Source organism: Halobellus clavatus, from assembly GCF_900107195.1.
GTDB classification, from domain to species: Archaea; Halobacteriota; Halobacteria; order Halobacteriales; family Haloferacaceae; genus Haloquadratum; species Haloquadratum clavatum.
This window is the reverse complement of record NZ_FNPB01000003.1, coordinates 54260-110238: the sequence shown is the minus strand read 5'-3', so window position 1 is coordinate 110238 and position 55979 is coordinate 54260. Positions and strand designations below refer to the sequence as shown.

The 55979-nt window shown below is 66.3% G+C and carries 53 protein-coding genes, 1 tRNA gene and 1 pseudogene (1 of these 55 cut by a window edge); 26 read left to right on the top strand and 29 right to left on the bottom strand.

Features of this window, described 5'->3' with window-relative positions; all coding sequences use genetic code 11:
- The 9 genes from ptsP to BLU74_RS06050 form a co-directional block, all read right to left on the bottom strand.
- A complete protein-coding gene (gene ptsP / locus BLU74_RS06090) occupies positions 1-1701 on the bottom strand; it encodes a phosphoenolpyruvate--protein phosphotransferase (RefSeq protein ID WP_089766387.1) in 1701 nt (566 codons plus the stop codon).
- A gap of 3 nt (positions 1702-1704) precedes the next feature.
- On the bottom strand, positions 1705-1974 hold the full coding sequence (locus tag BLU74_RS06085; RefSeq protein ID WP_089766386.1) for an HPr family phosphocarrier protein: 270 nt from the start codon (positions 1972-1974) through the stop codon (positions 1705-1707).
- Between the two features lie 222 nt (positions 1975-2196).
- The gene (leuB, locus tag BLU74_RS06080; protein ID WP_089766385.1) at positions 2197-3177 is read right to left on the bottom strand and encodes a 3-isopropylmalate dehydrogenase; all 981 of its coding nucleotides are present in this window, start codon (positions 3175-3177) and stop codon (positions 2197-2199) included.
- Entirely contained in the window at positions 3170-3778 is a 609-nt protein-coding gene (leuD, locus tag BLU74_RS06075) for a 3-isopropylmalate dehydratase small subunit (protein ID WP_089766384.1), read from the bottom strand. The genes leuB and leuD overlap by 8 nt, the downstream gene beginning before the upstream one ends.
- Positions 3775-5196 carry a 3-isopropylmalate dehydratase large subunit gene (gene leuC, locus BLU74_RS06070; protein ID WP_089766383.1) on the bottom strand — a complete coding sequence of 474 codons (1422 nt, stop codon included), beginning with the start codon at positions 5194-5196 and terminating at the stop codon, positions 3775-3777. Before leuC ends, leuD begins: the two co-directional genes overlap by 4 nt.
- A 49-nt stretch (positions 5197-5245) precedes the next feature.
- Positions 5246-6289 carry a ketol-acid reductoisomerase gene (gene ilvC / locus BLU74_RS06065; protein WP_089766382.1) on the bottom strand — a complete coding sequence of 348 codons (1044 nt, stop codon included), beginning with the start codon at positions 6287-6289 and terminating at the stop codon, positions 5246-5248.
- Between the two features lie 3 nt (positions 6290-6292).
- Entirely contained in the window at positions 6293-6988 is a 696-nt protein-coding gene (gene ilvN, locus BLU74_RS06060; RefSeq protein WP_089766379.1) for an acetolactate synthase small subunit, read from the bottom strand.
- Entirely contained in the window at positions 6985-8742 is a 1758-nt protein-coding gene (gene ilvB / locus BLU74_RS06055; protein ID WP_089766377.1) for a biosynthetic-type acetolactate synthase large subunit, read from the bottom strand. Before ilvB ends, ilvN begins: the two co-directional genes overlap by 4 nt.
- Positions 8743-9142: 400 nt before the next feature.
- On the bottom strand, positions 9143-10396 hold the full coding sequence (locus BLU74_RS06050) for a LeuA family protein (RefSeq protein WP_089766375.1): 1254 nt from the start codon (positions 10394-10396) through the stop codon (positions 9143-9145).
- Between the two features lie 344 nt (positions 10397-10740).
- Between BLU74_RS06050 and BLU74_RS06045 the strand changes: the two genes are divergently transcribed.
- Positions 10741-11025, top strand: coding sequence for a DUF5779 family protein (locus BLU74_RS06045; RefSeq protein WP_089766373.1), 285 nt, complete (start codon positions 10741-10743; stop codon positions 11023-11025).
- A gap of 39 nt (positions 11026-11064) precedes the next feature.
- Here the strand turns inward: BLU74_RS06045 and BLU74_RS06040 are convergent, their stop codons facing one another.
- The gene (locus tag BLU74_RS06040; RefSeq protein ID WP_089766371.1) at positions 11065-11553 is read right to left on the bottom strand and encodes an Lrp/AsnC family transcriptional regulator; all 489 of its coding nucleotides are present in this window, start codon (positions 11551-11553) and stop codon (positions 11065-11067) included.
- Between the two features lie 217 nt (positions 11554-11770).
- Here BLU74_RS06040 and BLU74_RS06035 point away from each other — a divergent pair, with 217 nt between their 5' ends.
- Positions 11771-12193 (top strand): NAD-binding protein, encoded by a 423-nt coding sequence (locus tag BLU74_RS06035; RefSeq protein ID WP_089766369.1) that lies wholly within the window; start codon positions 11771-11773, stop codon positions 12191-12193.
- On the top strand, positions 12190-14367 hold the full coding sequence (locus tag BLU74_RS06030) for an amino acid permease (RefSeq protein ID WP_089766367.1): 2178 nt from the start codon (positions 12190-12192) through the stop codon (positions 14365-14367). The genes BLU74_RS06035 and BLU74_RS06030 overlap by 4 nt, the downstream gene beginning before the upstream one ends.
- A gap of 27 nt (positions 14368-14394) precedes the next feature.
- Here BLU74_RS06030 and BLU74_RS06025 read toward each other — a convergent pair whose 3' ends face one another.
- Complete coding sequence (locus BLU74_RS06025) at positions 14395-15171, bottom strand: VOC family protein (protein WP_089766365.1); 777 nt, start codon at positions 15169-15171, stop codon at positions 14395-14397.
- A gap of 125 nt (positions 15172-15296) precedes the next feature.
- On the opposite strand from BLU74_RS06025, the gene BLU74_RS06020 reads away from it, so the two are divergent.
- Positions 15297-17597, top strand: a complete 2301-nt coding sequence (locus tag BLU74_RS06020; RefSeq protein ID WP_089766362.1) for a hybrid sensor histidine kinase/response regulator — start codon at positions 15297-15299, stop codon at positions 17595-17597.
- 15 nt (positions 17598-17612) lie between these two features.
- On the opposite strand, the gene BLU74_RS06015 is transcribed toward BLU74_RS06020, so the two are convergent.
- The 3 genes from BLU74_RS06015 to BLU74_RS06005 all read right to left on the bottom strand — a co-directional run bounded on the left by BLU74_RS06015 (position 17613) and on the right by BLU74_RS06005 (position 20545).
- Positions 17613-18449 (bottom strand): RAD55 family ATPase, encoded by an 837-nt coding sequence (locus BLU74_RS06015; RefSeq protein ID WP_089766360.1) that lies wholly within the window; start codon positions 18447-18449, stop codon positions 17613-17615.
- A 48-nt stretch (positions 18450-18497) separates the two neighbouring features.
- Positions 18498-18827, bottom strand: coding sequence for a cupin domain-containing protein (locus BLU74_RS06010; RefSeq protein ID WP_089766358.1), 330 nt, complete (start codon positions 18825-18827; stop codon positions 18498-18500).
- An 83-nt stretch (positions 18828-18910) separates the two neighbouring features.
- Complete coding sequence (locus BLU74_RS06005; RefSeq protein ID WP_089766355.1) at positions 18911-20545, bottom strand: ATP-binding protein; 1635 nt, start codon at positions 20543-20545, stop codon at positions 18911-18913.
- A gap of 534 nt (positions 20546-21079) precedes the next feature.
- On the opposite strand from BLU74_RS06005, the gene BLU74_RS06000 reads away from it, so the two are divergent.
- The 7 genes from BLU74_RS06000 to purF all read left to right on the top strand — a co-directional run bounded on the left by BLU74_RS06000 (position 21080) and on the right by purF (position 28768).
- A complete protein-coding gene (locus BLU74_RS06000; RefSeq protein ID WP_089766352.1) occupies positions 21080-21259 on the top strand; it encodes a hypothetical protein in 180 nt (59 codons plus the stop codon).
- A gap of 62 nt (positions 21260-21321) precedes the next feature.
- Positions 21322-22554, top strand: coding sequence for an HD domain-containing protein (locus BLU74_RS05995; RefSeq protein ID WP_089766349.1), 1233 nt, complete (start codon positions 21322-21324; stop codon positions 22552-22554).
- A gap of 68 nt (positions 22555-22622) precedes the next feature.
- Complete coding sequence (locus tag BLU74_RS05990; protein ID WP_089766347.1) at positions 22623-23636, top strand: amidohydrolase family protein; 1014 nt, start codon at positions 22623-22625, stop codon at positions 23634-23636.
- 128 nt (positions 23637-23764) lie between these two features.
- A complete protein-coding gene (locus BLU74_RS05985; RefSeq protein ID WP_089766345.1) occupies positions 23765-24517 on the top strand; it encodes an alpha/beta fold hydrolase domain-containing protein in 753 nt (250 codons plus the stop codon).
- Between the two features lie 201 nt (positions 24518-24718).
- Entirely contained in the window at positions 24719-26626 is a 1908-nt protein-coding gene (gene dnaK / locus BLU74_RS05980) for a molecular chaperone DnaK (protein WP_089766343.1), read from the top strand.
- Between the two features lie 85 nt (positions 26627-26711).
- A complete protein-coding gene (locus BLU74_RS05975; RefSeq protein ID WP_089766341.1) occupies positions 26712-27089 on the top strand; it encodes a hypothetical protein in 378 nt (125 codons plus the stop codon).
- Between the two features lie 89 nt (positions 27090-27178).
- Positions 27179-28768: an amidophosphoribosyltransferase gene (gene purF, locus BLU74_RS05970; protein ID WP_089766339.1), complete on the top strand. Its 1590-nt coding sequence runs from the start codon at positions 27179-27181 to the stop codon at positions 28766-28768.
- A gap of 15 nt (positions 28769-28783) precedes the next feature.
- Here purF and BLU74_RS05965 read toward each other — a convergent pair whose 3' ends face one another.
- Both BLU74_RS05965 and BLU74_RS05960 read right to left on the bottom strand, forming a co-directional pair.
- Positions 28784-29185: a MoaD/ThiS family protein gene (locus tag BLU74_RS05965; RefSeq protein ID WP_089766336.1), complete on the bottom strand. Its 402-nt coding sequence runs from the start codon at positions 29183-29185 to the stop codon at positions 28784-28786.
- Between the two features lie 61 nt (positions 29186-29246).
- Complete coding sequence (locus BLU74_RS05960) at positions 29247-29807, bottom strand: DUF420 domain-containing protein (RefSeq protein WP_089766334.1); 561 nt, start codon at positions 29805-29807, stop codon at positions 29247-29249.
- A 118-nt stretch (positions 29808-29925) separates the two neighbouring features.
- Here BLU74_RS05960 and BLU74_RS05955 point away from each other — a divergent pair.
- The 5 genes from BLU74_RS05955 (at position 29926) to BLU74_RS05935 (ending at position 33266) form a co-directional block, all read left to right on the top strand.
- Positions 29926-30010, top strand: a tRNA-Leu gene (locus BLU74_RS05955).
- 162 nt (positions 30011-30172) lie between these two features.
- Positions 30173-30700 carry a helix-turn-helix domain-containing protein gene (locus BLU74_RS05950; RefSeq protein WP_089766331.1) on the top strand — a complete coding sequence of 176 codons (528 nt, stop codon included), beginning with the start codon at positions 30173-30175 and terminating at the stop codon, positions 30698-30700.
- 68 nt (positions 30701-30768) lie between these two features.
- Entirely contained in the window at positions 30769-31974 is a 1206-nt protein-coding gene (locus tag BLU74_RS05945) for an alanyl-tRNA editing protein (RefSeq protein ID WP_089766329.1), read from the top strand.
- A 95-nt stretch (positions 31975-32069) separates the two neighbouring features.
- The gene (locus BLU74_RS05940) at positions 32070-32660 is read left to right on the top strand and encodes an HAD family hydrolase (RefSeq protein ID WP_089766327.1); all 591 of its coding nucleotides are present in this window, start codon (positions 32070-32072) and stop codon (positions 32658-32660) included.
- Between the two features lie 198 nt (positions 32661-32858).
- The gene (locus BLU74_RS05935) at positions 32859-33266 is read left to right on the top strand and encodes a DUF7969 family protein (protein WP_089766325.1); all 408 of its coding nucleotides are present in this window, start codon (positions 32859-32861) and stop codon (positions 33264-33266) included.
- A 75-nt stretch (positions 33267-33341) separates the two neighbouring features.
- On the opposite strand, the gene BLU74_RS05930 is transcribed toward BLU74_RS05935, so the two are convergent.
- From BLU74_RS05930 to tbsP, 3 genes are all read right to left on the bottom strand, one after another.
- Positions 33342-34229 carry a bifunctional methylenetetrahydrofolate dehydrogenase/methenyltetrahydrofolate cyclohydrolase gene (locus BLU74_RS05930; RefSeq protein ID WP_089766322.1) on the bottom strand — a complete coding sequence of 296 codons (888 nt, stop codon included), beginning with the start codon at positions 34227-34229 and terminating at the stop codon, positions 33342-33344.
- A gap of 105 nt (positions 34230-34334) precedes the next feature.
- The gene (gene glyA, locus BLU74_RS05925) at positions 34335-35582 is read right to left on the bottom strand and encodes a serine hydroxymethyltransferase (protein WP_089766320.1); all 1248 of its coding nucleotides are present in this window, start codon (positions 35580-35582) and stop codon (positions 34335-34337) included.
- An 87-nt stretch (positions 35583-35669) separates the two neighbouring features.
- Positions 35670-36497, bottom strand: a complete 828-nt coding sequence (gene tbsP / locus BLU74_RS05920; protein ID WP_089766317.1) for a transcriptional regulator TbsP — start codon at positions 36495-36497, stop codon at positions 35670-35672.
- Between the two features lie 133 nt (positions 36498-36630).
- Between tbsP and BLU74_RS05915 the strand changes: the two genes are divergently transcribed.
- Complete coding sequence (locus BLU74_RS05915; protein WP_089766315.1) at positions 36631-38325, top strand: YcaO-like family protein; 1695 nt, start codon at positions 36631-36633, stop codon at positions 38323-38325.
- A gap of 295 nt (positions 38326-38620) precedes the next feature.
- Complete coding sequence (locus BLU74_RS05910) at positions 38621-40120, top strand: ATPase domain-containing protein (protein ID WP_089766311.1); 1500 nt, start codon at positions 38621-38623, stop codon at positions 40118-40120.
- A gap of 93 nt (positions 40121-40213) precedes the next feature.
- Here the strand turns inward: BLU74_RS05910 and BLU74_RS05905 are convergent, their stop codons facing one another.
- From BLU74_RS05905 to BLU74_RS05895, 3 genes are all read right to left on the bottom strand, one after another.
- Positions 40214-41353 carry a DUF63 family protein gene (locus BLU74_RS05905; protein ID WP_089766308.1) on the bottom strand — a complete coding sequence of 380 codons (1140 nt, stop codon included), beginning with the start codon at positions 41351-41353 and terminating at the stop codon, positions 40214-40216.
- Between the two features lie 85 nt (positions 41354-41438).
- Entirely contained in the window at positions 41439-41888 is a 450-nt protein-coding gene (locus BLU74_RS05900) for an Lrp/AsnC family transcriptional regulator (RefSeq protein WP_089766306.1), read from the bottom strand.
- Between the two features lie 88 nt (positions 41889-41976).
- Complete coding sequence (locus BLU74_RS05895; RefSeq protein WP_089766302.1) at positions 41977-42774, bottom strand: inositol monophosphatase family protein; 798 nt, start codon at positions 42772-42774, stop codon at positions 41977-41979.
- 152 nt (positions 42775-42926) lie between these two features.
- Here BLU74_RS05895 and BLU74_RS05890 point away from each other — a divergent pair, with 152 nt between their 5' ends.
- Positions 42927-43205 (top strand): hypothetical protein, encoded by a 279-nt coding sequence (locus tag BLU74_RS05890; RefSeq protein WP_089766300.1) that lies wholly within the window; start codon positions 42927-42929, stop codon positions 43203-43205.
- A gap of 36 nt (positions 43206-43241) precedes the next feature.
- Here the strand turns inward: BLU74_RS05890 and BLU74_RS05885 are convergent, their stop codons facing one another.
- Positions 43242-44216, bottom strand: a complete 975-nt coding sequence (locus tag BLU74_RS05885) for a biotin--[acetyl-CoA-carboxylase] ligase (RefSeq protein WP_089766297.1) — start codon at positions 44214-44216, stop codon at positions 43242-43244.
- A gap of 1 nt (position 44217) precedes the next feature.
- Complete coding sequence (locus tag BLU74_RS05880; protein WP_089766293.1) at positions 44218-46038, bottom strand: acetyl-CoA carboxylase biotin carboxylase subunit; 1821 nt, start codon at positions 46036-46038, stop codon at positions 44218-44220.
- A gap of 208 nt (positions 46039-46246) precedes the next feature.
- Here BLU74_RS05880 and asd point away from each other — a divergent pair, with 208 nt between their 5' ends.
- The 4 genes from asd (at position 46247) to BLU74_RS05865 (ending at position 48751) form a co-directional block, all read left to right on the top strand.
- Positions 46247-47281 (top strand): aspartate-semialdehyde dehydrogenase, encoded by a 1035-nt coding sequence (gene asd, locus BLU74_RS05875; RefSeq protein WP_089766290.1) that lies wholly within the window; start codon positions 46247-46249, stop codon positions 47279-47281.
- Positions 47282-47410: 129 nt separating this feature from the next.
- Complete coding sequence (locus tag BLU74_RS05870; RefSeq protein WP_089766287.1) at positions 47411-47893, top strand: redoxin domain-containing protein; 483 nt, start codon at positions 47411-47413, stop codon at positions 47891-47893.
- Positions 47894-47944: 51 nt separating this feature from the next.
- Entirely contained in the window at positions 47945-48136 is a 192-nt protein-coding gene (locus BLU74_RS18405) for a hypothetical protein (RefSeq protein ID WP_139175663.1), read from the top strand.
- A gap of 57 nt (positions 48137-48193) precedes the next feature.
- Positions 48194-48751 (top strand): HD domain-containing protein, encoded by a 558-nt coding sequence (locus tag BLU74_RS05865; RefSeq protein ID WP_089766284.1) that lies wholly within the window; start codon positions 48194-48196, stop codon positions 48749-48751.
- 38 nt (positions 48752-48789) lie between these two features.
- Here BLU74_RS05865 and ilvD read toward each other — a convergent pair whose 3' ends face one another.
- Positions 48790-50547 carry a dihydroxy-acid dehydratase gene (gene ilvD / locus BLU74_RS05860; RefSeq protein ID WP_089766282.1) on the bottom strand — a complete coding sequence of 586 codons (1758 nt, stop codon included), beginning with the start codon at positions 50545-50547 and terminating at the stop codon, positions 48790-48792.
- A 157-nt stretch (positions 50548-50704) separates the two neighbouring features.
- Between ilvD and BLU74_RS05855 the strand changes: the two genes are divergently transcribed.
- Positions 50705-51253: a diadenylate cyclase gene (locus tag BLU74_RS05855; protein WP_089766279.1), complete on the top strand. Its 549-nt coding sequence runs from the start codon at positions 50705-50707 to the stop codon at positions 51251-51253.
- Positions 51254-51369: 116 nt separating this feature from the next.
- Here the strand turns inward: BLU74_RS05855 and BLU74_RS05850 are convergent, their stop codons facing one another.
- From BLU74_RS05850 to BLU74_RS05840, 3 genes are all read right to left on the bottom strand, one after another.
- On the bottom strand, positions 51370-52026 hold the full coding sequence (locus BLU74_RS05850; protein ID WP_089766276.1) for a MogA/MoaB family molybdenum cofactor biosynthesis protein: 657 nt from the start codon (positions 52024-52026) through the stop codon (positions 51370-51372).
- Positions 52027-52170: 144 nt separating this feature from the next.
- Positions 52171-52347 carry a 50S ribosomal protein L37e gene (locus tag BLU74_RS05845; RefSeq protein WP_089766274.1) on the bottom strand — a complete coding sequence of 59 codons (177 nt, stop codon included), beginning with the start codon at positions 52345-52347 and terminating at the stop codon, positions 52171-52173.
- Positions 52344-52577 (bottom strand): LSM domain-containing protein, encoded by a 234-nt coding sequence (locus BLU74_RS05840; protein WP_089766270.1) that lies wholly within the window; start codon positions 52575-52577, stop codon positions 52344-52346. The genes BLU74_RS05845 and BLU74_RS05840 overlap by 4 nt, the downstream gene beginning before the upstream one ends.
- Before the next feature lie 433 nt (positions 52578-53010).
- Between BLU74_RS05840 and BLU74_RS05835 the strand changes: the two genes are divergently transcribed.
- A complete protein-coding gene (locus tag BLU74_RS05835) occupies positions 53011-54369 on the top strand; it encodes a ribonuclease J (protein WP_089766268.1) in 1359 nt (452 codons plus the stop codon).
- A gap of 1 nt (position 54370) precedes the next feature.
- Complete coding sequence (gene idsA3 / locus BLU74_RS05830) at positions 54371-55417, top strand: geranylfarnesyl diphosphate synthase (RefSeq protein WP_089766265.1); 1047 nt, start codon at positions 54371-54373, stop codon at positions 55415-55417.
- A gap of 32 nt (positions 55418-55449) precedes the next feature.
- On the opposite strand, the pseudogene BLU74_RS05825 reads toward idsA3, so the two are convergent.
- Positions 55450-55979, bottom strand: a pseudogene (locus BLU74_RS05825) (haloacid dehalogenase type II) (it continues 151 nt past the right edge of the window).

The window sequence follows — 55979 nt, the reverse complement described above, 5'->3', positions numbered from 1 at the left end:
TTACGATCGGTACGCCTCGATGAGTTGCGCAACCTCGTCGCTGGTGCTCGCGGCGAGCGCGCGCTCGGCGAGGGCCCGCGCGTCGGCGTCACGTACGTCGGTCACGGCCTGTTTCACCCGCGGGACCGCTACCGGACTCATACTCAGTTCGTCGATGCCGAGACCAACGAGCAGGGGAGTCAGGTCGGGGTCACCCGCCATTTCGCCACACATGCCGACCCAGACGTCCTCGCTCTCGGCGGCCTCGACGGTCGCCTGAATCGCTCTGAGGACCGCCGGTTGACGGTCATCGGTGAGGGGTTCGACCCGCCCGTTGCCGCGCTCGGCCGCCATCACGTACTGCGTGAGGTCGTTCGTCCCGATGCTGAAGAACTCGACGTGATCGACGATGGCATCCGCAAGAAGCGCTGCGGCCGGCGTCTCGACCATCACCCCGAACTCCGGCCGGTCGGCGTCGTCGACGTCGAGGGCAGCCGCGACCGACGAGAACGTCTCCCGCGCCGTTCGGACTTCCTCGACGGTCGTGACGAACGGCAGCATCACCGAGAGTCCGCCCTCCCCACGCTCGAAATCCCTTGCGGCGCGGAGCAGCGCGCGGAGTTGCGTCTCGAAGAGGCTGGCGTCGGGGCCGAGTGAGCGGCGGACGCCGCGCTCTCCGAGGAACGGGTTTTCCTCGTCCGGGAGTTCCAGGAAGTCGATGCGCTTGTCGCCGCCGGCGTCGAGCGTCCGAACCACCACGCGGTCGTCCGGGAAGGCCTCCAGCGCCCTGCGGTACGCTCGGTACTGTTCGTCCTCGGTCGGCGGCGTCGAGCGGTCGAGAAAGAGGAATTCGGTCCGAAGCAGCCCGATCCCGTCGGCACCGGACTCGACTGCGGGCTCGAGGTCCGCGACGGTTCCGACGTTCGCCGCCACCTCGATCGAGGTCCCGTCCGTCGTCGTGGCCGGCGCCTCGCGTCTCTCGTGGTCGTCGTCACTCGCGGCCGCGGTCCGGGTCTCTGGGTCCGGGTCGATCACGACAGTGTCCTCGACGCCATCGACGGCGACGCTGGCTCCGCCTTCGACGTCGCGGAGCGGTTCGCCCACCCCGACCACGGCGGGGATCGCGAGTGATCGCGCGAAGATCGCGGCGTGCGACGTCCGGCCGCCGGCGACGGTCGCAAAGCCGGCGACGCGGTTCGGATCGAGTTTCGCGGTGTCGCTCGGGGTCAGCCGCTCGGCCAGGATGACGCTCCCGCCCGGCAGCGCGGCGAGGTCGACCCCGTCCGCTCCTGACAGCGCGCGGACGAGTCGGTCTCGAACGTCCCGCAGATCGTCCGCGCGGTCGCTCATCCGGCCATCTGAGGCCTCGAACTGCTCGATGAATCCGGCGAAGGTTCGCTCGACCGCCTGCTCCGCGGCGGCCCCCGCGTCGATCTCGTCCTCGACACCCGCTGTCACCTGCGGGTCGTCGAGAAACTGGACGTGGGCGTCGAAGACTGCCGCCTCCGCCTCGCCGACCTGCTCGGCGGCCCGCTCGCGGTCGGCCTCGATCGCCGCCCGAGCGTCCGCTCGAGCGCTCTCGAACCGCGCCAGTTCCGCGCTGGGGTCGATCGACCCACCGTCGGGTGGGTCGTCGGTGTCGAGGTCCGGCGCATACCAGACTGCACGACCGACTCCCGAGAGCGGCGTCACGCCGGTCCCAGAGAGCCGTCGTTCGGTCACGCCTCAGAGTTCGTCTTCCGGCGTGCGCAGAATCCGCTCCAGTTGGTCCAGGGCGGTCTCCGCGCCGTCGCCTTCGGCCACCACCTGTACCTCCTCGCCGGGGCCGACGTCGAGTCCGGTGACAGAGAGCATACTCGCCGCGTTCACGAGGTCCTCACCGGGGCGACCGACCCGGATGTCGGCGGCGGCTTCGTTCGCTGCCTCGACGAACTTCGAGGCGGGACGGGCGTGGATTCCGTCCTCTGGAACGACGGTGACGAGTCGTTCCGGCATCAGTTCTCAGCCTCCCGGATCGGGCGCGCGACCGCGGGCGGTTCCGGATCGGCGGCCGCGGAGTGGTCTCCGTACATCGGTGGTCGAGAGAGGTACTCTAGATGTGTAAGTGTTTTTCGCCGACACGGCACTCGAGGAGGGTCGCGGGTAGCGACGACGGTGAGGAACGACCGATGATGCCCGTTTCGGCATCCGACCGAACAAAAGAACCGAACCGATCGCTCAATCGAGTCGGTCGAGGACGGCGGTCGTGACGTCCTCGGTGCCCGCGTTCCCACCAAGATCCGGCGTCCGGGGCCCCGATTCGAGGACGGACTCCACTGCCGTTCGGACGTCCGCCGCTTCGTCGTCGTACCCCAGATGTTCGAGGAGCATCGCCGCCGAGAGGATCGCCGCGGACGGGTTGGCGGCGCCCTCACCGGCGATGTCGGGAGCCGTCCCGTGCACCGGCTCGAAGAGCGCGTTGTCCGGCCCGACGTTCGCGGAGGGAAGCAGTCCCAGTCCGCCGACGAGGCCGGCGGCCAGATCCGAGAGCACGTCACCCGCGAGATTCGGGCAGACCACGACGTCGAACTGCCCGGGGTTCAGACACACGCGCGTCGCGAAGGCGTCCATCAAGACTTCCTCGGCCTCGACGCCTTCGCGTTCCGCGACGTCGACGACTGCGTCGCGGAAGCGTCCGTCGGTTTCGCGCATCACGTTGGCCTTGTGGGCGACGTGGAAGCCCGACTCGCCGCGGTCGGCCACGTACTCACAGGCGAACTCCGCGAGCTGTTCGGACGCGGACGTCGTGACGACGCGCGTCAGCGTCGAGAGGTCCTCGGAGAGCCGGTCCTCGTGGCCCGAGTAGACGCCCTCGGTGTTCTCTCGCAGGAAGACCAGATCCGTCTCCGGCCGGACGGCGTCGACGCCGGGGTACGCCCGCGCCGGGCGAATATTGACGAACGAGCCGACCGCCTCCCGGAGCGGGAGGATGACGTCGGCGGCCGTCTCGCCGGCCGCGCCGAACAGGGTGGCGTCGGCGTCGGCGACGGTGTCGTACGTCGCCTGCGGCAGCGCCTCGCCGGTCTCCGCTTGCACGGCGTCGCCGGCCTCGGCCTCGACGAACTGGAAGTCGGCGACTGCATCCAGGACCGACACGGCCGCGGGAACGACCTCCTGGCCGATCCCGTCGCCCTCGATGACGACGATCTCTTCACTCATCGATATACGGGAGCGCGGCGGCTTTGTCAGCGACTGCGTCGGCGTTGGACTTCATCAGCGCCGTCGTGTCCCAGACACCCTCCTTGAGCGCCCGTCGCTGTGCGTCGTCGATTGTCGCCTCGACGGTCGTGTCCCCGTAGGAGACCGTTTCGCTCTCGATGTCGACGTGAATCTCGCCGTCGGGGTGCTCGTCGATCCACTCCTGGAGGTCGACGATCGCCTCGTGGTCTGCGGTGACTGTCGGAATCCCCAGCGCGAGGCAGTTGCCGGCGAAGATCTCGGCGAACGATTCGCCGATGATCGCGTCGATTCCCCAGCGCATCAGCGCCTGCGGCGCGTGTTCCCGGGAGGACCCGCAACCGAAGTTCGCGTTGACAGCGAGGACGGAGGCGTCCTGGAACTGTTGTTCGTTGAAGGGGTGCTCCTTCTGGTTGTCGTCCTCGTCGAATCGGAGATCGAAGAAAGCGAACTCACCGAGGCCGTCGAAGGTGACGACCTTCATAAAGCGCGCCGGGATGATCTGATCGGTGTCGATGTCGTTCCCGCGGATGGGAACTCCGGTCCCCGTCACCGACTCGATTTCGGGAATCTCGTCGGTCATACCGTGGTCACCTCCTTCAGTTCGCGCACGTCAGTCACTTCGCCTGTGATCGCCGCCGCGGCGACCATCCGGGGGTTCATCAGGACCGTCCGGCCGTCTTTCGAGCCCTGCCGGCCGATGAAGTTCCGGTTCGACGACGACGCACAGGCCTCGTCGCCCTGGAGTTGGTCCTCGTTCATCCCGAGACACATCGAGCAGCCCGCGTTGCGCCACTCGAAGCCGGCCTCCTCGAAGATGGTGTCGAGTCCCTCCGCCTCGGCGGCGGCCTTCACTCGCTGGCTGCCGGGAACGACCATCGCGCGGACGTCCTCGTGGACCTGCTGGCCCTCGACGACTTCTGCCGCTCGTCGGAGATCGGGCAGGCGCGCGTTCGTACACGACCCGAGGAAGGCGACGTCGATCTCGTAGCCGTCCATCGTCTCGCCCGGCGTGACGCGCATGTGTTCCTGGGCGCGCCGCGCGGTGTCTTGCTTGTCCTCGGGGAGCGATTCCGGCTCCGGGATGGGATCGGAGATGCCGATTCCCTGCCCGGGCGTGGTCCCCCAGGTGACGACAGGCTCCAGTTCGGACCCGTCGATCGTGACGACGTCGTCGTACTCCGCGTCGTCGTCCGAGCGGATCGACTCCCAGTAGGGCTTGAGTTCGTCGAACTTCTCGGGGTTCTCCTGGAAGTAGTCGGTCTCTTTCAACCACTCGTAGGTGGTCTCGTCGGGGTTGACGTAGCCGGCACGAGCGCCGCCCTCGATGGACATATTGCAGATGCTCATCCGACCCTCCATATCGAGGTTCTCGATGGCCTCGCCGGCGTATTCGTAGACGTAGCCGACGCCGCCCTCGGTGCCGAGTCGGCGGATCACTTCGAGGATGATGTCTTTCGCCTCGACGGCGGGTCCGAGCTCGCCGGTGACCTCGATCTTTCGGACGTCTTTCTTCTCCATCGCGACGGTCTGTGTCGCCAGGACGTCGCGGATCTGGCTCGTCCCGATCCCGAACGCTAGCGCGCCGAACGCGCCGTGCGTCGAGGTGTGAGAGTCACCACAGACGATCGTCTTGCCGGGCTGGGTGAGCCCCTGCTCGGGCCCGATGACGTGAACGATCCCCTGGTCGCCGGTCGTCGGATCGGAGAACTGGATGCCCGACTCGCGGACGTTCTCTTCGAGTTCCGACATCATCTCCTCGGCGGCGTCGTCGCGGTACGGACGCGACTGGTCGGCCGTCGGGACGATGTGGTCGACGGTGGCGTGCGTCAACTCGGGATATGCGACCGTTAGGCCGCGCTCTTGCAGCATCCCGAACGCCTGTGGGCTCGTCACCTCGTGGATGAGGTGGAGGCCGACGAACAGTTGCGTCTGTCCGGTCGGCAGTTCCGAGACGGTGTGTTCCTCCCAAACCTTGTCGTACAGCGTTCCCTCACTCATTGGCTTCTCCTTGGGGCTCCGTGGATACCCGTGTTACGGTCATTGTTGCTCAGTCGTCCGCGGCCGCCTCTGCAGCCTCTTCTTCGTTCCCGTCGTCCCACGCGAACAGGTCACGGAGCGGTTCGCCGACCTGCTCGATGTGGTGCGTCTCCTCTGCCTCCTTCAGCTGGGTGTAAGAGGGGCGTCCGGCCTGGTTCTCCGCGATCCACTCGCGGGCGAACGTGCCGTCTTGGACCTCCTCGAGGACCTGCTCCATCTTCTCGCGCGCGTGGTCGTCGATGATGTCGTCGCCGCGGGAGAGGCCACCGTATTCGGCGGTGTCGGAGACTGAATCCCACATATTCGAGAGTCCGCCCTCGTACATCAGATCGACGATGAGCTTCATCTCGTTCAGGCACTCGAAGTACGCCATCTCGGGGGAGTAGCCGGCGTCGACGAGGGTCTCGTAGCCCTCTTTCACCAGCGCCGTCATCCCGCCACAGAGCACCGCCTGCTCGCCGAAGAGGTCGGTCTCGGTCTCCTCGCGGAACGTCGTCTCGATGACGCCGGCGCGGGTACAGCCGATGCCGTGGGCGTACGCGAGCGCTTCTTCTTTCGCCTCGCCCGTCTCGTCCTGATAGACCGCCAGCAGTCCGGGCGTCCCCTCGTCGTTCTCGTAGTTCCGGCGGACGAGGTGGCCCGGCGACTTCGGCGCGACCATCGTCACGTCGACGTCTTCGGGGGGCTGGATCTGATTGTAGTGGATGTTGAAGCCGTGGGCGAACTGCAGCGTGTCACCGGGCTCGAGGCCGTCTTCGATCTGGTCGAACACCGCCGGCTGGACCGTGTCGGGGACCAGCACGGAGACGATGTCGGCCTCGGCGGCTGCAGCCGCGGGGGTGGCGACGCGCAGGCCGTCGGCCTTCGCGGCCGCTCGCGACGAAGAGCTCTTTCGGAGGCCGACAACCACGTCGACCCCGGACTCGGAGAGGTTCTGCGAGTGGGCGTGGCCCTGGCTACCGTAGCCGAGGACAGCGACCGTCTTGTCTTCGATTGCGGAGTGATCTGCGTCGTCGTCGTAGTATACCGTCGTATTCAGGTTCTCGTCTGTCATATGTTATCGTTGTACATTCTTCGGTCGTGTCGGTTCGTTCGCAGTGCCCGGCTTCTCGCCCGGCACGGTCGCTTGATCGCCGCGCGCCAGCGCCGTGTAGCCCGTCCGGGCGATCTCGATGATGCCGAACTGGCGGTAGGCGTCGATCGCATCGTCGATCTTCTGTTCGTCGCCGGTGAGTTGAACCGTGATGGTCTTCGGCCCGGCGTCGAGCGTCTGGCCGTCGTACATCTCTGTGATGGCGTGGACCTTGTCGGGTTCGTCGCCCTCGACCTTCAATAGGACGAGTTCGGTCCGGACGGCGTCGTCGTCGAGTTCACCGACGGAGATCACGGGCTTCAGTTTGGCGAGTTGCTTCTCGATCTGGTCGATCCCGGGTTCGGGTTCCTCGACGACCAGCGTGATCCGCGAGTGGTTGTCCACGGTGGTCGGCCCGACCGTGAGGCTCTCGATGTTGAACTGTCTCCGGGAGAACAGGCCCGAGACCCGTGAGAGGACGCCGGGGTCGTTCTCGACGAGTGCGGAGATGACCGCGGGGCGCGGTTCGTGTTCGGCCTCCGCCTCGGGGTCGATCCGGATCCCCTGGGAGTTGCGACGGCCCTCCGGGTGGGGACGTTCCTCGGGTTCCGGTCCCTTCAGTCCGTGCTTCGGCAGGTCGTCGTCCGACTCGTCTGTCGCGTGGAAGTCATCGGAACTCATAGCTGATCCTCCGTCAGAGCGAATTTTCCGTTCGCGCCGCCCGAGGGGACCATCGGGTAGACGTTCTCCGCCGGATCGATGTGGAAGTCGATGACCGACGGCCCGTCGTACGCGAGGGCCTCCTCGACGACGTCTGCGACCTCGTCGTAGCCGTCGACGCGCCACCCGCGCGCGCCGAACGCTTCGGCGAGCATATCGAACTCGGGACACCAGTTGTACTCGGCGGCCATCCGACGCCCCTCGAAGAAGGCGTCCTGCCACTGGCGAACCATCCCGATGTACTCGTTGTTCAGGACCGCGACGGTGATGTCGAGGTCCTCGCGGACAGCGACCGAGAGTTCCTGAATCGTCATCAGGAACGAACCGTCGCCGTCGACGCAGACGACCTGCTGGTCGTCGTCGGCCGCGATGCGCGCGCCGATCGCGGCGGGCAGCCCATACCCCATCGTGCCGAGTCCGTGACTGGAAACCCACGTCCGCGGTTCGGTGTAATCCCAGTACTGTGAGGCCCACATCTGGTGTTGGCCGACGCCGGTCGTGACGATGGTGTCGTCCTCGGTCGCCTCGTCGAGCACCTCGACGACGAACTGCGGTTTCAGCGGCTCGTCGTCCGGCGTCGCGTAGTCCATCGGGTACTCGTCCTGCCACGTGAGACACTGCTCGCGCCACTCCGCCGCCGCCGGAGCGGTGTCGATCGCGTCGTCCAGCTGGTCGAGGACGATTCCCGCGTCGCCGATGAGCGGGTAATCGGCGTGGACGTTCTTCGAGATCTCCGCGGGGTCGATGTCGATGTGGATGACCTCGGCCTCGGGAGCGAACGTGTCGATGCCGCCGGTCAGCCGATCGTCGAAGCGCGTGCCCACCGCGATGAGGAGGTCGGTGTGGGTGATCGCCATATTGGCGTAGCCCGTCCCGTGCATCCCGGCCCACGACAGGCAGAGGTCGTCGTCCTCGGGGAACGAGCCGATCCCCGGCATCGTCGTGACCACGGGAATCTCGTACTCGCGGGCGAACGAGCGCGCCTCGTCGGTCGCGTCGGCCTTGATGACGCCGCCGCCGAAGAGCAGCAGCGGGCGCTCTGCGGCCTCGATCGTGTCGGCTGCCGTCTGTACGTTCTCCTCGTCGGCGACGTACTGCGGCTGGGTCGTTTCCGGCGGCGTCGCCGGGCCCGGATCCGCGTCGGTCTCGCCGAGCGTCACGTCCTTCGGGAGGTCGACGAGCGTCGGGCCGGGTCGCCCCTCGTCAGCGAGCGCGAGCGCTTCGCCGACGGTGTCGCCGACGCTGTCGGGATCGTCCGCGAAGTAGTTGTGCTTCGTGATCGGTGCGGTCACGCCGGTGGTGTCGGTCTCCTGGAACGCGTCAGAGCCGACCATATCCGCCGGGACCTGACCGGTGAGCGCGAGCAGTCCGTCGGAGTCCATATTGGCGTCAGCGATGCCAGTGACCAGGTTCGTCGCGCCCGGTCCCGACGTCGCGAGACAGACGCCCGGCTCGTTGCGGACGACGCTGAACGCGTCGGCCGCGTGGGCTGCACCCTGTTCGTGCGCCATCGTGACGTGACGGATGTCGGAGTGATACAGCGCGTCGTAGACGGGCATAATCGCCCCGCCCTGGACGCCGAAGGCGGCCTCGACGCCCTCGTTCTCGAGGGCGCGAACGACCGACTCGGACCCGGTCGTGACCGGCGACTGACTCGCGTCGTCGCTCGCTGTGGATTCTGGCTCCGCCTCGGGCGGTTGTTCTTGTTTGCTCATCGGTGTTCTCCTCGGGGTGTGACTGCGGTTCGTGTGCGATACATGTGACGTGGTGTCGATCGAGCGGTGTGCTCCATTGGCCTGGTGGTGGGGTCGGTAGTCGGTCTGACAGCGGGCGCGAACTGGGTCGGAGAAGGACAGACGTGTGTATACGGGGCTAGGACGCCCCTACAATGATCCGCGAAGCGACGTCGAGCTCGCCGTCCTCGACGCCGTTCGACCGCCTCGTTCCGACGGGAACCACTGGTCCAGCGCCGTGGGCTCCGACGGTCGTGTGCGGTCGTCGCATCGTACCACAACGATTCGTCTGCCCCATTATGAACGTTTCGCGCCGCGGTTCCGTTCGAGGGTCGGCGGCGCGCCCGTGGCCCGGCGGTGCGAGCGAACGGGGCGCGCGCCATCAGGCGCGGACCTCCTCCTCGTCCTCGTCCGTGTCGGCACGGTCGACGCCCTGCTCACGGGCAAACCGGGTCAGGACGTCGACGGTAACGCGCTCTTTCTCCGCGCCGAAGTCTTTGACCCGGCGCGTGACCTCGCGGACGTCCGCGTCGGTCGGCGCGAAGCCGGATTCCTCCAGCCGCTTACGGACGGAGTGCGTTCCGGTGTGCTTGCCGAGGACGAACTCGCGCTGGGCGCCGACCATCTCTGGGGTCATCACGCCCGGCTCGAAGGTGTCGGAGTTCTCGATGACACCCGCGGCGTGGATGCCGCTCTCGTGTGAGAAGGCGTTCCGTCCCACGACCGGCTTGTTGGCCGGAACCGGGATGTCGCTCGCCTCCTCGACCATTCGCGACAGTTCGGTGATTCGGGTGGTGTCGATCCCCGTGTCGACGCCGTAGAGCGCCTCGGCCGACATCACGACTTCCTCGAACGCGGCGTTGCCGGCGCGCTCGCCGATGCCGTTGACGGAGACCTGCGCCTGCGACGCGCCCGCCTCGAAGCCGGCCATCGCGTTTGCGGCCGCCAGCCCGAAGTCGTCGTGGGCGTGGACGTCAATCGCCGCGTCGGTGTATTTGCGCACCTCGCGGACCATCTCGGCGAAGCGCGTCGGCGTCGCGACCCCGGTCGTGTCCGGGATGTTGACCCAGTCGACGCCCGCCTCGTCGACCGCGGCGAGGATCTCTGCCAGGAAGTCGACGTCGGTCCGCGTTGCGTCCATCGGGGAGAACATCACTTCGACACCCGCCTCCTTCACACGCTCGACGCTCGCAACCGCCCGCTCGACGGCCTCTTCGCGGGAGGCGTGCATCGAGTCGGCCAGTTGGACGTCGCTCGTGCTGACGAAGACGTGGACCAGTTCCACGCCCGAGTCCAGCGCGGCCTCGACGTCTTTGTCGACGACGCGCGCCAGTCCGCAGACGGTCGTGTCCGTCGCGGCGGCGATGTCACTCACGGACTCGAACTCCGCCTCTGAGTTGACCGGGAACCCCGCCTCGATGACGTGCGTCCCCATCTCGTCCAGCGTCGCCGCGATGTCGCGCTTCTCCTCGTAGCTGAACGAAGTGCGTGGTGACTGTTCGCCGTCCCGGAGCGTCGTGTCGAAAATCCGTACCTCGTCGATCTCGGATTCAGTTATTTGGGCTAAAGTGCCCTGGAAGAACTCGACCAGCCGGGGTGTCCGACTGAGCCTCCATGTCGTCGTTAGACATTGTATCAGATACCTACCCGGAAAGATATTAAAGGCTTTCGCTGTCGGTCTCCGCCTGCGCGAAGAGACCGGTCGCGTAGAACAGGACCGAGAGCGACTCTTGTAGCCGTCTACGGCCGTCTAAAAAATCGACGCCTCGGAGGCAGGCGTCGATCCGTTCCTCCCAGTGGGTGTGTGAACAGTGCGCTGCCGCCGCAAGTACTGCCGAATAACCGGTCAATTGCCCACCTGATCCGCTCGCGCGCGGTTCACAAGTGGACGAACGGTCACGCCCTGGGTACGTCCCGATCGGTGTCAGCGCTCTGAGTGACGTCCGAACCCTTTTCGTACCGCTTTCCGTTGCAGTGGATATGAGCGATTTCAAACTGAACCTCTCGGAGGCCGAAGAGCACCTCGACGAGGAGGTCGACGGCGACGTGGTCCTGGGCGTTCTCGATGGATCCACCCCGGATCGCGAGTGGATCGACGCCGTCGAGGGCGGGAGCGTCCTCGTCCTCGCCGTCGAGGGCGACCTGAACGAACTCGCGAACGGCTTCGCCCGCCCGATCAAAGAACTCGGCGGGAGCCTGACGCACTTCCGTCGGTTCTTGATCGTCGCGCCGCCGGGACTGGACATCGACACCGACCGACTGTAACAGTCGCTCGGGACACCACCAGTCCGAGGTAGGGTGGCCTCAGACCGCGTCGTCCGGGAGCTCCTCGTCGTCGAGGAATCCGTGATACGGACAGACGTGCTCGTCTCGGATCAACTGCTCGTCGACGATACTGAGTCCGAGTTCGTCCAGCTCTTTGCTGATCCGATTCAGTTCGTCGTGGTCGCGCCCGATGGCGTTGACGTAGACGTTCCGCTCACCGGTCATAATCTCTCTGACGGCCGTTACACCGGGTATCTCACGGGCCGCTTCCGCGAGCGTGTCCCGCTCGGGGACCGGCGCCGTACAGATGATTTTGGTATACAACGGGTAGCCGGCGAGGTCGTAGTCGATGTCGATGTGATACCCGCGGATGATCCCGCTCTCCTCTAGTTTGTTGAGACGCGTCCGGACCGTACTCGAGGACAAGTCGAGTTTGTCTGCGATGTCGGTCGACGACGTTGCTCTCGCATCCTGCTGGAGGTAATACAGGATGTGTCTGTCGATGGAATCCAGTTCGCCCTCTTTCATTGATGATAGAACGTGCTACTCTCGAAGAATATAGTCCTGTTCAGTCGGCCGTCGGGGTCGCCAGTCCGCACCGACCGGCGTATTCTGCATTATCTATGACGGTATATGATAATCAGGGGTGCTATTTTGACGAGTCGTCAAAATAACCGACTGTTTTATTGCTTCCCGTCATCTATAGTGGATGTAGACAAGCGGCCGACGACACGAGGACACAACGATGATAAACCCGACCCCATCCAACGAACCGGATCCCGCCGAAGGCGCGGCAGCGACGCACTACATCCTCGGTGGCGCCCATATCGGCGTCGCAATCGCCGAGCGGTTACGTGCGGAAGGCCAGCAGGTCGCGATCGTGGACGAACCGTCCCCATCGGAAGACATCCCGAGCGTCGTCGGAGATCCAGCGGCGATGGACGTTCTCGCCGAATCCGGCGTCGAGGACGCATCCACAGTGATCGCCGCGACGAAATCGGACCGGCGAAATCTGCTCATCGCACAGCTCGTCGGCGTACAGTTCGACGTCCCACGCGTTCTCGCGTTGGTCAACGATCCCAGTCGACGCGGCGCGTTCGCCGACGCGGGACACGAGCCACTCTGTGTGACGACTATGCTGTCCGAGGCGGTTGGTGAGGTCGTATGAAGGAACTGGAGCGAGACCTCGGGCTCCCCTCGGTGCTGGCGATCAGCATCGGCGCGATGATCGGCAGTGGGATCTTCATTCTGCCCGCGCTCGCGCTGGAGATCGCCGGACCCGCAGTGATCGTCGCGTACGCCCTCGCCGGGCTGCTCGTCGTTCCCGCTGCGCTCTCGAAATCCGAGATGGCGACCGCGATGCCCGAAGCCGGGGGGACCTACATCTACATCGAGCGAGGGATGGGCCCGCTGCTCGGGACCGTCGCCGGCGTCGGTACGTGGTTCTCGCTCTCGTTCAAGGGCGCGCTCGCGCTCGTGGGCGGCGTCCCGTATCTGCTCTTGCTGTTCGATCTCCCACTGAAGCCGGTCGCGCTGGGACTCGCTGCGGTGTTGATCCTGATCAACGTCGTCGGGGCGAAGCAGACCGGCCGGCTCCAGGTCGCGATCGTCGTCGTGATGCTGGCGGCACTGGGGTGGTTCGCTGCCGGGAGTGCGCCCGGCGTCCAGTCGGCGAACTACGCCAACTTCTTCGATGCGGGTATCGGCGGACTGCTCGCCGCGACGGGGCTCGTGTTCGTCTCGTACGCGGGCGTCACGAAAGTGGCCAGCGTCGCCGAGGAAGTCGAGGATCCGGGCCGGAACATCCCGCTGGGGATCCTCGGATCCCTGGCGTTCACGACCGTCCTGTACGTGGCAATCGTGGCGGTGCTTGTGGGAGTGACCGATCCCGGAAGCGTCGCCGGGACGTTGACTCCGGTGGCGGTCGCCGCGGAGGCGACGCTCGGAGACACCGGGGTCGTCGCTGTCATCCTGGCGGCCATCCTCGCACTCATCTCCACGGCGAACGCGGGGATCCTCTCCTCGTCGCGATACCCCTTCGCGATGAGCCGCGACCGCCTCGCTCCGCCGTCGCTATCGACGGTCAGCGACCGGTTCGGAACCCCGGTGACGTCGATCACGCTCACCGGTGCGGTGCTTTTGGTCCTCATCGCGTTCGTCCCGATCCTCGAAATCGCGAAACTCGCCAGCGCGTTTCAGATTCTGGTGTTCGCGCTCATCAACCTGGCCGTGGTCGCCTTCCGCGAGGGGAGCACGGAGTACGAACCGGAGTTCACCTCACCGCTGTATCCCTGGCTGCAGGTGTTCGGTGCCATCACCGGCGTGCTGCTGCTGACGCAGATGGGCACGGTCGCCCTCCTCGGTGCCGTCCTCATCACGGTCGGAAGCGTCGCGTGGTACTTCCTGTACGTCCGATCGCGGGTCAACCGCGAAGGGGCCGCGACCGACGCCGTGCGACGTCGGATCGGCCGCGACGTGATCACCGAGACTGAATCGGCCGTCAACGACACGCCCCGCGAGGTGCTCGTCGCGCTCACGAAGAACGTCGACGAGCAGCGCGAGCGGTCCCTGGTCGAGATCGCGGCCGATCTCGTCCGTCAGGACGACGGCCGAGTGGTCGCCGTCCGGTTCCAAGAGATCCCGGATCAGGCCCCACTCACCGAGGACGTGACGGTCCAGTCCTCATCAGACATCTCGTATGAATCCCGGATGGAAGCGCTCGCCGCGGAGATCGACGTCGACATCGAGGCCGACGAGATCGTGAGCCACGACACCAAACACGCGGTGGTCAACTTCGCGGCCGACCGCGGGGTCGATTCGATCGTGGCCGAGCACGAACCGCTCCGGCTCCGATCCCGGCTGATCGGCGATCCGATCGACTGGATCGTGCGACACGCCCCCTGCGACGTTCTCCTCGTCGACAACCTCGGCTACGACGCCCCCCAGCAGGTCTCGCTCTCTGGCGGAGGCGGCCCCTATCCGCCGTTGGCGGTTGACGTCGCCGGAGCCATCGCCGCGGCGAACGGGGGTGACGTCTCGCTCCGGTATCCGCCCGGGCGGAACCCCACCGACAAGTACGAACGGACCATCGACGAGTACCAGTCCGAACTCTCGGACCTGCTCGCTGTCCCGGTCCGGACGGAGCCGTTCAGACCGGACGGGGGACAGCGGACGTCGCCGGAACTCGTCGTGCGTCGGGGCACCGACAGCGGCCTCCACGGGCTCCTGTTCGACGATCGTCCGGTCGTCCCGTCGCCGGGCTGTACGACGATTACGGTCTATCCGCGCGACTCGGACCGCCCGCCGTTCGGGCGTCGACTGCTGGAACGGCTGACTTTCTGAGCCGCCGCCGGTCGGGACCGCAGGCGGTCAGGATCGCTCGTCGAGGAACGTCAGCACGTGACCGTCGTCGTCGACGACGCGGCGTCCGCCCTCGACGGCCATCGGCCCGGCGGCCCACGGCCCGCCGGCTTCGACGACGGCGTCGGCGTCGGCCGTTCGGAACGCGAGATCGACGTGAAGCCCGCCCCGGCCGTCGGCGATCCCCAGTTGCGGTTCCCACAGTTCCAGATCGACCGGGCCAGAGAGCCGGACCCGCCGACGGTCCTCTCCGCGATCGACCACCTCGAACCCGAGCCGGCGGTATCGATCTTCCGCGCGCTCGAGGTCGGTCACCTCGAGTACGACCTCGAAGATTCCCGACAGCGGCGGGGCGTCCGGCGATTGCCCGTTCGCCGCCGACTCGTCGGCGGCGTGGTCGTCGAGGAAACCGCCGATCTCGACGCAGTTGCCCGCCGGATCGTACACGTACAACGACTCGCTGGACCCGAACGAGAACGCCACGGGGTCGAGAGCTGCGAGGCGCGATTGCCACCGCGGGTAGGCCGCTCGCGACGTGGCGAACGCGTAGTGGGTGTGCACGCCGCCGCGGGGTCGACTGGTCGGCCGACGCAGGACGAGCGCGGTCCCTCGGTCGCTCCCCGCGCTGTTCGTCGACCGCTCGTTGTCCGTCGGTCCGATGTCGTAGTGGACCTGCGATTCGTCGTCGACGTGCGTGGGGACGAGTCCCAGCCGGTCCTCGTAAAACGAACGCGACGCCGCGAGGTCCTTCACTTCGAGACCGAGCCGAGCGAGTCCGCTGAGCATACATCGACTCGAACGCCGACAGGCATAGAGGTAGCGCCGACAAACCGAGCCGAGCGCTGCCGACAGCCGTGTTCGACGGTTGCAAACTTATTTTACTACGTGTCTCGGAACCAAGAAGTAATCAAATGGCCGGGACCCAACCGGAGTATCCGATCGATAGCCCCCCCGACGAAATCCGGGTACTCCACGTCGACGACGATCCCGACTTCGTCGATCTCACGGCGTCGTTTCTGACGAAGCACAACGAGTCCTTCTCCGTCTACACGTCGACGAACCCCGAGAACGCCCTCGAACGCATCCGCGGTGAGTCGATCGAGTGCATCGTCTCCGATTATGAGATGCCGGAGTTGACCGGACTCGAACTGCTCGAACGCGTCCGTGAGTTCGACGATGACGTGCCGTTTATCCTCTTCACCGGAAAGGGATCAGAGGAGATCGCGAGCAAGGCCATCTCCGCCGGGGTCACCGACTACCTCCAGAAGGGAGTGGGGACGGACCAGTACACCGTGTTGACGAACCGGATCGAAAACGCCGTCGAACAGAAGCGCTCCCGCGAGGCGTTAGCCGAGAGCCAGAAGCGGCTCTCGCGGTTCATCGATCAGTCACCGCTGGGGACGATCGAGTACAACGAGGAGTTCACGATCGTGAACGTCAACGAAGCCGCCGCCGAGATCACCGGGTACGATCCCGAGGAACTCATCGGCGGGACGTGGTCGCCGATCGTGCCCGAGGACGAACACCGACACGTCGCGGAGATCGAGCGGCAACTCCTCGACAACCGGGGCGGCTACCAGAGCGTGAACGAGGTCGTCCGCAAGAACGGCGAGCGCCGCCTCTGTTCGTGGCACAACCGGGTCGTCACCGACGAGGACAGCGACGTGATCACCATCTTCTCGCAGTTCGAGGACGTGACCGAAGAGCGCAGACAACGGCGGGAACTGGAGCGGACGAACGCCCTCCTGTCGACGCTCTTCGAGACGCTCCCGGTCGGCGTGCTCGTCGAGGATGCGAGCCGGAACGTGCTCACGGCGAACGATCGTCTGTTCGACCTGTTCGATCTCTCAGGATCTTCAGCGGACCTGATCGGCACCGACTGTCGACAGTTGGCCCGCGAGGTCAGCGACCAGATGGGCGACCCCGAGGGCTTCGTCGAGCGGATCGACGAGATCGTCGAGTCGGGAGAGCCGGTGTGGAACGACGAAGTCGTCTTCGAGGACGGCGGGGCGCTGGCCCGGAGCTATCGGTCGATCGAACTGCCCGACGGACGGGGACATCTCTGGGTGTATCACGACGTCAGCGAGCGGCGGGCCAGAGAACAGCGCCTGGAAGCGTTGAATCAAACGGCGAGAGATCTGATGACGGCGGATTCCCGCGAGGAAGTGGCTCGGATCGGTGTCGATGCTGCCCAGTCGATCCTGGAGCTGGAATCCAACGCGATTCACCTCTACGAGCCGGACGAGGGACTGGTGCCCGCCGCGGCGACCGATCGGGTCGACCAGTTGTTCGACGAACTGCCGGTGTTCACCGGGGGGAACAGCATCGCGTGGCGGGTGTTCCAGCAGGGCGATCCCGAGACGGTCGACGACGTCCACGCCGACGGTGATCACTACAACCCCGAGACGCCGATTCGGAGTGAGGTCTACTTCCCGCTCGACGAGTACGGGATCCTCATCGCCGGCGCGACGGAGCCCGAGGCCTTCGACCAGAGCGATATCGTCCTCGGCGAAATCCTGAGCATCAACGTGGTGCGCGCGCTCGAACAGGTCGAGCGAACCGAACGGCTCCAGGAGCGCGAGCGCGAACTGACGCAGCAGAACGCCCGACTCGAAGAGTTCGCGAGCGTCGTCAGTCACGATCTCCGGAATCCGCTGAACGTCGCCGAGGGCCGTCTCGAACTCGCGATGGAAGAGTGCGACAGCGAGCAACTCGCACACGTCGAGAGCGCGCACACCCGGATGAAGTCACTCGTCGAAGACCTCCTGACGCTCGCCCGCGACCAGGACACCGACATCGACCCTGAGACGGTGTCGCTCGACTCGTTCGCCGAGGTCTGCTGGCAGAACGTCGATACCGAAGACGCGTCCATCGTCGTCGAGACAGACCAGCGCGTCAGGGCCGACGGGACCAAACTCCGGCAACTGTTCGAGAACCTGTTCCGGAACGCGGTCGAACACGGTGGCTCGGACGTGACAGTCACCGTGGGCGCACTCCCCGACGGCTTCTACGTCGAAGACGACGGCGACGGCATTCCGGCGGACGAACGCTCCGACATCTTCGAGTACGGGTTCTCGACGCGACCGGGAGGGACGGGATTCGGTCTGGCGATCGCCCTCCAGAGCGTCGAGACCTATGGCTGGTCGATCGAGGCGACAGAGGGAACGGACGGCGGCGCGCGCTTCGAGATCCGCGGCGTCGACGAGGCGTAATCCGCGAGCGGGCAGTCAGCGAATCTTCCGGACGTCGCTCACGTCGAAGCCGCCCTCGTGTATCTCTGTCTCGAACCGAACGATGTTCTCACGCTCGAGTTGCGAGAGAACGCCCCGGAACTCCTGGACGACCATCGTCCGGGCGCGCTTCGAGCCACCCGACTCCCACTCGAACTGGAGGGTCCCGTCGGCCGCGTCCATCAGATGTCCCAGTTCGGTCCGCTCCAGCGTCTCCCGGCTCGCGGACGCGAGGATGAGTCCGTTCCATCGGTGCGCCGCCTTGCCGAGACCGCGGATCACCGTGGCGATGTCGTTCCACGCCATCTCGTCGGAGATGGCGGCGACGAGGTCGGTGATCGAGTCGATGACGACGAGGTTCTCCGCGGCGTGTTCGTTGAGATACTGCCCGAGCGCGGTGAGCACGTCCGCGCGGTCTTCCTGGCCGCCGAGGTCCTGAAGGGTCGTCGTCTCCCCGAGGTACCACTCACGAGGGACCGGGCTGAGCTGGAAGTACTCCGGCGAGAAGTCGCGGACGGCGATGTCGTCGACCGCCGCGTCGACGAGTTCGTCGTCGAAGACGTACGACATCTCCCGGCGAACGTTCGACGCGTCGTCGGTGAACGAGAGATAGTGGATCTCCGGTGGGAGCGCCGCGTCCTCGTGGAGGGACCCGTAGTGGAGATCGAACAGATCCGCGTCGGTGTGCGCGAGCGCGTTCATCACCGCGCTGGTGTACATAAACTCTCGTGCGCCGGCGCCGGGTTCGCCGACGAGAAGCACCACCGTTCCGGGCGGTGCTCCACCGTCGATGATGCGATCGAAGCGCGACACCCCGAACGGGATGCGATCCATATCGAGTTCCTCTCGGCGGCCGGCGTTAACGGTTTCGGGACCCCCGGGTTACGGAAGCGGACAGAGGCTGGCGGTGAAGATGGCGACCGAATCGGACTCGTTGCGCGCGCCGTGCACCGCGCCGCGGTCGTGCCTGACGACGCCCGGTGCCTCGACGACCGCTTCCTCGCCGTCGCGAACGACCACGACGGACCCCTCGAGGACGTGGAAGACGTTGGTGCTGTCGGCGTGTTCGTGGGGGTCTAACTCCGCGCCGGGAGCGAGGGCGAAGCCCTTCACGAGGACGTCGTCGGTGACGACCAGTTCAGTCGTGTCGACCTCGCCGTCGGCGGGGTCGAGCGATGCTCGTGCCTGTTCGTACAGATCGAGTTCGGCCATACCCCCACTGTTGCTCGGGATTCCCTATACACTATCGGTCGGTGCGTGCGGTGCGGCAGGACTGACCGCGGGGCGACATCCGCTCAGTCGGTGTCGGTGTGAATCTCGAAGCGTGCGCCGCCGTTCGTTCCCTCAGTCGCCTCGATCGACCAGTCGTGGGCCTCGACGATCTCCGAAACGATCGCGAGGCCGAAGCCGGTGCCGTCCGCGGCGGTCGTGAAGCCGGCGTCGAACACCTCGGAGGCGGCCCCTTCGGGGAAGCCGTCACCGTCGTCTTCGACGTAGAAGCCGTCGGGAAGCGCCCCCACGGTGATTGTCACGTCCGAGCCGCCGTGTTCGACCGCGTTCCGAAACAGGTTCTCGAACAACTGCTGGAGTCGTTCGGGGTCCGCGGAGAGGTCGGCGTCGAACTCCCCCTCAAGTTCGAGTTCGGGATCGGTCGCGGGGACCATCGACCACGAGCGCTCGGCGATCACGGGCAGGTCGACGCGCTCGACGTCGTCGATCGAGACGCCCTCCCTGGCGAGCGTCAGAATCTCGTCGATCAACTGTTCCATCCGCTCGTGTGCGCGCTTGACTGGCGTGAGGTGCTCGACGTCCTCCTCCGCGATCGCGAGTTCGGTGCGCCCCTTCGCCACCTGGAGGGGGTTGCGGAGGTCGTGGCTGACGATGCTCGCGAACTCCTCGAGTTTCTCGTTCTTCTCTTCGAGTTCGCGACGGTACTGCTCGCGGTCGGTGACGTCAGTGAGCACGATCGACTGCCCGGTCTGGGCCCCGCCGGTCGTGAACGGCGTGTCCGAGACGTTGTAGTACCGGGTCGTCCCCGAGACGTCAGTCTCGAAGACGGGGTCGGGAGCATCCAGCGCCCGGACGAGTTCGGGCGCAACCTCCGAGACGGCCTCGTTGATCGACCCCGAGAGGTCGTCGAAGAGCGCCTCGGCGCGGGCGTTGAAGTCACGGATCCGCCCCGATTCGTCGACGACGACGACCGGGTTGTCGCCGTCGCCCGCGACCCGGACGAACTGGAAGCGGTCGAAGTACAGCACGAAGACGCCGAGCGCAAACGCGGCCACGCCGATGGAGGAGTACGTCAGGTCCAAGACGTTCGGATACACCGCGCCGGCGACGTCGAAGATCACTGGGAGTCCGGTCAGCCCCAGGAGCACGAACAGCGGTTCGGCGTTCGAGTTGACGCGGACGAACAGCTCGAACAGCATGAAGAAACCGATGGCGGTGAGCGCGTACGACAGGCCCATCACGATCCAGTGGAGCGGGCGGTGTGTGACCTGGAGGTACCTGAACGGCACCAGCGCCGGTTCCGCGACGAAGTACCACTGGTGCAGCGGGTTGGTCACCTTTATCGCCACGAGCAGGAGGAACACCGCCGCGAAGGAGCGCTGTATCGTCGTGTTCCGGTGGAAGGTTCGACCGGTGTACGCCGAGCAGAAGTACAGCCACGGCCCCACCGAAGCCAGGCCGATGATGAGGCCCACCTCGTAGAGGACGTACTGGAGCGTCGGCGTCGGCAGCGTCAGATAGCCCACGTGGGCTGCCGCCCACCCGCCGCTCGTGAGCAAGAGCCACGAGAGTCCACGTCGCGTGTCCTCGTGTTCGATGCGCCGCGCCCGCGGAAGCATCCCGAATGAGACGACGGCAGCGCTGGCGAACGCAAGGACGTACAGCGCGAACAACACCGGAGAGGGCAGCGACGGCAGCATTCGGGAAAGTGTGGTGATCTGTTGGGCAGGAGCGATATCAACCCTCCGGATTTCGTGGTCGCACAGAACGATCCCGCGAAGGGGTGTCGATCTCGGGGAGTCCGTTCCCCGGTGCCGCTGATTGCGGGTCGTCACGTTCCGACCAGCGAGCGACCGTCGTCAGGGGCGGTGCTCGCCCCCACAGCACCGACACAGACGGGGAGATGACAGGTGTCGGCGCTGTGAGGGGTCCGAACGTTCGTGCTGTGGCGCGGAACGGTGGGCTCGACGGTCGCGTGCTGATTGCAGAGAGATCGACCCGTCCATCCAGCGGGTCGATCAGTTGCGACGCCGCATCGGCGACGTCGCACATACTACTCGGGCGGGGAGCCACTTCAACCGAGGCGACAGTCAATCCGGATTATTCGGCGTCGGTAACGCAAGCCGGCTAAAATCGGATTGAGTATCGGTGATCATATACGTGAAGGCAGGCGGCGGTCAGGATACCGGCACGGCGACCGGGGTATTTTCTTGGCGGGGGCCGAGCGGAAGCATATGTGGTCCCGCGATGCCCTCCTGTTCGCCATCCTGCTCGCCCTCCTGAGCGTCGCCTCCCGCCTTCCCGCTTCGGGTGGCTCGCAACCGTTCCTCGCCGCCGCGGCCGTCATCGGCGGGCTCGCGTTCGCCGGTCGGACGCTCTGGGCCGTCGCGGAGGTGGCGCGGCCACCGGATTGAGAGGCGAGCGGAGCGGTCTGTCGCGGGCGACGGTTTTTGTACGATCCGGAGCAACGCCGCGTATGGCGACGATCAAAGACAGCGTCCACGACCACATCGAGGTCGCGGGCGTCGCGGCGGCCCTCCTCGACACCGAGCCCGTACAGCGGCTCAGACACATTAAGCAGTTGGGCACGGTGCAGTTGGTCTATCCCTCCGCCAACCACACCAGATTCGAGCACTCACTCGGCGTCTATCACCTGGCCGACCGGGCACTCGAACACCTGGGAATCGACGGAGTCCAGGGCGAACGGCTCCGCGCGGCGGCGCTGCTCCACGACGTGGGGCACGGCCCCTACAGCCACAACATCGAGGAGGTCACCTACCGACACACGGGGAAGTACCACGACGACGTCGAGGAGCTCCTCTCGGCCGGCGAGGTGGGTGCGACACTCCGCGAACACGACCTCGACCCAGAACGAATCGCCGGACTCGTCGCCGGCGAGGGTCAGTACGGACAACTCGTCTCGGGAGAACTCGACGTCGATCGGATGGACTACCTCGTCCGCGACGCCCACCACACCGGCGTTCCTTACGGGACGATCGACCACGAGCGGCTGATCCGCGAGCTCACGTTCGTCGACGGGGAACTGGTGCTCGCGGAGGGGAACGTCCAGACCGCCGAGTCACTGCTGCTCGCGCGGGCGCTGATGAACCCTACCGTCTATCAGCACCACGTCGCCAGAATCTCGAAGGCGATGCTCCGTCGTGGCGCCGAACGGTTGCTCGATCACCCCGACGTGGACCCGGAGCGGCTTCGGCGGATGGACGATCACGACCTCCAGGTCGCGCTCCGATCGACGCCTGAAACCAGCGAAGTCGCCCGTCGCCTCCGCACTCGCGATCTGTACAAACGAGCGGTCTGGGCCGAACTTGAAGCGGTCCCCGAAGATGTCGTCGACGCCGACTTCGAAACCCTCCGCGACCTCGAAGAGCGCGTGGCCGAGCGGACCGAACTCGCCCCCGAGGAGGTCGTGATCGACGTGCCCGACCGCCCGTCGATGACGGAGTCGACCTCGCGAGTGATGGTGAGCGGCGAGATGCGGCAGTTGGGGAAGCAGTCACCGCTCGTGTCAGCGTTGCGGACGGCGCAACAGCAGCAGTGGCGGCTCGGCGTCTACGCGCCGGCGGACGACACCGATCGGGTGGGACGCGCTGCCGTGGCGGAACTGGGACTCGATCTGGATGGCGCGCTCGTCTCCGACGTGCGGCCGGGCGTGACGGCGACGCTCGACGAGTTTGCCGACGCCGGGTGAGAGACGGGAAGTGACCCTGCGGAGAGAGAGGCGGGAGTTTCAAGCGGCTGCACCGAGTCTATTTCACAATGATTGTCGAGGGAACAGTGCTCCGGGGCCCCGCTCTCGACCCCGTCGAGGGCCGCGTGGTCTTCGAAGATGGCGAAATCACGGCCGTCGAGGAGGCCGCGGTACACTCGAACGATGTGGTGCTGCCGGCGTTCGTCAACGCCCACACGCACATCGGCGACTCCATCGCGAAGGAAGCCGGCGCGGGGCTTTCGCTCGACGAACTCGTCGCCCCGCCGGACGGGCTCAAGCACCGGCTCCTCGACGCAGCCACTCGCGAAGAAACCGTCTCGGCGATGCGGCGCTCGCTGCGACTGATGGGTGAGACGGGGACCGCCGCCTGCGTCGAGTTCCGGGAGGGGGGCGTCGAAGGCGTCGAATACATCCGCGAGGCCGCGTCGGGGCTGCCGATCGATCCTGTCGTCCTCGGCCGGGAGTCGGCGGACGCGATGCGCGAATCGGACGGGTTCGGGGCATCAGGCGCTCGCGACGCCGACTTCGACAGCCTGCGTACCACGACGCGCGAAGCGGACAAACTGTTCGGCATCCACGCCGGCGAGCGCGATCCACACGACATCAACGCCGCGCTGGACCTCGATCCGGATTTCGTCGTACATATGGTCCACCCCGAGGGGATTCACTACGAGCGACTGGCGGATCGGCAGATCCCGGTAGTCGTCTGTCCCCGCTCGAACCTCGTCACGAGCGTCGGCGTCCCGCCGATCCGCGAACTGGCTGACCGAACTACGGTGGCGCTCGGCACGGACAACGTGATGCTGAACTCGCCGTCGATGTTCCGCGAGATGGCGTTCGCTGCGAAGCTTTCGGACGTCTCGGCGACGGAGGTGCTGCAGATGGCAACCGTCAACGGCGCGGAGATCGCCGGCCTTGACTGCGGGGTCATCGACCCCGGCCGACCGGCGAAACTGCTCGTCCTCGACGGCGACTCAGACAACCTCGCCGGGGCCCAGGACGTCGTCCGCTCGGTGGTCCGGCGCGCCGGTGCGGCCGACGTGAAAGACGTCATCTACTGACAATGCGTACTCTCGTCTCTTACCGCCGAGCGCCACCCCCGGTGACGGCGCTCGGCGGTGAAAAGTGAGAGTGATCATTCTGCGCGGGTGCGGCGGGATTTATCATACCGCCGCCCCCGTCATCCAGTATGCTCAGATCGCCACAGGCGCTCGTCCGCGAGACGCCTCGGGTCCGAATCACGCGACGGGGGCGGCCCGACGACGAGGACCTGCTGGTCCTCCTCGGCTGGGGCAACAGGCCCGAACACGAGCACGTCGCGTGGCTCCTCACGCGCCTCGTCGATGCCGGCTACCACGTCCACGCGGTCACGCTCCCGACGAACGGCTGGAACTTCGAGGCGCAGTACTGCGATCCGATCGCGACCTACGCACGCGACCACGGATTCGAGGTGGTGCTGAGCCACAGTACGGGCGGCCTGGTCGCCGAGTTCCTCGGCGACTACCGACACGTCTTTCTGAGTCCCTGGTGGGGGGTCGTGACCGACGGATGGCTCGACCGGGTCGTGACGGACGTCTTCTGTCGCCTGCCGACCGCACGGCGACTCTACGATCCCGGCTTCGATCCCGACGCGATCGGCGACCTGAAGTCGCCGGCCGAAGCCGCTGCGGGACCGGAGGGCATCTCGCCGGCCTTCCTCTCGATGATCCGGGACGCACAGGCCCGTCTCGGGACCTTCGATCGAGACGACGTCGTATTCTACACGCCGGAGGACCGAATCGTCGACCCCGGGGCCATCGAGGCCCGTGCCCCGCCGTCCCACCGCCGCCGATACGAGGGGGGCCACGAGTGCTTCGCGTCGTCGGGACGAGACGCTGTTCTCGGGGACCTCCGGACCGCGCTGAAGGCCGGTCCGGACGCGCTCGTCGACGACTCGTCTTGACACGGGGCGGGACGGTCGGCCCCCAGCAGCAGGCTGCCCGAGTCGACCGAGAGCGACGACTGACCTGCGCTTCGATATAAATCCACCTACTTGCCAACGATACACACGGACTAATCGGGTCACCGCGTCGACCCCGTTCCCCGCCGTGCGAACCGCCGTCTAGTAACCTTTAACCGATTTAGACCAGTAGTTGACGGTAAGATGGCGAGCAACAAGATCCTCGGTATCGACCTCGGCACCACGAACAGCGCGTTCGCGGTGATGGAAGGGGGCGACCCGGAGATCATCGTGAATTCCGAGGGCGAGCGGACGACGCCCTCCGTCGTCGCCTTCGACGACGGGGAGCGCCTCGTTGGCAAACCGGCGAAGAATCAGGCGGTCAAGAACCCCGAGCAGACGGTACAGTCCATCAAGCGTCATATGGGCGAGGAGGGCTACTCCGTCGAACTCGACGGCGAGGAGTACACGCCCGAGCAGGTCTCGGCGATGATCCTCCAGAAGATCAAGCGGGATGCCGAGGAGTACCTCGGCGACGACGTCGAGAAGGCGGTCATCACCGTCCCGGCGTACTTCAACGACCGCCAGCGACAGGCGACGAAAGACGCCGGCGAGATCGCCGGCTTCGAGGTCGAACGCATCGTCAACGAACCGACGGCCGCCTCGATGGCCTACGGCCTCGACGACGAGTCCGATCAGACCGTGCTCGTCTACGACCTCGGCGGCGGGACGTTCGACGTCTCGATTCTGGATCTCGGCGGCGGCGTCTACGAGGTCGTCGCGACCAACGGGGACAACAGTCTCGGCGGCGACGACTGGGACGAGGCCATCGTCGACTACCTCGCCGACGAGTTCGCAGCCGAACACGGCATCGACCTCCGCGACGACCGGCAGGCGCTCCAGCGGCTCGAGGACGCCGCCGAAGAGGCGAAGATCGAACTGAGTAGCCGAAAGGAGACCACGATCAGCCTGCCGTTCATCGCGACCACCGACTCGGGCCCGCTCGATCTCGAAGAGAAGCTCACTCGGGCGAAGTTCGAGTCCCTCACCGAGGATCTGATCGACCGGACCGTCGACCCGACCGAGCAGGCGCTCGACGACGCCGGCTACGGCAAGTCCGACATCGACGAGGTCATCCTGGTCGGCGGTTCCACCCGGATGCCGCAGGTTCAAGAGAAGGTCGAGGAGATGACCGGCAAAGAGCCCAAGAAGAACGTCAATCCCGACGAGGCCGTCGCGCTGGGCGCGGCCATCCAGGGCGGCGTGCTCGGCGGCGAGGTCGACGATATCGTCCTGCTCGACGTGACGCCGCTCTCGCTCGGGATCGAGGTCAAAGGTGGCCTCTTCGAACGGCTCATCGAGAAGAACACCACCATCCCCACCGAGGAGTCGAAGATCTTCACGACCGCCGCGGACAACCAGACCTCCGTGAACGTCCGGGTCTTCCAGGGCGAGCGCGAGATCGCCAACGAGAACGAGCTTCTCGGCGAGTTCCAGCTCACGGGCATCCCGCCGGCCCCCGCCGGAACGCCCCAGATCGAGGTCTCGTTCAACATCGACGAGAACGGAATCGTCAACGTCGAGGCCGAGGACAAAGGCTCCGGCAACGCCGAGTCGATCACTATCGAGGGCGGTGCGGGACTCTCAGACGAGGAGATCGACAAGATGCAGGAGGAAGCCGAGGCCCACGCCGAAGAGGACGAGCGTCGCCGCGAGCGCATCGAGGCACGTAACGAGGCCGAGAGCACGATCCAGCGCGCGGAGACGCTCCTCGACGAGAACGAAGAGGAGATCGACGACGACCTCCACGACTCGATCGTGGAGAAGATCGAAGACGTCGAGGCGACGCTCGAAGACGAGGACGCGACGAAAGAGGAACTCGAAGACGTCACCGAGGCCCTGACGACGGAACTGCAGGAGATCGGCAAGCAGATGTACGAAGCACAGCAGGCTGCCGGTGCAGGCGGTGCCGGTGCCGGAGCGGGTGCGGCGGGCGCTGGTCCGGGCGGTCCCGGCGGTGCCGGTCCTGGCGGAATGGGTGGCGCCGCGGGCGACGGCGACGAGTACGTCGACGCCGACTTCGAGGACGTCGACGAAGACGACGAGGAGTAACTGCTGATCGCGCGCGAGCATCGCTGCTCGCGCAGTCGTCGAAAGCGAAGAAACGCTTTTTTTCCAGGCGTCTGTCCGGGCGTGTATGCCCATCAGCGATGACGAGTGGGAGTCAGGCCGGGAGTGGACCGACACCGAACGCGCGGTCGCGGAGTTCCTCGACGCGGTCGCTCCGCGAGCGTACGCCGTGGCCGAACTGCACCAGTTGTTCGTCGACGGCGGGACGGTTACCGTCCCTGAGTCAGATGAGTCCGGGCTCGACGTCGTCCGCGACGAGGACGCCGAGCAGGAATTCGACTCAGACACGTCTCGGGTCGACGTCGCGCCGATGGACGTCACCGAACGGGAACTCCGGGCGGCCGCCAACGGCCTCAGAGACGCCGAGTATCTCGACTCGAAGGCGATCCGGACGGCCGACGGGTTCGTGACGCACTACCGCCGCTGTGACTGCGGAATGTTCTGATATCCATCGATGTGCATATTTTCTCGGCTGAAGCGGCAGAAGATGGCATATGGACGGATTTTTACCCACGGGTCTCCGTATTGATGTATATGCCAAACGGGCGGGACCCCTCGAACCCCACACCCGGACGCGGACCGACGGACGCTGGATCGACGCACACATCTTCGACGGATTCGACGGAGACGCAGGCGGCGCTCTCGGGCCCGACGGAGAAGTGTGGTGTCGTCGGCGTCGCGCTCGAGGACCGGGCCGCGGCGCGCCCGCTGTACTACTCGCTGTACGCGCTCCAACACCGGGGCCAGGAATCGGCGGGAATCGTCACCCACGACGGCTTTCAGCAACACAGCCACGTGGAGATGGGCCTTGTCGGCGACGCGTTCAGCGAGGCCGACATCGAAGGGCTCGCGGGACACGCGGGGATCGGTCACGTCCGATACCCGACGTCCGGCGGCGTCAACGCCTCCTGCGCACAACCCTTCTCGGTGTCGTTCAAGTCGGGCTCGCTGGGCCTCTCACACAACGGCAACCTCGTCAACGCCGACGAGATCCGATCGGAACTGGCCGACCTGGGCCACGCCTTCACCTCCGACGGCGACACGGAGGTCATCGCGCACGACCTCGCACGCAACCTCCTCGAAGCGGACCTCGTCCGCGCCGTCAAGCGCACGATGGACCGGATCCACGGCTCGTACGCGCTGACGATTATGCACGACGAGACCGTGTTGGCGGTACGCGATCCACAGGGGAACCGCCCGCTCTGTATCGGTGAACTCGACGACGGCTACGTCGTCGCCTCCGAGTCGGCCGCGATCGACACGCTCGACGGAGATCTCGTCCGCGACGTCCGACCCGGCGAACTCGTCGTCCTCGAACCCGACGGATCGGGATTCGACTCGTATCAACTGGTAGAACAGGACAACACCGCGCACTGCTTCTTCGAACACGTCTACTTCGCTCGACCGGACTCGATCATCGACGACACGCTCGTGTACGAAGCCCGACGCGACCTCGGACGGAAGCTCTGGGAGGAGTCGGGCGTCGAGACCGACGTCGTCCTGCCCGTGCCGGACTCGGGGCGCGCGTTCGCGTCGGGGTACGCCGAGGCCGCCAACGAGACGACCGTCGAGGGCGCGCCGCGGGTCGACGGCGACAGCGGCGTCGAGTTCGCCGAGGGGCTGATGAAGAACCGCTACGTGGGGCGGACGTTCATTATGCCGACGCAGGACGAGCGCGAGCGTGCGGTCCGGCTGAAGCTCAATCCGATCAAGAGCACGGTCGAGGGCCGATCCGTCACGATCATCGACGACAGCATCGTCCGTGGGACGACGTCCCGCCAGCTCGTCTCGCTGCTCCGTGACGCCGGCGCAGAAGAGGTCCACGTTCGAATCGGCGCCCCGGCGATCGTCTCGCCCTGTTACATGGGGATCGATATGGCCTCCCGGGAGGAACTCATCGCCGCCGACCGCTCGGTGGAGGAGATCTGCGAGGAGATCGGGGCCGACAGCCTCGGGTACCTCTCGGTCGATGCCATCGCCGACGTGCTCGGTCGATCGGAACTGGACCTCTGTCTCGGTTGTGTCACCGGGGAGTACCCCTATGACATCGACGGCGAAGAGACTGATCGCGACGTGCAGCGCCCCGTCATCGGAGACGGCGAGCGGGCCCACGCCGACGACTGAAGAGCAGCGCCGAACTCAGACGCAGAATAAGAACGGATTGACGAGCGCGACCCGGTCGCCGTCGGCTAATTCCGTGTCGAATCCGTCGAGGACTTCGTTGAACTGACCGTTCACGAGGATCCTGGCGTACGCGCGGGTCCGCTCGCCGTCTGGATTCGCCCGGAGGTCACCGGGGACGTCGTCGCCGTCGATCGGCGCCCATCCGCGGGTCGCCGACTCCTCGGCCGTCTCGGCGATCACGAGGTCCCGAACCTCGTCACCGTATTCCTCGAAGAACGCTGAGGCGAACTCGCGGAGCGTGTCGCCCTCGAAGGAGTACGAGAGTCGCGGTGTGCCGATCGCGTCGCGGACGTGACCGGTGGCACGTACCTGAACGGTGGTCTCGCTGGCCTGTCGGACGTCCTGAACTTGCGCCATACTGTCCGATATGCAACGAACCCCAATATGCAATCGGCCGAATATGTTCGTTGGGTGGCGGTCAGTAGACGACGTACAGCATCGCGTACACGACGTCGCCGAGGAAGAACGAGATCAGCCACAGCGAGGCCGCGATCCGTCCGACGGCCCGGTGTGAGGTCTCGTAGATGGCGTCGATCGGCCGGGTCACAGCGAGCAGGACGACGTAGTACAGGAGCGGAATGCAGACGATCGCCAGGACGATGTGCACTGCGAGGATCGGGAGATAGACGAACTGATAGATCGTCTCCGGGCCGGGAAATTCGGCGGCGCCGCGGAAGATGATCCGATAGAGGTAGAGGACGAGAAAGGCGACAAACAGGCCGAGCGTGGTGAGCATCATCGCCCGGTGGCGTTTGACCTGCCCGCGACGGATGAACCGGACCCCGAGGAGGATCGTTACGATGGCGAGCGTGCTGAGGACAGCGTTGACGTGCGGGATCGCATCGAGGACCGCCGCCGGTGCGCGGGGGAGAACCGACGACGGAATCGCTCCGAGGACGGCCCCGAACACGGCCGCCAGAGAGAGGACAGAGAGCGCCGCGGTCAGTTCGCGGACGCGGTTGCGCGCGCGGATTTCCATACCGAAATTCCGGGACGGAGCGGTGAAAACAGTGACGTCTGAGCCCCGTCCCGTCGTCGAAAGGAAACTCATTTAAATTACCCCAGACAATCAGTGATTGCGAAACACGACACTGCGAGCGTGGGTAGCCAAGCTAGGCCAACGGCGCAGCGTTGAGGGCGCTGTCCTGTAGAGGTCCGCCGGTTCAAATCCGGTCCCACGCATCGCACGGCGGCGAGATCCGCCACTCGATGCGGGTGCACTCCCTTCAGGGACACAGCACCCACGCACAATCCTACCGTAAGTACACTGAACAGGCACCGTTCCGGAGCCCGCCAGCCGTCGCGGGGGGTACGTTTTAAACGATGGAGCCAGTACGGGGCGCTATGCCGAAGTACTCCACCGGCGGCAGCGGTGGCGGGGGCAGCGGGGACAGTTGCGAACTCTGTGGACGGTCGACCGGCAACCTCCGCCGGGCGAACGTCGCCGGCGCGGAACTACTCGTCTGCGGTGACTGCGCTCCGCACGACGACTCACAGAAGAAAACACGCGGGTCGTCCGGGTCGGGGACGGACAGCGGAGCGGGCGCTGGCGACAACTCGCGTCGCAAGCGCGCCGCACAGAAACAGGCCCGGGTGTACGACCAGGCGAAGGGTGACTCCTCTCACTGGGAGGAGAGCGGGACGGACTACGAGGGCGATCCGCTCCCCTATCTGGTGTCTGACTACGGTGACCGCGTCGAATCCGCCCGACAGGAAGCCGGACTGACGACAGAAGAGCTGGCCGCAGAACTCGACGCCGAGGAGGCAGACGTCGTTGCGGTCGAACAGGGCCGGGCGACCCGAGCCGGCGTCGGCGGCTCACTCGTCAGATCGCTCGAAGAGCGGTTAGCCGTCGAACTGGTCGACGAGTGACCGGCGCTCGGAGGACGGGTGGCCGGGACTGACAGCATTTTTGTCCTCAGCCCGTTTGAGCGACGGGTATGGAGACACGCGCGCCCGCGGATCCAACCGTCCGTGAGTTCACCGCCGAGGTCGTCGACGTCGACGGCCCTGAGGTGACGCTCGATCACACGTACTTCTACGCGGAGAGCGGCGGCCAACCGGCCGACACCGGCACGATCGACGGGATTCGCGTCGTCGACGTCCAGGACGACGGTGACGCGGTCCGACACACGCTCGCCTCGGATCCGACGTTCGACGTCGGCGCTACGGTGTCCGGCGGGATCGACGACGACTTCCGGACGTACTGTATGCGCGCCCACACGGCGAGTCACCTCCTCTATGGGGCCGGCCGGCGACTCCTCGAAGACCTCGGATACGGGGGCTTCGACATCTCCGAAGACAAGGTCCGAGTCGACTTCACGACTACGACCGACATCGACGACGAGACGCTCGTGGAACTCGAACGGCTGACGAACCGGGCGGTGTGGGACTCGCTCGACGTCGAGTGGTACGAACTGCCGACCGACGAGGCGACCGCTCGCGACGACGTCGCGTTCAATACGAAGACCGAAGAGGGCGTGATGGCCGGCGCCGACACCGTTCGGATCGTCGATATCGACGGCTGGGACGTCGCCGCCTGCGGCGGGACGCACGTCTCGAACACGCAGGAGGTCGGCCCGGTGACGGTCCTCGATCGGTCAAATCCCGGTGAGGGTCTGACCCGCGTCGAGTTCGCCGTCGGCCCGACGGGCATCGACCGCCAGATCGACCGTCACCGTGCGCTCAGAGCGGCCGCTACGGCGCTCGAAACGAACCTCGACGACCTGGCGGCGACGGCCGAGGCGGTCCGCGAAGAACGCGACGACCTCGAATCGCGCGTCAGAGACCTCGAACGCGAGTCGCTCGCGGCCGCGATCGACGACTTCGAGCTGTCCGAGATCGGCGAGGCGACCTGGCGGCTCGGCGTCCTCGCCGACGCAGACCCGAACGAGGCCGGAGAGGTGGCCAAGGACGCCGTCGGCGACGACGGCGTGATCTGCGCCGTCGGCGACGGCGAGCGCCCGTTCGTGGTCGTCGCTGCCGGTTCTGAGAGCGGCGTCAACGCCGGCGCGGTCGTCGAGAGCGTGACTGACGCCTACGGCGGCGGCGGCGGCGGTGGCCCCCCGTTCGGGCAGGGCGGCGGACTCGACGCGACGCCCGAAGACGTGCTGCAATTCCTCCGGGAGTGGGAGCCCTCGGAGTAAACGCTCGGACGGAGGACCCTAGCGTCCGGTAGTCGGGCACGTCGAGCCGCGGGCATTCCGAAGCGCCTTTTCGCGAGGGATCCCTACGGACGACGATGACTGATCGTTCGCTCACGACGGCGGAACGGCCCCTCTCGGCGTTCGAGGCTGCCGTCTGGGACCTCGACGGGACGCTCGTCCGACTCCCCGTGGACTGGGACGCCGTCACCCGCGACGTCGCATCGGTGTTCGAGGCCGCTGGCATCGACGCGACGGGCGCGGATCTATGGCAGTTGCTGGAGCGATCGGGCGACGCGGGGCTCCGGACGGAAGTCGAGCGGACGATCGCTGACCACGAGCGCAGAGAGGCGTCAAGCGCCGACCGACTGCCCTCGGCGGACGCCGTCGGACGCTTCGAGGCCGAGGGCGTGTGCTCGCTCAACTGTGAAGACGCCTGTCGGGTCGCGCTGGAGACGCACGGTCTCTCGCCGTACGTCGACGCGATCGTCGGTCGCGACAGTCTCGACGTGTGGAAGCCCGATCCAGCGCCGCTGCTCGAGACGGTCCGCCGGTTGGACGCCGACGCCGAGCAGACAGTGTTCGTCGGCGACTCCGAGCGTGACGAGGTCACGGCCCGGCGCGCCGGCATCGAATTCCGGTACGTCCGCGACCTCGAAATCGATCCGGCGGGGCGCAACGAGGGCTGACAGGCGGCACGCTTCCCCCACGAGACGTCGTGCCGCACACCCGCGTCACGTCCCGCGATCGCTCTCACCGCACAGCGGGGGTGGCCGCGGGTCAGTACATAAACCCTCGGCTGGCCCGGCGGGGTCCGAGCGACCACGGTGTCGTCGGAGCGGGCCGCCGCCGCGGTCGTTAAGTCCGTTCGTCTCTGATTTCCGACGATGAGCTACCCGGTTCGATACTACTGTCCTCACTGCGGCGCGGTCTTCGAGGTGGACCGCGAGGGATACCTCTCGGATAAGTCTGTCACACCGTACCCGCTCGTCGGATGGGAGTACACCGTCGCCGGGGGAGATTACGAGTCTGCCGACGGGATCCGTCTCACCTGCGGCGAGACCGAGACCGACGGCGTCCGGTGGACCGACGAGCGGAGCGACGCCGACGACGTCGACGATCCGACCGCCGAGAGCCCCTGTGGCCGCGACCTGTACCTCTCGTTCGTCAGGTTCGTCGACGGGGAAGAAGTCGAACCCGAACCTGCAGTCGAGACCACCGAGATCGCGGGATCGGGGCCGTCCGGGCCGCGCGGTGCCGATGGCCCCGGCGGGCCGAGCGGATTCAGTCGGTAGCGACGCCGACGCGGTTGCGACGCGACGATGTTGACGCGGTGGGACGCGACAACGCAGACGCGTTGCTCAGCCGATCTACGGGAGATCGACTTCGATTCCGGCGACGTCGCCGGCAGCCTTGACCGTGTTCCACAGGAGCATCGCGCGGGTCATCGGGCCGACGCCGCCCGGGACTGGCGTGATCGCGCTCGCCTTCTCCTTGGCGCTCTCGTACTCGACGTCGCCGATGAGTTCGGAACCGTCCTCGGTCTCGACGCGGTTGATCCCGACGTCGATGACGACCGTACCCTCGGTGAGCATCTCGCCCGTGATCATCTCGGGGACGCCCGCGGCCGCGACGACGATATCGGCGTTGCGCGTCTTCTCTGCGAGGTCTTCAGTTCGGGAGTGACAGACCGTGGTGGTCGCGTTTCCGCCTGTGTCCTTCTGGATGAGGAGGTTCGCCATCGGCTTGCCGACGATGTTCGACCGGCCGACGACGACGGCTTCAGCGCCTTCGGTTTCGACGTCAGCAGCCTCGAGCAGTTTCTGGACGCCGTGCGGCGTACACGGCTTGTAGCGGGCGTTCCCGGCGACGAGTCGGCCGACGTTCTCGGGGTGGAAGCCGTCGACGTCCTTCGCGGGGTCGATGCTGCGAAGGACCTCTCGCTCGTCTACGTGGTCCGGCAGCGGCATCTGGACCAAGATCCCGTGCACCTCGGGATCGTCGTTCAGTTCGTCGATCGTGTCGAACAGTTCCTCCGCGGGAGCGTCGGGTTCGATCTCGACGTCTTTGGTGGCGATGCCGACCTCCTCGCAGTCTTCGTGTTTCATCGAGACGTACGAGGCGCTCGCGGGGTCGTTGTTCATCAGCACCGTCGCGAGACACGGTGTCGTCCCCGACTCGGTGAGCGTCTCGATGCTGTCGAGCAGCCCGTTTCGGATGTCCTGTGCGACGGCGTTGCCGTCGATGATCTCCGTCATATCATACGGAGCGCGCGTAGCACACTTCAAATGTGCTGATTCGTCTGCGGTGTTCGACCCGGCCTGTGGCCGCCCAGAAGGCGAGCAGATGGCCTCTCAGGTGCGTTACTCGTACAGCGGGAACTCCTCGCAGAGTTCCTGAACGCGTTCACTCACGTCTTCGACGACCGCCTCGTCGTCGTAGTTGTCGACGACGCGGACGATCAACTCACCGACCTCTCGCGTCGCCGCCTCGTCGAAGCCGCGGGTGGTGAGCGCGGGCGTACCCAGTCGGATCCCGCTCGGATCGAACGCCGAGCGCGTCTCGCCGGGCACCGTGTTCGCGTTCATCACGATGCCGGCGTCTTCCAGCGCGGCTTCGACGTCCTTCCCCGTCGTGTCCGGGTGCGAGGGCCGCAAGTCCACGAGGACGAGGTGGTTGTCGGTCCCGCCCGAGACGAGTTCGAGGCCCGCGTCCTGCAGCGTCTCGGCGAGCGCTTTCGCGTTCGCGACCGTCTGTTCGGCGTACGCCTCGAACGCCGGATCGAGGGCTTCCGCGAACCCGACGGCCTTGCCCGCGATGTTGTGCATCAGGGGCCCGCCCTGTGCGCCCGGGAAGACCGAATTGTCGATCGCGTCGGCGTACTCCTCGTCGCACATAATGATGCCACCCCGACCGGCGCGGATGGTCTTGTGCGTCGAGCCAGTGACGAAATCGGCGACGCCGACGGGCGAGGCGTGGACGCCGGCCGCGACGAGTCCGGTGATGTGAGCGATGTCCGCGAGGTGGTAGGCGTCGACCGAATCGGCGACCGCCTGGACGCGCTCGAAATCGACCTCCCGGGGGTACGCAGAGTAGCCCGAGACGATGATGTCGGGGTCGAACGTCTCGGCCGTCTCGGCTAACCCCTCGTAGTCCACGTAGCCGGTTTCGGCGTCGACTTCGTACTGTTCGACCTCGTAGGTCTTCCCGGTGAAGTTCGCGGGGTGCCCGTGCGAGAGGTGCCCGCCGTGGGTCAGATCCAGCGAGAGGATCTTATCGCCCGGATCGAGCATCGCCAGGTAGACCGCCATATTGGCCTGCGTCCCGGAGTGCGGCTGGACGTTGACGTGATCGGCCCCCCACAGGTCCGTCGCCCGGTCGATCGCTAGCTGCTCGACCTCGTCGGCGTACTCACAGCCCGCGTAGTAGCGTTCGCCCGGGTAGCCTTCGGCGTACTTGTTCGTGAGTGCGCTCCCCTGTGCTTCGAGGACGGCCTCGCTGACGTGATTCTCGCTCGCGATCATCGCCAGGGTGTCTCGCTGGCGCTGTACCTCCTCGGAGAGCGCGTCTGCGACGGCCGGGTCGACGTCGCGGACGTGGCTGTAATCCATACCTGATACGGTAGTTGTGCATCAAATAAGTGTGTCCACTTCGCTCCCGGCCGTACGTCCTGGCCAACGGATCGGTGCCCGACAGAGTCAATCGAGCAGGTCTCGCGCCACAGCGGCGAGGTCGGCCACGTCGGCCTCGCGGAGCCGGTCGTCCGCGAGACTGAGTCGCAGCCGCGGACGGCCGACGTCGATGGGGACTTTTTCGGTCTTGAGCAACCCGCGCTCTTCGAGTTTCGTCTTGGTCCGGGAGAACGTCGCCTTGCTGGCGATGCCGACGTCTTCGCCCCACTTCGAGATGTCGTAGAGCAGCACCTCGTTCCGCGCCGCGACGAGGAGGCTGATCGTCACCTCGTCGAGCTCGGCCCGACCGTCCTGGACCGTCTCCAGGGCGGCCAGCACTGCGTCGAACTCCTCGCGGATGTCCGCCCCGAGGTCCTGCTCCAGAGACGTCCGGACGTCCGACAGGGCCGGGGTACGCAGCGAGAACTCTCTGGCAGCCGCGAACTGCTCCGCGTACGTGTCGGCTGCGGTGTCGACGAGGCCGTCGTCCTGGGTGGACAGTCCCGCGGCGCGGTCACCCACCGTGACGACGGCGACGATCGACGACTCGGTGACGACGAGTGAGTTGTCCGGCGGATCGTCGACGATCCGGAGGTCCAGCGCTCCCGAGGCGAGCAAGTCCGACGCGTTGCTGGCGACGAGGAAATCGTCGGTCGCCGACTTCAGCAGTTCCTCGGTGGCTAGGACCCGAACCGGCGGGGAGTCGTCCACGTCGATGGCCCGCGTGACGAGCGCTTCGACGATCGCGGGAGTCGGTCCGACGACGTACACGGGGTCCTGGTCGGACGCCGCGCGGAGAGCCGAGGTGAGAACGTACTCGACACTGTCTCCGAGTACGTTCGTTTCGGAGGGCATATGTCCGTTGTTCGGTAGTAACTACTTAATTTTACCGCGGCTGTGCCTGTATATACGTGGCATCGATTCGGCAGACGGCGTCGATACCGCCGAGACCCGGCGATTTTTCTCGGTCACTCCCGAGGGGGAACCTATGACGTACGCAATCGAGGTCGTCGGCGCTGGTCCGGCCGCGGAGGCGGCCCGGGCCGCGTTCGACGACGTCGACGCCGAGGTTCGAACGGATCCCGACGACCCGGCACTGACGCTCGTGATCGCGCCGGCAGGACGAGCATCGGACGTAATCCAGACGCGCGCCGAGCGACTGGTCGTCGTCGAGATCGGCGGTCTCGGCGGCCATCCGATCGCCGACATCGACGCCGGCGTCTCGGCCTTCGGCGTCGGGGGCCCCGACTTCGCCGACCTTCGGGCGCGAGTTGGCGCGACGACCGATGCGGCAGGATCGCCCGCGGGTGACCGAAGCGCCGTCCGCTTCGCCGGGGCGCTCGCTGGCCGACGTGCGGTGGCACTGCTCGCCGATGCGGCGACCGTCGCCGGAACGGCCGTCGAGGTCGCCGGTGCCGGTCTCGCCGCGGAACGACCGATCCTCTCCGTCCCCGATCCCGAGTCTCGCGACCGCGAGCTGCGGCGCGATCATCGGTCAGTCGACGTCGACGACGCACTCGGCCGGGCCGAGCAGGCGCTCGACGACCGGACCGGCATCCTCACGCAGGTCGGCGAGCAGGAGTCGTTCCCCGTCCCCTACTATCTGGCACAAACCGCGGACACCAGCGAGTTCAGCGACGCGCGCGCCGCCGAGTTCGCGGCGGGCGTCGATCCCGACTGGGACGTGGCGTTTATGAAAGCGCTCGGGGAGGGACTCGAACGGTACTGCGCCGGCGTCTATCGCACCGCCGAGTTCACCGTCGCCCCCGAGCGGACGCGGTCCCGGCCGGTTCCTCCCGCGGCGTTCGTCCGACCGGACGACGCACCGACCGTCGATCCGGAGACGCCGCAGCCGTGGGTCGAGGGCGTCGACCTCCGGCGCGAGGAGGGCGTGTCGCTGCCGGCGGAGTTCGTCCACTATCCGCCGCCGACCGAACAGCACAAGCCCGCGATCACGACGGGGCTCGGTCTCGGCAACTCCGGGACCGAGGCGTTGCTCGCGGGGCTCTATGAGGTGATCGAGCGGGACGCGACGATGCTGGCGTGGTACTCGTCGTTCGAGCCGCTGGGGTTGTCTGTGGACGACGACGACTACGAGGAACTCCGGAAGCGGGCGCGGGCGGAGTCACTGACCGTGACGACGCTCCTGGTCACCCAGGACGTCGACGTCCCCGTCGTCGTCGCGGCGGTCCACCGCGACGGGGAGTGGCCTCGCTTCGCCGTCGGGTCGGACGCGTCGCTGGATCCGGTCGACGCCGCGCGGTCGGCGCTGGCGGAGGCCCTGCAGAACTGGACCGAGTTGCGATCGATGGGGCCCGAGCAGGCGAACGCCGAGGGCGGCGCGATCGGCGAGTACGCGTCGTTCCCCGAACCGGCACAGTCGTTCGTCGACCCCGAAACCACCGTGCCGACGTCGAGCGTCGGCCCGGCGTCGGTTCCCAAGGGCGAGGCCGAATTCGACGCGGTCTTGGAGCGTGTCGATGCGGCAGACCTCGATACTTACGCCGCACGCCTCACGACGGAGGACGTCGAGTCGCTCGGGTTCGAGGCGGTCCGCGTGCTCGTCCCAGACGCCCAGCCGCTGTTCCAGGGGGAACCGTTCTTCGGGGCGCGGGCCCGGAACGTGCCGACCGAACTGGGGTTCGATCCCCGACTGGACCGGCCGTATCACCCGTTTCCCTGAGCGGCCCGTTCGCCGCAGCGGGCGAGCGCGCCGCTCTCACGGAGGGCTCGGCCGGTACGGGGTGTCCGCCCGGCGGCGAGAGGACGATTCAAAGGCACTAGAATAATGAGCAGGGGGCGCCAGGGGGATATTCGAAGCGGTCGACCGACCTCGCGGGCGTCGGGACGGTTCGATCGGTCACGCGTCCGGCACACGCCGCCGATGGGCCCGTCACACGGCCTGGGACGGCTCCGAACGGCCCCACACGGCCGGCCCGGACGCCGACCTCGTCCCTCGGTCGACACCGACCCTACCTATGACAACCGACTCAGACGACGATCGATCCAGGACGGAGGCACCGAACATCGACCGGCTCTCGACTGGCGTCCCCGGACTCGATGAGATCCTGCACGGCGGACTCATCCCGGAGCGGAGCTACCTCGTTCGGGGCGCGCCGGGAACGGGGAAGTCGATTCTCGGGATGCACTACCTCACGGCGGGGGTCGAGACGGGCGAAACGGCCCTCTTCATCAACCTCGAAGAGCAGACAGCAGACATCAAACAGAACGCGGCGACGCTCGGATTCGATCTCGACGGCGTCGAGTTCCTGGATCTGAGCCCCAAGTCCGACTTCTTCACCGACGATCAGGGGTACGACGTCTTCGACGCGAGCGCGGTGGAACGCGATCCGCTCATCGAGGCGATATCCGAGCGCGTATCGTCGGTCGAACCCGACCGGGTGTTCGTCGATCCGATCACGCAGTTCCGAGACCTCGCGGGGGACGACTACCAGTTTCGGAAGCACGCGCTCTCGTTTATGCGGCTGGTCGGCGAACACGGAGCCTCGGTCCTCTTTACCACCCAGGCCACAGAGCAGGAGCCCGACGACGACCTCCAGTTTATGAGCGACGGCACGATCGAACTCGGGTACGCCTCCACCGGCCGCTCGATCGCCGTCCCGAAGTTCCGAGGCTCGCCGACGCAGAGCGGCGATCACGGGATGGCGATCACCGACAACGGACTCGTCGTCTTCCCGCAACTCGCGCCCGGTGAGTACTCACAGGAGTTCGTCTCGGAACCGATCTCCTCGGGGATCCCGGAGGTCGACGAACTGCTCGACGGCGGTCTGGACCGGGGGACCGTCACGGTCATCAGCGGGCCGACCGGTGTGGGCAAGACGACCACCGGGACGCAGTTCATGAAGGAGGCGGCCGGTCGCGGCGAACGCTCCGTGATGTACCTCTTCGAGGAGTCGGAGGCGACGTTCGCCCAGCGGTCGGAAGCGATCAACATCCCGGTCGCAAAGATGCGCGAGCGCGGGACGCTCACCGTCGAGGGGATCGAACCGCTCGAAGTCTCACCGCAGGAGTTCGCACAGAAGATCCGCCGGCAGGTCGAAGAGGAAGCAGCCGACATCGTGATGCTCGACGGGATTGCAGGGTACAAACTGGGCATTCAGGGCGACGAAGATGAACTGGTCACGCATCTCCACTCGCTCGGTCGGTATCTGAAGAACATGGGCGTGACCGTCATACTGGTCGACGAGATCCCGACCATCACCGGGGAGTTCCAGGCGACGAACGTGGGCATCAGCTACCTCGCGGACAACATCCTCTTCCTCCGACACATCGAGATCCGCGGTGAGATGCGGAAGGTCATCGGCGTCCTGAAGATGCGGACCAGCGACTTCGAGCGGACGCTCCGGGAGTTCGAGATCACCCGACACGGCATCAAAGTCGGCGACCCGCTCACCGAACTCCGCGGCATCCTCCGCGGGACGCCCGAATGGAAGGACGGGTCGCACGGGGGCGAGTGACGCCCCCGTCTCATAATGATTACTCTCACTTTTTACCGCCGAGCGCCACCCCCGCTGACGGCGCTCGGCGGTAAGAGACGAGAGTACTCATTATCAGACACCGAATGTAGCGCGGAGCATGTCACGCGTCCCCGGACCGAGACCGACGGCCAACACGGCGATCAAGAGTAGGATGGTGTAGCGCGGGCTCTCCTCGAAGATCTCCTCTTCGAAGACCCAGATGACGAACGTCGCGGCGACGAGTTTCACGAGCAGGAACGGCCAGGTGTCGCCCGTCACTGCGAGCACGGACGCCGGAAGAACGGACCCGGTGACGTCGACGACGAACTGGTTCACCGGGTGTTTCGGGATCAGGTTCGGGCCGGCACCGAGGGCGGTCATGAAGTCGAGTCCGACGACGTTCGCGACGCCGTCGACCGCGTGCCCCCAGAGGACCACGAAGCCGATCCCCCGGGTCCCGGCGTTGATCTCGGGCGCGAACCGTTCGATGAGGACCCACGTGACGGCCGCAGACACGGTCGCCCCGACGAGGACGACTCCCAGCACCTGTGGGTAGAACTCGACGCCTTCGGCGCCGGTGACCACGAGCGACACGAGATAGCCGAGCGTCACGGCGAGGACTGCGCTTCCGAGGCCGAACAGCACGCGGTCGTACCGGCCGATGAGTCCGCGGCGCGCCGCCACGACGGTGGCGACGACGACGACGAGTGTGATCGCGAAGACGGTGAAGTAGATGATCGGACTGATTACGAGCGTGTTCAGCGGGTAGGAGATGAGCGTTTCCGCGGCGGGTACGGAGTCGTTGGCGTCCTCGACGACGCGGAGTGCGCCGCCGAAGAAGACGAACGGGAGCAGCGCGTAGAAGAAGCGGCGATCGGTGCCCAGATCGAGCCGTCGGAGGAGGAAGACCAGGCCCGTGAGCGCGACCAGGAGCGTGATCATATAGCCCACTTCGGAAACGAGCGTGTAGCCGGGGTAGGCGACCGGTTCGGCCGCGTTGGCGCAGGCGGCCGTGTCGGAGAGGTATTCGACGGTACTCCCCGGGCGGATCGCACAGACGGCGGAGTTGGCGTCCGCCTGGACGGGCCCCCAGAAGTAGTGCCAGATGAAGCCGTCATAGACCAGTTCGGGACGGACGAGCGACCCGCCGACGAGGAGGGCAACGGCGGCGAGAACGCTGCCGATCCAGAGCCGTTCGGGGTCGGCGCCGATGCGCTCGGCGACTGTCGACATACACTGAAGCCCGGTTCGGGACGTGTTGAGGATTCCGGTCCGGAACGGAGGTGCCGCGACTGAGCGAAGAGACTGAGGAGAGCCGTCAGATCGGAAGCGAGCGGTCTTCGAGTTCGGAGCCCAGAATCACCATCGTCTGGGACCGCGAGAACCCGTCGATCCGCGCGATGTTGTCGAACATCAGTTCCCGGAGGTGGTCCGTGTCCTCGGCGTACACCCGGAGGACGACGTCCCACTCGCCGGTCGTCAGGTGGATCTCCTGAACGCCGTCGATCTCTCGAAGTCGTTCGACTGCGTCGTCTTCTTGCCCCTGCTCGATCCGGAGTCCGACGACCGCCGACGTGCCGAAGCCCACCGCCCGCGCATCAACGCTCGTGTGGTACCCCTCGATGATCCCCTCATCCTCCAGCCGACCGACCCGATCGTGAACGGTCGCACTCGACATCTCGATCTCCCGCGCGATCTCGCTGAACGGCGTGCGCGCGTCGGACTGGAGAATTCGGAGAATCGACCGGTCCGTCTCGTCGAGTTGCATGCACTCGTTTCGGCCCGGAGGAACTTCGGCCTTGTGGTTATCTCACAAGGTCCGCCAAAGCGCCCGCATACGCCGACAGACGGGCCGATCACGCCACGGGGTCGATGTCGCGGGCGGCCGCCAGCAGCGTGTCGTGGACCTCGCCGTTCGAGGCGACGAGGCCGACGGAGTCGTGTCGCCACCGGTCGCCCGCGAGGTCCGTCACCGTCCCGCCGGCGGCGCGGATCATCGCCACGCCGGCGACGGTGTCCCAGGGATGCGCCCGGAGGTTTGTGGCGACGCCGTCGAGCGAACCGTCGGCGACGGCCGCCAGTTCGGCCTGCGCACAGCCGAGGCGCCTGAGATCGCCGAAGCGGTCGACCATCGCCTGACAGGCCCGACCGTACTGGTCGCGCGCATCGAAGTCCCACCACATTGTCGGCGTGACGACGGCCGCTTCGGGGTCGTCCTCCGTCGAGACCGAGACCGGATCGCCGTTGCGATACGTCTGTGCTCCGTCAGTCCAGTACTCGTCTCCGAGAGCCGGGAGGGTGACCGCGGCCGCGACGGGGTCGCCGTCGCGGACGGCGGCGACGGCGGTTCCCCAGGTCCGGAGCCCGCGGACGTAGTTGTTCGTGCCGTCGATCGGATCGACGATCCATGCCGCGCCCGTCGCCGGGACTGACTTCAGCGCGCGAGCCTCCTCGCCGACGACCGCGTCGTCGGGGTACGCGGCTTCGATCTCCTCGATCACGGCCGTCTGAGCGTCGCGGTCGGCCTGCGTCACGACGTCTGTCTTCCCGTCTTTCTGTTCGACGTCCAGGTCGGTTCGGAACCGCTCGGTAGCCAGCGTCGCGCCCGCAGCGGCCGCCCGCCGTGCGACCCCGACTCGATCGCCGTGAGACATACCCAACGAGCGGGGTCCGCGTCTCCTAAGCGTGTCGGAGTCGCGGACTCGGCGACCGCGGGCGTCGGCCGCCAAAGTCGGCCGGAAGAGGACTAATTAACTCGATTCCGAGTCTGAGTACACTTTAGTAAATGGGTCCGTAGTAATACAGTATGAACCCGTCCGACGCGGCGAGACAACTCCGATACGCGGTTGCCTCAGACAGCGACACCTACGACTACGAGATCAGCCACTGGGAAGCGAACGCCTACGAGGACGTGTTCGCCGACGTCGCAGATCGCGGTGACCTGAACGACGTGATGACCGTCGTCGAGGAACTGGGCGATCGGTTCGTCGACGGAACGCGACCCTCGGCCGCCGAGGCCCAGCAGATCGCCGACGGCGTGCTCACCGCCGGCGGCCGCCCGCTCACGGACGGCGGCGAGAACTGAGGCAGTCGGTCGCGACGGACCCTTTTCCGACGTTCTTCAGTCTGAACTGCTGGGCCGCAGATGCTCACAATCGCCCGCAGTGACGACGCGGTCGCCGTCGTCGGTGCGGACGACGAGTGACCCCGGAAACCGGACGTCGACGGCCTCGCCTTCGATGGCCTCCGTGGGCGTCTCCACCCGTACGCGCCGGCCAAGCGTCGCCGCATACTCCCGCCACGCGTCCAGCACTCCGTCGAGACGTCCGTCATCGGATGTCAACGTCGCGAACGTTTCGAGAACGCGCTGGAGGAACACGCGCCGGTCGACGTCGCCGCTCGCTGCGCGGAGACTCGTCGCGCCCGGCGGAAGCGAATCGACGTCGACGTTGGCGTTCACGCCGATCCCGACGACGAGCCAGGAGACGCGGTCGGCCTCGCCCTCCATCTCGGTCAGGATCCCTGCGAGTTTGTCCGCGCCGTCCTCCGCCTGTGTCCCTGATTCGCTCGAATCGACGACGAGCACGTCGTTCGGCCACTTGATCCGCGCGTCGACGCCCGCTTCGCGGGCGGCGCGCGTGACGGCGACAGCCGCCGCGAGCGTGTAGATGGGGAGCTCCGACGGTGGCCGCTCGGGGCGGAGGAGGAGGCTGGCCCAGACCCCGCCGCTCGGTGCGGTCCACTGCCGGTCGAGTCGGCCGCGGCCACCGGTCTGTTCGTCCGCGACGACGACCACGTCGGCTTCGTCGGCGGCGGCGAGGTCGCGCGCGCGGTCGTTCGTGCTCCCGATCGCGTCGTGGTACTCGACCCGGTACGGCGCGTCGAGGTCGAATTCGATCGCCGCCGCCCCGTACGCTGGAACCGACTCGACCCGGTAGCCGGCGTCGCCGCTCTCGATCTCGAAGCCCGCGTCGCGGAGCGATTCGATCTGTTTCCAGACTGCCGCCCGCGATACGTCGAGTTGTGCCGCCAGTGCGGGCCCGGTCACCGGTCCCGCCGCGAGCGCCGCCAGGATCGCCCGTCGGGTCTCGTTCATCTCACTCGATAACGACGAGGGTGTCGCCCATATCCACGCTGTCACCCTCCTCGATGAGGACCTGCGAAACGGTTCCACCGCGTTCGGTGACCACGTCGTTCTCCATCTTCATCGCCTCGAGCACGCAGACGACCTCCCCGGCACCGATCTCGTCGCCTTCTCCGACCTCGACCGAGAGGATCGTCCCCTGCATCTCTGCGGAGACCTGCTCGCCGTCGGCCTCGACGATCACTTCCTCGTCGTCGCCGTCTGCATCGGGTTGCGTAGCCGCCCCGGCCGTTCCGGCACCGGATCCGCCCGAAGCGGCTCCGACGTCGACGTCCGGAATCGGCGGCGCACCCCGCTCTTCGAGATTCACCTCGAAGCGCTTGCCGTTGACTTCGACGGTGAACTCCCGCTCGGTCGACTCCGCGTCGTCGGCCTCGGCTTCGTCGGCCGCGGCGTCGGTCGACCCCCACCGCTCGACCGCCTGGTCGATGCGCTCGCGGTCCAGTTCCTCGTCGAGGTACTTGGTCGTGTGTTCGCCCGCTCTGAACGTCTCGTCGGTCACCATCAACCGGTGGAATGGGATGATCGTCTGGAGGCCCTCGATCTCGAACTCCGAGAGCGCCCGTTCGGAGCGGGCGAGACACTCTTCCCGACTCCCGGCCGAGACGATCAACTTCGCGATCATCGAGTCGTAGTCGCCGCCGATTTCGTCGGCCTGACGGACGGCGTCGTCGATGCGCACGCCGATGCCGCCCGGGGGGTCGTACGTCTCGAGCGTCCCCGTCGCGGGCGCGAAGTCGTCGGCCGCGTTCTCGGCGTTGATCCGATACTCGATCGCGTGCCCGTCGAACTCGACGTCGTCCTGGTCGAAGTCGAGTTCCTCGCCGGCGGCGACCCGCAACTGCCACTTCACGACGTCGATACCGGTGATCACCTCGGTGGCGGTGTGTTCGACCTGGATCCGGGTGTTGACCTCCATAAAGTAGAACTCACCGTCTTCGACGAGGAACTCCACCGTTCCGGCGTTGGTGTATCCGGCTTCGCGAACACCCCGTCGGGCCGCGTCGCCGATTTGCTCGCGGAGGTCGGCGTCGAGCGCCGGAGAGGGGGCCTCTTCGATCACCTTCTGGTGCCGGCGCTGGAGCGAGCAGTCGCGCTCGCCGAGGTGACGGACGTTTCCGTGTTCGTCGGCGAGGATCTGGACCTCGACGTGGCGCGGTGCTTCGAGGTACTTCTCCACGTAGACAGACGAGTTGTCGAAGTAGGCTTCGCCCTCGCGCTGGGCGGTCTCCAACTGTGATTCGACCTCGTCCGCGGAGTGGACCACCTTCAGGCCGCGGCCACCGCCGCCACCTTCGGCTTTGATCGCGACCGGATAGCCGTACTCCTCGGCGATGGCTTTCACCTCGTCGGCGGAATCGACTGGCTCTGTCGTCCCCGGAACGACCGGTACGTCGGCCTCCTGCATCAGCGAACGGGCTTTCGTCTTCTCCCCGAGTCGCTGCATCGCGTCGGCGCTGGGTCCGATCCAGGTGAGGTCGCTCTCCTCGACCCGCCTCGCGAACGCCGCGTTCTCCGCGAGGAATCCGTAGCCCGGGTGAACGGCGTCCGCACCCGCCTCGCGTCCCGCCTCCAGAACGGCGTCGTGATCGAGATAGGAGTCCGCGGCGCGCGCCGGGCCGATGTTGTACGCCTCGTCGGCGTAGCGCACGTGCCCGGCGTGTTTGTCGGCGTCGCTGTAGACCGCGACGGTCCGCACGCCCAGGTCGCGGCAGGCCCGCATCACCCTGACGGCGATCTCTCCGCGGTTAGCGACGAGGACTTTGCTGAACATTTGCCGATGTATTCCGGAACGCCGCACCTCTATCTGTCGATTCCGAACGAAGTGAGGTTCGACGGTCGTCGAACGTCTTGCGTCTAATTCGTCGACGGAACTGACCGTTCGGCGAGTGAGCGCGTCGAGAGTGAATCAGTTCTGAACGTCCGTGAAAGACGACGCGAATCCAAACCGCCTTATGTGTGTGTCTCCCACGCCAACGGTGATGACAGTACGTGTGGGCATTCTCGGTGCGACCGGTGCGGTCGGACAGCGGTTCATCCAACTCCTCGACGACCATCCGACGTTCGAGTTGGCGGCGCTCACAGCGTCCGAGGAGAGCGCGGGCAAGTCGTACCGCGAGGCGGCGAAGTGGCGCGTGAACACGCCGATCCCGGACGACGTCGCGGAGATGACCGTCGCCGCGACGACTCCCGATGACGTTCCGGACGACGTCGACCTCCTGTTCTCGTCGCTCCCCTCGGGCGTCGCAGCGGACGTCGAACCAGGCTTCCTCGACGCCGGCTACGTGGTCTCCTCGAACTCCTCGAACGACCGAATGGCACCGGACGTGCCGCTGACGATCCCCGAGATCAACCCCGGTCATCTGGACCTGATCGAGATCCAGCGCGAGGAGCGCGGGTGGGACGGCGCGCTCGTGAAGAACCCGAACTGCTCGACGATCACGATGGTTCCGACGCTCGCGGCGTTGGACGAGTTCGGCCTCGAATCCGTGCAGGTCTCGACGCTGCAGGCCGTCTCGGGAGCGGGCTACTCCGGCGTCACGTCGATGGAAATCATCGACAACGCGATCCCACACATCGGCGGGGAAGAAGAGAAGATGGAGACCGAATCGCGGAAACTGCTGGGCACCTTCGACGGGGCGGAACTCGAACTTCACGGGATGGACGTCGCGGCGTCGTGTAACCGGATTCCGACGCTCGACGGGCACCTGGAGAACGTCTTCGCCGAGACCGCAGACGACGTGTCGCCCGAAGCGGCCGCAGACGCGATGCGCACTTACGAGAGCGCCGACCTCCCGTCCTCGCCGGCGCAACTCATCCACGTCTTCGAGGATCTCGAACGCCCGCAGCCCCGACTCGACCGCGAGCGCGGCGAGGGAATGCAGATCTCCGCCGGGGGCCTCCAGGAGACCCCGAGCGGCCTGAAGTACAACTGCCTCGCGCACAACACCATCCGCGGCGCGGCCGGCGCGTCGCTGCTCAACGGCGAACTGCTCGTCGAAGAAGGCTGGGTCTGAGGCCCGTTCGACGGCGACGGCATTCGTCGATCGCGGACGTCGCTCCCGGATTCGTCTCCACGGTCGTGAACCGCGCGAACACGGTGCCCCATCACATTTTGGTCGTCCGGCCCGTAGCGGACAGACGAGATGTCTGACACACCGTCTGCAGGCGAGGAAGCACCGGCGTTCACCGCGACCTACAAGGGCAGCGATCACGAGACGTTCGACCTCGCCGACCACCTCGGCGACGGCCCCGTCGTGCTGGCGTTCTTCCCCGGCGCGTTCACGCCGCCGTGTTCGAATGAAATGGTCGCGCTGCAGGAGCGCTACGACGACTTCGCGGACGCGGGCGCGACGCTGTTCGGGGTGAGCGCCGACTCCGCGTTCTCGCTCGGCGCCTTCGCCGACGAGTACGACCTGGGGTTCGATCTGGTGAGCGATATGGGCGGCGACGCGATCGAGGCGTACGGGCTCTCGATGGACATCGCCGACCTGGGGCTCTACGGGATCGCCAACCGCGCGGTGTTCGTCCTCGACGACGACGGGACCGTCACCTACAGTTGGGTCGCCGAGGATCCGACGAACGAACCCGACTACGAGGAACTCCTATCGGCGGTCGAATCGGTCTGAGCCGGTCCCGCCGAGCGGAACCGATTTCTCCCGGACGGGCAAACGGCGAGTATGTCCTCGTCCCCTGCCCTCCGGCGGACGATTCGTCGGTGTACGGCTGTTATCGTGATCGGGATCGCTGTCGGCGCCGAAAGCGTCGTCAGATCGAGTTCCGTGGGTCCGTTGCTGTTGGCGGCGCTCGCGCTGGTCTTTCTCTTCGGCAGCCTCGTCTATACCCCCACGTGGGCCGTCGCCGACGAGTGAGCGGCGGTCCGGCGGGGCCGAAGGAACCTACTTGCTCGCCACCGTCGTACCCACCGTATGAGCGAAGAAGCAGTTCGGGCCGCGCTCCCCGAGCTCGACGCGATCGAAGACGACGACCTCCGCGCGGGCGTCGTCGAGGCGTGGACCACGGCGATTGCCGAGAACGATATCGACGATCTGCGGTCTGTGCCGTGGCTGCCACCGACACAGCGCGAACTGTCGCTGCGAGACGAGTATCTGATCGACCACGTGCGTGACGTGGCCGCGGGTGCCATTTCGCTCGTCGCGGCATTTCTGGATCGTCGTGATGCGGTGCTCGACATCGACACCGACATACTCATCGCGGGCGCACTCGTCCACGACGTGAGCAAACTGGCCGAGTTCTCGGGGATGGAAGACACCGCGGTCTCCGACCTACTCGGGCACCCCTATTACGGCGTCCACCTCGTCGCGCAGGTGGATCTCCCGATCGAACTGGCACACATCGTGCTCTCACACACGAGTCGAACGAACGTCGAACCCGCCACCATCGAAGCCGAGATGATCAGGCGCATCGACGAGGTGGCCGCCGCGGCGATCCGGTGGCGGGCGACCGACGACCTGCGGACCGTCTGAACGTACAGTGGCGGGGTGAGAACCCCCCGGGAAAACGCTCAGTCCTGCTTCGCGCCGGGGTTCGTCACGGCGCCGTTGGCTGCGGTCCCGAAGTCGGTGCCGTACTTCGCGAGCACACCGGAGGAGTACTGCGGGTCTGCGGGCTCCCAGTCCTCGCGGCGGGCTTCGAGTTCCTCGTCGGAAACGTCGACGGACAGTTCCCGTTCGGGGATGTCGACGGTGATCTCGTCGCCGTCTTCGATGAGTCCGATCGCGCCGCCGACGGCGGCTTCCGGGGCGACGTGGCCGACCATCGGCCCGCGGGTGGCTCCCGAGAAGCGACCGTCGGTCAGGAGCGCGACGTCGTCCTCGTGGCCCTGGCCCACGACCGCGGCGGTGACGCCGAGCATCTCGCGCATTCCGGGACCGCCCTGCGGGCCCTCGTTCCGGATGACGATGACGTCGCCCGATTCGATGTGGCCCTGCTGGACGTACTCCATCGCCGCCTCCTCGCCCTCGAAGATGCGGGCGGGCCCCTGATGGTGGAACTTGTCGTCGCCGGTGACTTTTAGCACCGCCCCGTCGGGCGCGAGGTTCCCCGTGAGGATCTTGATCGCGCCCTCCTCCTGGTAGGGGTCGTCGACGGGGTAGATGAACTCGCCCTCGATCTCGTCGTCGTCAGGCAGGTCCAGTTCGTCGAGTTCCTCGGCGATCGTTCGCCCGGTGACCGTCATCGCGTCACCGTGGAAGAGTCCGGCGTCGAGGAGTCGCCGGATCACGACCGGGACGCCGCCCTCCTCGTGGAGGTCGTTCATCGTCTTCGTCCCGCCCGGCTGGAGGTTCGCGATCTTCGGCGTCCGGCGGGAGATCTCGTCGAACTCCTCGATCGAGAGGTCGATCCCGGCTTCCGCGGCGAGCGCGAGCAGGTGCAGCACCGCATTCGTCGACCCGCCGATCGCGACCTGGAGTGCGATGGCGTTCTCGAAGGACTCCTTCGTGAGGATGTCGGAGGGGCGGACGTCGTTCTCGACAGCGTTGAGGACGGCCTCGCCCGAGCGCCGTGCGACGTCGTATCGTTCCGGCGACTCGGCGGGTGCGTCGGCGGTGCCGAGCGGGGCCATCCCGAGCGCCTCCGAGATGGAGGCCATCGTATTGGCGGTGAACATCCCGCCGCAGGACCCCGCACCCGGGCAGGCGTGGCGTTCGAGGTCGTCGAGTTCGTCGGCGCTCATCTCGCCCTCGGCGTAGGTCCCGACCCCCTCGAAGACGTTCTGGATCGTGACGTCCCGCCCCTGGTGTTCGCCGGGCATAATCGACCCCCCGTAGAGGAAGACCGACGGGAGATCCGTCCGGATCGAGGCCATCATCATACCGGGGAGGTTCTTGTCACAGCCCGCCACGGTGACGAGCGCGTCCATCCGTTCGCCGAACGCGACGAGTTCGACGGAGTCGGCGATGACCTCGCGGGAGATGAGCGAGGCTTTCATCCCCTCGGTCCCCATCGAGATGGCGTCCGAGATCGTGATCGTGCCGAACTCGATGGGCATCCCGCCGGCGTCCTCGACGCCCTCGATGGCCGCGTCTGCGACGTCGTCGAGATGGACGTTACACGGGGTGATGTCGGCTGCGGGGTTGGCGATGCCGACCATCGGCGAGGAGAGGTCGTCGTCGTCGAAGCCCATCGCCCGGAACATCGCTCGGTGGGGCGCTTTATCGGGGCCCTCCGTCACGTCGGTGCTGGGGAGGTCCGGGTCTTTCCCGCTGGAGAACGGTTCGTCCGCACCGTCCTCGCGTTCGCGTGGTTCCTGCTTGCTCATACACGGCAGGTAGTCGCAGCGGCATTAAAAGGCCACGCATAGGTCGACCGCCGGGCTTCTCTGTGTGCTCGGCCGGCTGATGGCCCGGATCGTCGTGTGGACGCGCCGATACAATCAAACCGACGTGGGCGTATGTTAATACGACTGTCAACTCAGTATGGTCCAGCACGACGCATCCAGAACAGATTACGAGACGAGTCAGCAGTTGATGGACCTCCTTCGGTACACCGCGGAGTCACTGAGCCTCGGGTTCGACCGGTGGGACGAACAACACGTATCCGGGCCCAGTCTCTACTTTCTCGTGGTCGCCGACGTCGACGTGAGCAGTTACACCGACCCGCTCGGGGCGAACAAGTGGCCGGTGAACCGCTGTCGGGTCATCTCGGAATCGGCCGAGGCCTTCGTGGAAGCGGCGAGAGACGTGGCGTTCACCTGCGACGGCGCGATCGTCATCGCCGCCGACGGGACGATTCAAGAACAGATGGTCCGAGTCCGGAGTCCGAGCCACCAGTCGATGGACGGAATCGATATCGAATACGCCGACTGGATGGGCACGAAGCATATGAGCGCACTGGAGGCATCAACCCGCGAGGAGGTGCTCTGGGCGGTGACTCTGAGCGAGGAAAACGGACGCGTCAGTTCGTTCTTGAACGGGACGTATCAGGACTACCCGCGCGAAGAGATCGGCGGACGGTGGCGGCCATAGGAGCCGCGGTCGGCGCTCCGACGGTGATCGGGGTGGGTTGACCTCTCGGCCGGGAGAGTATCGCCGTGTCGCAGTCGTCGCGGGACGGATAGCCGGACGAACCGCAGCCCTCTGCGTCAGTGCTCGTGACGCGTCGCTAGTCCCGCGAGATGCGGGGCCTCCGGGACGATGATCTCCTCGCTGCCGAGTCGAGCGGCGTTCTCGCTCCCCGGGAGGCAGAAGACCGGGACGCCCTGTGTGATGCCAGCGTTGGCGCGCGTGCCCACGACGCGCGTTCCGATCTCGGACTCAGACCGGCGGCGGAAGAGCTCGCCGAATCCGGGGAGCGGCTTGGCGAAGAGGTCGCTCAGCGCCTCGACGGTCACGTCGTCTGGTGTGACGCCCGTTCCGCCGGTCGTCACGACGACATCGACGTCGTCGCGGCTGACCAGGCGATCCACGGCCGACTGGAGGCCGTCGAAGTCGTCGCCGACGACCTCACGGACGCTGACCTCGTGATCCTCGCGCTCGAAGGCCGCCTCGATCGCGTCACCGGCCGGATCGTCCTCGAGCGTCCGGGACGACGAGACTGTCACCACTGCGGCCTGTAACGACCCAACGTCGTGGGCGTGGTGATCGTGACCGTCGTGGTCGTGGTCGTGACCGTCGTGACCGTCGTGGTCGTGGTCGTGGCCGCCGCGATCGTGACTGTGCCCACCTTCGGCGGGCTCGTCGTCTCCGTCGCTGTGATCGGTCTCGTGGTCGTGAGCGTCGGACGGGTCCTCGCTGCTCATACTGGGGACTTCGAATTCGACGGACAAAGGTCCCCAGCATTCGGCGGGGCCGATGGTGCGGCCGTAGACGCTACAGCGAGGGCTCGTGGGTCGAACGGTCAGAGAACCTCGGTCGCAACGCTGGAATCGAGAGACCTCGAGAAATCAGTTGTCGCCGGCCTTCGACTGCCACTCGTAGTCGCGACGCTTCGCGGACTTCCCGAATCCGCACGAGGAACAGACCTTCTTCTTGACGTGGTAGGACTTCTCGCCGCACCGACGGCACTTGACGTGCGTCGTCTTGTTCTTCTTGCCTTGACTAGGGGTGCCTGCGCCCGTCATACTTGTATCGTCACGACGTTGTCGCCGCGTATAATCGTTGTGTCTTCGACCGCCGTGACTTCCAGTTCGGCCCGGACGGTCTCGTCGACGTCCGTTGCCGGCTCGAGGACAGCGTTCATGTGCTGATCGTACCCGGCGAGAGTGCCGTAGTACGCAGTGCCGTCTTTCAATGTGATCGTGACGACATCTTCGAGCGCGGCTTCGAGAACGTCGAGGGGTCGACCGCTCATATCCCAAGCGCCTCTCGTTTCGGTATTAAATGTGCCGGACCGACCCCGAGAGGAGCGGATTCGGCGGGCCGTTCGGTGCCCTCGTGGGGGTCGGTGTCCGCAGGTGAGAGGCGACACCGCGCGTCCCGACGCCAGAGCGTTTCTCCGACACTGATCGCGTCGGACACACGAGTGCGGCCCAACCCGGTTAGTTTTTAGTACCCGGCCGAGAAGTCATCTGTACCAAGACTCCCGCGGGTAAGTGTCCGAGCGGTTCGGGCACGCGGGACCGACGACCGACGTGCTGCAAGACGCCGGGGCCGATCGGTCCCGAAGCCCGCCCACAGCGGGCCAGCGGACTCGACGGGACGTTTACGTGAGCACCCTCGCCATATCGTGAGTGCGACTGGAACAGCGGCACTCACCCGGTGGCTTTCGATGCTCGGATTCAACTATGGAAATCGAAATTGCGACAATCGGCGGATACGAAGAGGTCGGTCGACAGATGACGGCCGTTCGCGCGGGCGACGACGTCGTCATCTTCGACATGGGCCTGAACCTCAGTCAGGTCCTCATCCACGACAACGTGGAGACCGAAAAGATGCACAGTCTCGACCTGATCGATATGGGCGCCATCCCGGACGACCGGGTGATGTCCGACCTCGAGGGCGACGTGCAGGCCATCGTGCCGACGCACGGTCACCTCGACCACATCGGGGCGATCTCGAAACTCGCACACCGCTACGACGCCCCGGTGGTGTCTGCGCCGTTCACGATCGAGTTAGTGAAACAGCAGGTCGAGAGCGAGAGTAAGTTCAGCGGGAACTTCAACAACGACCTGGTGAAGATGGAAGCCGGCGAAACGATGTCGATCGGCGACTCCGGCGAAGTCGAACTCGAGTTCGTCCACGTGACGCACTCGATCATCGACGCGATCAACCCCGTCCTCCACACGCCCGAGGGCGCGGTCGTTTACGGGCTCGACAAGCGGATGGACCACTCGCCGGTCCTCGAGGATCCGATCGATATGAAGCGGTTCCGCGAGATCGGCCGCGAGGGCAACGGTGTCCTCTGTTACATCGAAGACTGTACCAACGCGGGCCGGAAGGGCCGGACGCCCTCCGAGTCGCACGCGCGGAACCACCTCGAAGACACCATCCGTTCGATCGAGGACTACGACGGCGGGATCGTCGCGACGACGTTCTCCTCACACGTCTCGCGGGTCTCCTCGATCGTCGAGTTCGCGAAGGACATCGGCCGCCAGCCCGTCCTGCTCGGCCGTTCGATGGAGAAGTACTCCGGCACCGCCGAACGACTCGGCTTCGTCGACTTCCCCGACGACGTCGGAATGTACGGCCACCGCAAGTCCGTCGACCGGACGTTCAAGCGGATTATGAAGGAAGGGAAGGAGAACTACCTGCCGATCGTCACGGGCCACCAGGGCGAGCCGCGCGCGATGCTCACCCGGATGGGTCGCGGCGAGACGCCCTACGAAATCGAGGACGGCGACAAAGTCATCTTCTCGGCGCGGGTCATCCCCGAGCCGACCAACGAGGGCCAGCGCTACCAGTCCGAGCGCCTCCTGAAGATGCAGGGCGCGCGCATCTACGACGATGTCCACGTCTCGGGGCACCTCCGTGAAGAGGGGCACTACCAGATGCTCGACGCGCTCCAGCCGCAGCACGTCATCCCGGCTCACCAGGACCTCGAAGGCTTCGCGCCGTACGTCGACCTCGCGGAGTCGCAGGGCTACGCGATGGGACGCGACCTGCACGTCACGCGGAACGGGAATATGATCCAGCTGGTGGAGTGAGATGAACTCGGAAGCGACGGAGGAACGGGTGCTCGAGGCGGTCGCAGAGCGACGCGAACTCGTCAACGAGGCGCTCGACGACGACGTCCCGATGAAGTCGCCCGAGCGGCTCTACGAGGCGACGCGCTACCTGCTGAAGGCCGGCGGCAAGCGCCTCCGGCCGACGGTCTCGCTCCTGACTGCGGAAGCGCTCGCAGACGTCGAGCCGCTGTCGGTCGACTACCACGCGTTCCCCGCGCTCGACGGCTCGGAGATCGACGTGATGTCGGCGGCGACGAGCATCGAGGTCATCCAGTCGTTCACGCTCATCCACGACGACATCATGGACGACGACGACCTCCGTCGCGGCGTTCCGGCGGTCCACAGAGAGTACGATACCGAGACGGCGATCCTCGCCGGCGACACGCTGTATGCGAAGGCCTTCGAGTTGCTCTCGGAGACGGGTGCCGCCCCCGAGAACGGACTCGAGGCCGTCCGACGCCTCGCGACGACGTGTACGCAGATCTGCGAAGGACAGGCGCTCGACGTCGAGTTCGAGCGCCGGACGGAGGTCCTCCCCGAGGAATACCTCGAGATGATCGAACTGAAGACGGCCGTGCTCTACGGCGCGGCGGCGGCGACGGCGGCGACCCTGATGGGCGCCGACGACGACACCGTCGACGCGCTGTATCGCTATGGCATCGACTCCGGGCGGGCGTTCCAGATCCAAGACGACGTCCTCGACCTGACCGTGCCCTCGGAGACGCTGGGGAAACAGCGTGGCTCCGACCTGGTGGAAAACAAGGAGACGCTGATTACGCTTCACGCGCGGCAGCACGGCGTCGACGTCGATGGGCTGGTCGCCGCTGCCGACGTCGAGACCGTCTCAGAGGCCGAGATCGAGTCGGCGGTCTCCCGGCTCGAGGAGTCGGGATCGATCGCCTACGCTGAAGCGAAGGCCGAAGAACTCACCGCGAACGCCAAGCGACACCTCGACGTCCTGCCGGACAACGAGGCCCGAGACCTCCTCGCGGACATCGCGGACTACCTGATCACCCGCGGGTACTGAGCGGGCGAGTCGGGCCTTCTGCTGCTCCGTTCTCAGGCCCCGAGCGCGTCGGCCAGAGCGTCCAGAGTCTCGACGGTGAGGGCCGGGTCCCCGGCCACTCCATCCCACGGGTTCCCTTTCCGGTCCACCCAGACGCCCTGCATTCCGGCGTGTTGTGCGCCCAGCACGTCGAACCACGCGGCCGTCGCGTGCGCGGTCTCGCGGATCGGCGTCCCCGTGCGGGCCGCCGCGTGCCGGTAGAGTTCGGCACTCGGTTTGAACCTCTGGACCTCGTCGGCGCTGATCGTGTCGACGAGCAGGTCCCCGATCCCGGCGTTTTCGACCATCGAGGCCAGCATCTCGGGGTTGCCGTTCGAGAGGACGTAGCAGTCGTACCCAGCCTCGCGGAGTCGTTCGATCTCCCGTCGAACGTCGTCGAAGACGTCCAACTCGTGGTACACCGCCAGGATCTCGTCGCGTTCCTCCGTGGAGACGTCGGCCCCGTGGGCATCGAGCGCGTACTGGAGCGCGTCCCGGTTCATGTCGTAGAACGGCTGCTACGCGTCGATCTGGTTCGCGACGA

Bases quoted from the DNA above. Each gene is read 5' to 3' on its own strand.
- BLU74_RS05985 (WP_089766345.1), top strand. From the start codon at position 23,765: ATGCTCAGATCGCCACAGGCGCTCGTCCGCGAGACGCCTCGGGTCCGA.
- BLU74_RS18405 (WP_139175663.1), top strand. From the start codon at position 47,945: ATGTCCTCGTCCCCTGCCCTCCGGCGGACGATTCGTCGGTGTACGGCT.
- BLU74_RS05910 (WP_089766311.1), top strand. From the start codon at position 38,621: ATGACAACCGACTCAGACGACGATCGATCCAGGACGGAGGCACCGAAC.
- BLU74_RS05880 (WP_089766293.1), bottom strand. From the start codon at position 46,038: ATGTTCAGCAAAGTCCTCGTCGCTAACCGCGGAGAGATCGCCGTCAGG.
- BLU74_RS06015 (WP_089766360.1), bottom strand. From the start codon at position 18,449: ATGGATCGCATCCCGTTCGGGGTGTCGCGCTTCGATCGCATCATCGAC.
- tbsP (WP_089766317.1), bottom strand. From the start codon at position 36,497: ATGCCCTCCGAAACGAACGTACTCGGAGACAGTGTCGAGTACGTTCTC.
- BLU74_RS05950 (WP_089766331.1), top strand. From the start codon at position 30,173: ATGCCGAAGTACTCCACCGGCGGCAGCGGTGGCGGGGGCAGCGGGGAC.
- BLU74_RS05965 (WP_089766336.1), bottom strand. From the start codon at position 29,185: ATGGCGCAAGTTCAGGACGTCCGACAGGCCAGCGAGACCACCGTTCAG.
- ilvB (WP_089766377.1), bottom strand. From the start codon at position 8,742: ATGAGCAAACAAGAACAACCGCCCGAGGCGGAGCCAGAATCCACAGCG.
- leuB (WP_089766385.1), bottom strand. From the start codon at position 3,177: ATGAGTGAAGAGATCGTCGTCATCGAGGGCGACGGGATCGGCCAGGAG.
- leuC (WP_089766383.1), bottom strand. From the start codon at position 5,196: ATGAGTGAGGGAACGCTGTACGACAAGGTTTGGGAGGAACACACCGTC.
- BLU74_RS05845 (WP_089766274.1), bottom strand. From the start codon at position 52,347: ATGACGGGCGCAGGCACCCCTAGTCAAGGCAAGAAGAACAAGACGACG.
- BLU74_RS05915 (WP_089766315.1), top strand. From the start codon at position 36,631: ATGACGTACGCAATCGAGGTCGTCGGCGCTGGTCCGGCCGCGGAGGCG.
- BLU74_RS06040 (WP_089766371.1), bottom strand. From the start codon at position 11,553: ATGAAAGAGGGCGAACTGGATTCCATCGACAGACACATCCTGTATTAC.
- BLU74_RS06000 (WP_089766352.1), top strand. From the start codon at position 21,080: ATGTGGTCCCGCGATGCCCTCCTGTTCGCCATCCTGCTCGCCCTCCTG.
- BLU74_RS05935 (WP_089766325.1), top strand. From the start codon at position 32,859: ATGAGCTACCCGGTTCGATACTACTGTCCTCACTGCGGCGCGGTCTTC.
- BLU74_RS06035 (WP_089766369.1), top strand. From the start codon at position 11,771: ATGATAAACCCGACCCCATCCAACGAACCGGATCCCGCCGAAGGCGCG.
- BLU74_RS05895 (WP_089766302.1), bottom strand. From the start codon at position 42,774: ATGTCTCACGGCGATCGAGTCGGGGTCGCACGGCGGGCGGCCGCTGCG.
- BLU74_RS05900 (WP_089766306.1), bottom strand. From the start codon at position 41,888: ATGCAACTCGACGAGACGGACCGGTCGATTCTCCGAATTCTCCAGTCC.
- BLU74_RS05990 (WP_089766347.1), top strand. From the start codon at position 22,623: ATGATTGTCGAGGGAACAGTGCTCCGGGGCCCCGCTCTCGACCCCGTC.
- ilvC (WP_089766382.1), bottom strand. From the start codon at position 6,289: ATGACAGACGAGAACCTGAATACGACGGTATACTACGACGACGACGCA.
- ilvD (WP_089766282.1), bottom strand. From the start codon at position 50,547: ATGAGCAAGCAGGAACCACGCGAACGCGAGGACGGTGCGGACGAACCG.
- BLU74_RS06030 (WP_089766367.1), top strand. From the start codon at position 12,190: ATGAAGGAACTGGAGCGAGACCTCGGGCTCCCCTCGGTGCTGGCGATC.
- BLU74_RS05945 (WP_089766329.1), top strand. From the start codon at position 30,769: ATGGAGACACGCGCGCCCGCGGATCCAACCGTCCGTGAGTTCACCGCC.
- BLU74_RS05960 (WP_089766334.1), bottom strand. From the start codon at position 29,807: ATGGAAATCCGCGCGCGCAACCGCGTCCGCGAACTGACCGCGGCGCTC.
- BLU74_RS05975 (WP_089766341.1), top strand. From the start codon at position 26,712: ATGCCCATCAGCGATGACGAGTGGGAGTCAGGCCGGGAGTGGACCGAC.
- BLU74_RS05995 (WP_089766349.1), top strand. From the start codon at position 21,322: ATGGCGACGATCAAAGACAGCGTCCACGACCACATCGAGGTCGCGGGC.
- BLU74_RS05940 (WP_089766327.1), top strand. From the start codon at position 32,070: ATGACTGATCGTTCGCTCACGACGGCGGAACGGCCCCTCTCGGCGTTC.
- idsA3 (WP_089766265.1), top strand. From the start codon at position 54,371: ATGAACTCGGAAGCGACGGAGGAACGGGTGCTCGAGGCGGTCGCAGAG.
- BLU74_RS05850 (WP_089766276.1), bottom strand. From the start codon at position 52,026: ATGAGCAGCGAGGACCCGTCCGACGCTCACGACCACGAGACCGATCAC.
- BLU74_RS05865 (WP_089766284.1), top strand. From the start codon at position 48,194: ATGAGCGAAGAAGCAGTTCGGGCCGCGCTCCCCGAGCTCGACGCGATC.
- purF (WP_089766339.1), top strand. From the start codon at position 27,179: ATGCCAAACGGGCGGGACCCCTCGAACCCCACACCCGGACGCGGACCG.
- glyA (WP_089766320.1), bottom strand. From the start codon at position 35,582: ATGGATTACAGCCACGTCCGCGACGTCGACCCGGCCGTCGCAGACGCG.
- BLU74_RS05835 (WP_089766268.1), top strand. From the start codon at position 53,011: ATGGAAATCGAAATTGCGACAATCGGCGGATACGAAGAGGTCGGTCGA.
- BLU74_RS06005 (WP_089766355.1), bottom strand. From the start codon at position 20,545: ATGCTGCCGTCGCTGCCCTCTCCGGTGTTGTTCGCGCTGTACGTCCTT.
- BLU74_RS05840 (WP_089766270.1), bottom strand. From the start codon at position 52,577: ATGAGCGGTCGACCCCTCGACGTTCTCGAAGCCGCGCTCGAAGATGTC.
- BLU74_RS05870 (WP_089766287.1), top strand. From the start codon at position 47,411: ATGTCTGACACACCGTCTGCAGGCGAGGAAGCACCGGCGTTCACCGCG.
- ilvN (WP_089766379.1), bottom strand. From the start codon at position 6,988: ATGAGTTCCGATGACTTCCACGCGACAGACGAGTCGGACGACGACCTG.
- leuD (WP_089766384.1), bottom strand. From the start codon at position 3,778: ATGACCGACGAGATTCCCGAAATCGAGTCGGTGACGGGGACCGGAGTT.
- BLU74_RS06025 (WP_089766365.1), bottom strand. From the start codon at position 15,171: ATGCTCAGCGGACTCGCTCGGCTCGGTCTCGAAGTGAAGGACCTCGCG.
- BLU74_RS05905 (WP_089766308.1), bottom strand. From the start codon at position 41,353: ATGTCGACAGTCGCCGAGCGCATCGGCGCCGACCCCGAACGGCTCTGG.
- BLU74_RS06010 (WP_089766358.1), bottom strand. From the start codon at position 18,827: ATGGCCGAACTCGATCTGTACGAACAGGCACGAGCATCGCTCGACCCC.
- BLU74_RS05855 (WP_089766279.1), top strand. From the start codon at position 50,705: ATGGTCCAGCACGACGCATCCAGAACAGATTACGAGACGAGTCAGCAG.
- BLU74_RS05930 (WP_089766322.1), bottom strand. From the start codon at position 34,229: ATGACGGAGATCATCGACGGCAACGCCGTCGCACAGGACATCCGAAAC.
- BLU74_RS05890 (WP_089766300.1), top strand. From the start codon at position 42,927: ATGAACCCGTCCGACGCGGCGAGACAACTCCGATACGCGGTTGCCTCA.
- BLU74_RS05885 (WP_089766297.1), bottom strand. From the start codon at position 44,216: ATGAACGAGACCCGACGGGCGATCCTGGCGGCGCTCGCGGCGGGACCG.
- BLU74_RS06020 (WP_089766362.1), top strand. From the start codon at position 15,297: ATGGCCGGGACCCAACCGGAGTATCCGATCGATAGCCCCCCCGACGAA.
- asd (WP_089766290.1), top strand. From the start codon at position 46,247: ATGACAGTACGTGTGGGCATTCTCGGTGCGACCGGTGCGGTCGGACAG.
- BLU74_RS06045 (WP_089766373.1), top strand. From the start codon at position 10,741: ATGAGCGATTTCAAACTGAACCTCTCGGAGGCCGAAGAGCACCTCGAC.
- dnaK (WP_089766343.1), top strand. From the start codon at position 24,719: ATGGCGAGCAACAAGATCCTCGGTATCGACCTCGGCACCACGAACAGC.
- BLU74_RS06085 (WP_089766386.1), bottom strand. From the start codon at position 1,974: ATGCCGGAACGACTCGTCACCGTCGTTCCAGAGGACGGAATCCACGCC.